Here is a 56,339-nt window from a genome sequence, read left to right on the forward strand (position 1 = left end):
TTCTGACATACGGATATCGAAGCAGGGGCCACCGACGGCCGGGTCGGAACCACGGGCTGATCGGGGACAACGTCGTCAGAACCAGAGTGTGGAGGAGACCCGCTCCCGGATGTCTCGGCGATGGTGGGTCTCGATACGCCGCCGGAGGCGGCTACTCGACCAGCATGCACGGGCCGCCGGAGGCGGCTACTCGGCCGGCATGGAGGGGCCGCTGCTCGACCGGCGTGAACGCGCCCTGTCGAGCGCTCGGCCGGCACGACGCGCCGAGCCTCTAGCGTTGGCGTGTGCCCCTCCGACTGCCGTGCCCCCGCCCGTGAGCGCGCTCGTCGCGCGGCTCGAGCGGCGGCAGGTCGCCGTGTACCTCGGCGCGATCGCCGCCGGCGCCGTGCTCGGGCTGCTGCTGCCCGCCGCGCGGCACCTGGAGGGCGCGATCGAGCCGGTGCTCGGGCTGCTGCTGTTCGCGACGTTCCTCGGCGTCCCGTTCGCGGCGCTCGGCCGCGCGCTGCGCGACGTCCGCTTCCTCGCCGCGGTCGGCGTCCTGAACTTCGTCGTCGTCCCGGTCGTCGCGTACGGGCTGTCCCGCTTCGTCGCCGAGAGCCCGGCGCTGCTCTTCGGGGTGCTGCTCGTGCTGCTGACGCCCTGCATCGACTACGTGATCGTCTTCGCCGGCCTCGCGGGCGGCGCGTCCGACCGGCTGCTCGCGGCGGCACCGCTGCTGATGCTCGCGCAGCTCCTGCTCCTCCCTCTCTACCTCCTCCTGTTCCTCGGGCCGGGGGGCGTCGCCGTGGTCGAGGTGGCCCCGTTCGCGCGGGCGCTTCTGCTGCTGATCGTGCTGCCGCTCACCGCCGCCGCACTCGTGCAGGCGCTGGGCCGCCGGCATCGCGCGGGGCGGGTCGTCGAATCGACGATGCTCGGCCTGATGGTGCCGCTGATGGCGGCGACCCTCCTCATCGTCGTCGCCTCGCAGATCGGCGCCGTCGGTGCCGCCGCGGGCAGACTGCTCGTTCTCGTCCCCCTCTACGCCGCGTTCCTCGCGGTGATGGTCGCGGCCGGACTCGGCGTCGCCCGGCTCGTCCGCCTCGACGTCCCCTCGTCCCGCGCGCTGGTGTTCAGCGGCGCCACCCGCAACTCCCTCGTGGTGCTGCCGCTCGCACTCGCGCTCCCCGCGCCGCTGGCACTCGCGCCCGTGGTCGTCGTGACGCAGACCCTGGTCGAGCTGATCGGCATGGTCGTGCTGGTGCGGCTGGTCCCACGCCTCGTCCCTCACCCCTCCACCCTCGACGCGCCCACCCCCGAGTAGGGCCCGGCGCCCGGATCCGCTTCCCCGGCGGTGCCGCCCCGATCTACGCTCGGCCCTGACCCCCGCCGAGAGGACCCCGCCGTGCCCGACCCGACCGCTCCCCCCGCGCCGCTCGCGCGCCGCACCCTCGTCGGAGCGGCCTGGGCCGCTCCCGTGATCGCGCTCGCCGTCTCCGCACCGTCCGCCGCGGCCAGCGGCACGCTCCCTGCGCTCGGCGCTCGCGCCGAAGGTCCCGCGGAGGACGTCGCGTCGGCCTCGACGGCGTACCGCGTCTATGCGACCAACACCGGCTCCGCCCCGCTCGAGGGTGGCTCCGTGATCGTCGTCCTCCAGGATCCGGGAAACGGCTACTCGTTCGCCGGCTTCAACGGACAGCAGTGGAGCTACGCCGACGGCTTCCCGGAGGGACGCATCGCCCTCCGCTACGACCCCGCGCTCGCGGCGGGCGAGGAGTCCGGCATCCTGCTGCTGCTGATCGCCAGCGACGATCGCACGCAGAGTCCGGTCCCCGTGGCGGACCTGGTCATCACCGCGCCGGGTTTCGACGTCGCGGTGCTGTCGCTCACGGTCCCGTACTGATCCGCCGCCGAACCTCCGACGTGTGAGCGCCCCGGGGCGACGATTGTCATCGATTGCACAAGATGAGGATTTTCTAATTCGGGGCAATCTTCATCAATCTTCGGCGATCGACCCGCTTCCCGTCAGTCGCCCGTGCAGTCAGTTGCCCGTGCAGAACACCCGGTCGGACCTGACCGACGCCGTGCTCTTCGCGCCGGTGCCGACGGAGCCCTCGGGGAGGGTCGTCGTCGCGTTGAGGGTGAAGGCGCTGGTGACCGAGAGGGTGGTGCGCAGGCCCAGGGTGGAGCCTGCGAGCAGCGGACCGGTGAGGGTGACGAAGCGGGTGGTGCTGCTCGGGGAAGTGATCGTCGCGATGCTCGGGGTGGCCGTGAACACGCCGATGTTCGCGACGCCGCTGCCGACGATGGTGATCGTGGTCCCGACCGGCAGGTCGGCGGAGCCTGCGGTGAGCGTGAAGCCGGGGCCGAGGATCCCGGGACTGCCGCAGGTGCCGTTCAGGACGAAGGCTCCCACGTCGAGGCCGGACGCGGCGGCCGCGGGGGTGCCGACGGCGACGGCCACGACGGGCACGGTCCAGGCGGCGGCGGTGGTGACCGCCCGGCGGGAGATGCCGCGGGGGTCGGGGCGGCGGGCGGGGCGGTCGGCGGAGGTGCGGACGTCGATCATGGCGGCCTCTCGTGCGGCGGGGGAGGGGCTCCCGGGGGAAGAAGGCCCACGAGGGATCCTGGCAGGCGGCACGCCCTGCCGCGCAGTGCCGGCGCGCCCCCCGAGTGGGGCGGCGACGACTCCGACCCGGACTAGCGCGGCTCGGTCGTCGCGGACTCCGCGCCGAGGAGGACGCGGAACATCCGGTCCAGCGGCTCGCGGAGATCCTCGTCGGCGGCGGAGGCGATCGGCTCCACGGCGGCGGAGGTGCGCATCACGGTGACGCCCATCATCGTCGCGATGGCGAGCTGGGCTCGGACCAGCACCGGGGCGGTCCGCGGGTCGTCCGGGCGCCAGCCGGCCGCGACGGCGAGCCGGCGGGTGAACTCCTCGAGGGTCTCCCGGCGGATCCGGTCCGCGGTCGCGTCGCCGGAGGAGCGCAGCAGGAGGAGGAGCTGCAGCGGGTCGTCGTTGTTCGGCGCGCGGAGGACGTGGCCGATCAGCCGCTGGACGATCGCGTCGAGATCCGCGGGTCCGCCGGGGGTCTCGGACTCCAGCTCGTCCGAGGTGCGGCGCATGCACGCCTCGAAGAGACCGTCCTTGGAGACGAAGTAGCGGTTGATCAGGGCCACGTTCACTCCGGCGTCGGCGGCGATGTGCCGCACCGTGGTCGCGCGGTAGCCGTCGGTCGCGAACCGGCGCCGCGCGGCCCGGATCAGCGCGCGCTTGGTCGCCTCCGCGTCCCGGCCCGGGCGGACGAGCTCGTCGTCGGCGTCGCCGCCGGAGACCGCCGTGACGACGTCCTCGCTGTCAGTGCTCATGTCCCACTCCCGTCGACCAACCTAGCCGAGGACAAGTAAACACGTGTTGACAGGCGCACCGCGCTGGCTACACTCGACAAGTAAGCACCTGTTTACACGCCGCTCACACGCCGCACACCAGCCGAGGAGACGCATGTCCACCACCAGCCAGCCCGCCGCGACGGGCTCGGTGCCGACCGGAGTCCCGCCCGAGAGCGCTGCGCCGCAGCGGAAGCCGCGCGGCACCGCGATCGTGCTCTACCTCTCGCTCGGCGGTCTCTCGTTCGCCGTCCTGCAGTCGCTGGTCGCCCCCGCCCTGGGCACGATCGGGCAGGACCTCGGCGTGGCCACGAGCGACGCGAGCTGGGTGCTGACGGCCTACCTGCTCTCCGCCTCGGTGCTCACGCCGATCCTCGGTCGCCTCGGCGACATGGTCGGCAAGCGCAAGGTGCTGATCGTGGTGCTGTCGCTGCTGCTGGTCGGCACGGTCGTCGCCGCGATCGCGCCGAACCTCGGCGTCCTCATCGTCGGACGCGTCCTGCAGGGCGCGGCCGGTGCGGTGATGCCGCTGTCGATCGGCATCGTCCGTGATGAGCTGCCCCGGGAGCGCGTCAGCGTCACCATCGGGCTGCTGTCCGCCATCTTCGGCATCGGCGCCGGAGTCGGCATCGTCGCCGCCGGCCCGATCGTCGAGGCGCTCTCCTGGCACTGGCTGTTCTGGCTGCCCGCCGTGCTGGTCGCCGTCGCCCTCCTCGGAGCGGTCTTCGGGATGCCGGAGTCGCCCGTGCGCACGCCGGGCAAGCTGGACCTCGTCGGCACGACGATCCTCTCGATCGGCCTGGTCGCGCTCCTCCTCGCCATCAGCGAGGGCCAGAACTGGGGCTGGGGCGACGCGAAGACGATCGGCCTGCTCGTGCTCGGCGCGGTCGCCCTCGTCGCTTTCGTGCTGGTCGAGCTGCGCGTCTCCGAGCCGCTGATCGACGTCCGCCTCTTCCGCCACCGCGGGGTGTGGACCGCGCACATCGTCGCGCTCGCCTTCGGCTTCGCGATGTTCGGCACCTTCATCCTCGTGCCGACCCTGCTCCAGCTGCCCACGGTGCTGGGCTACGGCTTCGGCAAGTCGGTCAGCGAGGCGGGTCTGTTCCTGCTGCCGACGGTCGTCGCCATGGTCGTCTCCGGCGTCGTCGCGGGGGCGATGATCCGCCGCGTCGGGCCGAAGATCCCGATGATCACCGGCGGCGTCGCCGTCGCGATCGCGTTCGTCCTCCCCGCTCTCGGACACGGCGAGGAGTGGCAGATCCTCGTCTCCGGCGTGCTCACCGGCATCGGCATCGGCATGGCCCTCGCGGCCACCTCGAACGCGATCGTCGAGAGCGTGCCCGCCGCCCAGACCGGCGAGGCCATCAGCGCGAACACCGTCCTGCGCACCATCGGCAGCAGCATCGGCACCGCGGTCATCGCCGCGCTGATCTCCTCCAGCGTCACCCCGCAGGGCGCCCCGACGGACGAGGCGTTCACCGTCGGCTTCTGGGCCTCGGCCGGAGTCGGAGCGCTCGCGATCGTCGCCGCGCTGCTCGCGCCGTCCCTGCGCGCGCGACGCCGCGAGGCCGCGGCCGCCGGTGTGGACGACATCGAGGAGCTCGGGACCGCTTCCTGACCGGACCGCGGCCGCTCGGCGCGTCCGCAGGTGCTCGCTCGGGACGCCGGCGGCTGTCGCTGCCGTCCGGGATCTGCGAGGCTGCCCGGATGGCATCGGAGCAGAGCGGCCCGCCGGTCTTCGCGGACCCGCGACGACTCGGTGCGGTCGTCGGCCTGGCCGGCGCGGTCGTCTTCGCGTTCTCGTACTCGCCCGCGGAGCCCGTCGCGATCGTCGCGCGGGTCCTGGTCGGCGCGACGGTCGTCGCCGCACTCTGGTTCCTCTTCGTCCGTCCGCGTCCGCTCGGGCCCTTCGCACCGCCGGGGCCCGCGCGGCTCGCCGTCTACGGAGCCTGCGTGGTCGCCGAGTTCGCGCTCATCGCGGTCGGCAGCCGGGTCCTCGAGTCGGCGGGCCGCGGCGAGCTGCGCCCGGCGCTCATCGCGCTCGTGGTCGGGCTGCACTTCCTCCCGTTCGCGTGGGCGTTCTCCGAGCGGATGTTCGCGCTGCTCGGCGGCGCGCTGGTCGTGCTCGGCGGCCTCGGCCTGCTCCTCGGCAGCGGCGCGGCGGCCGTGCTGGCGGCGGTCGCGTCGGGAGTCGCGATGGCGCTGCTCCTGCTCGTGTACGCCCTCGGCGCGTTCGCGCCGCGGACCCGAGCGCCGCGGAGCTGAGCGCGCCCGTTCCCCGCTGTCTGAGATCCTTCTCATAGACTCGACCGCAGTGCCCGGATGAACGTCTCGCTCCTCCGCTCCGTACCCCCTGTGACGGGCCGCCCGGCCGGTCGGGACAGGAGGCGCCGATGGCACTCGCGGCGCTGACGATGCCGACGACGATCGGGCCGACGACGACCGGGCCGCGGACGACCGGGCCGACGACGACGACGCGACGAGGGGACCGCACCGCGATGACGCAGCCCGACCCGCACCCGGCGCCCGTGCCCGCCGCCGGACCCGCCGCCCCGCCGCTCGATCCCACGCCCGGCGATCCCACGCCCGGCGACCCCACGCCCCTCGACCTCACCGCGGCGTTCGACGAGCACGGATCCGCCCTGCTCGGCTTCGCCGTCAACGCGCTGCGCGACCGCGGTCTCGCCGAGGACTGCGTGCAGGAGACGTTCCTCCGGGCCTGGCGCTCGCGCGAGCGCTACGTCGCGGAGCGCGCGAGCCCGCGCACCTGGCTGTTCGCGATCGCCCGCAACGTGATCGTCGACGCGCACCGCTCCCTGCAGCGGCTGCCGCGGATCGTGCCGGCCGAGGTGCTCGACGACGTCCCCGGCGACGACGTCGATCCGCTCGAGCCGCTGATGATGGTCGAGGCGCTGGCCCGGCTCTCGCCCGAGCACCGGCAGGTGATCGTCGCGATCCACCTCCGCGGCGGGAGCTACGCCGAGGTCTCCGCGGCGACCGGAGTCGCGGTCGCGACGCTCCGGACCCGCACGTTCTACGCTCTCAAGGCGCTCCGCACGCATCTCGCGGCGCCCGACCCGACTCCGGAGGACCGATCGTGACCAGCAGTGGCGGACCCGGCGACGGCGGACCCGGCGACGGCGGCCCGGACGAGGGCGGCCGTCGCGAGGAACTGATCGCCGCGGCCCTCGCCGGCGAGCTGTCGGCCGAGGAGGCCGCCGAGCTCGACCGGCTGCGAACGGAGGATCCGAGCGTGGACGAGGAGCTGGCCTCCTTCGGCGCCGTGCTGTCCGGGCTGGGCGGCGTCGGCCGCTGGGAGGAGCCGGAGCCCTCGGCGGACCTGCGCACGCGGGTGGCGGCGCTCGCCGGCCCGGCGCTGACGGCGGTCCCGAGGGCCCGGGGCGAGGAAACGCGGGATGCGTCGGACCGGCCCGCGCGGGGGCGCCGGATCGCGCTGGGCGTGACCGCCGCGGCCGCCTGCGTCGCGCTCGGCGCCGTCGGCGGTCTCGCACTGCAGGCGCTCGGCGACCGACCGCCCCAGGGCGGGCCGGGCACGCTCGGCGCCGTCGAGCCGATCGCGTTCGCCGAGGACCCGGCCCTCGACATCGACGCCGAGCTCGTCGCGCACACCTGGGGCACCGAGACGATCCTGCGCGGCAGCGGCTTCGCCGTCGGCGAGAGCTACGAGGTCGTCCTGGTCACGGCGACGGGCGTGCGGCTGCCCTCGGGCTCGTTCCTCGGCAGCACCGCCGAGCTCGACTGCGCCATGAACGCGGCCGTCCTGCGCGCCTCCGTCGCCTCGATCGAGATCACCGACGAGAGCGGCGGAGCCGTCGCGGTCGCCGAGCTGCCGGTCGTCGAGAGCTGACGATCGTCGGCGACCGATCGGCGGCTCAGCGCCGCGGCGCCGGCACGAGCCGGGTCAGCCGGCCGATCAGCCACTCCAGCGGTCCGATGCCGACGAAGCGCCACCACAGGACCGCGACCGCCCATACTCCCAGCACCAGGAGGAGGGCGGCGCCGGGGGTGTCGGCGACGTAGCCGAGGCCCCGGGCCGCGAAGGCGGCGACGACCGCCACCTGCAGCACGTACACCGAGAGCGCGAGCGATCCGACGGCGCGGAACGGCGTGAGCACCGCCGTGATCACCGTGCTCGCCGGCCGCCGCCGGACCGTCGCGAGCAGCACGACGGCGACGTAGGCGGCGAGCACCAGGCCGAGGTCGTGGAGCGTGTCCGGGTGGCTGCCCGACACGGACTCGAGGCCGATCAGCCGCTCGAGCGCGGGCCGGACCGGGTACGCCAGCACGGCGACGACGGCCAGCACGGCGAGCAGTCGGTCGCGCCGGAAGCCGTGCCGCAGCAGCAGCGCGCCGAGCAGGAGGAAGGGGAGCAGATTCGTCAGCCGGTAGTGCGGATCGACGAAGCTCCACTGCAGCAGGAATCCGATGGGCGTCCGCGCGTAGAGCGCAGTCGGGTCGGCACCGGCGGCGACCGCCGCGTTCAGCGGGGCGCCCGCCACGAGGACAACGGCGGCGACGACCGCGACGAGGCGGCTGCGCAGGAGCAGGATCGGCGTTCCGAGCGCGAGCGTGAGCCCGAGGTGCGGCAGCACGATCGCGATCCAGCTGCCCCAGCCGCCCAGCCAGACGCCGAGCGCGACCAGCACGGCACCGCGGATCAGGTTCTGGACGACGACGCGCCCGCCGGAGGCTCCGGGCCGCGCGAGGACCAGCGCCGCCGACATCCCCATCACCAGGGCGAACAGCGGCGACGCGAGGTCGTTGATGGTGCCCGCCGCGAAGCCGACCGCCCCGCCGCGCAGGCTCGGGACGAGCGGCATCGCGTGCGCGATCAGCATCGCCACGATGGCGACCCCGCGCAGGACGTCGGGCACGAGGACCCGGTCCGGCTGCAGCCGGGGGGCGGTCGGGGCGGCGCGCGAGACGGTCGTGGTCGCATCCATGGGGGAGAGGCTACGGCGTGGCCGTCCGCGCCCGCGCGCCGTCGCGCGCCGGGGCGCCCCCACCTCGCGCCACACGAGCCTTCGCTGTCCGTGGCGTCCGCGCCCGTGCCGCGGTCCGCGCACGGAACCGGTCTCGGCTCGTCGGCTCCGGGCGTTGCAGGGTCACCGTGGACGCCGTACCGTAGGAGTCGCCCTCCGTTACGACGGAACGGGAAGAAGACCTTGGAACCCCAGCCGGACGACTGGATCCAGGGTCTTTCGCTTGTCAGGGTGCCTTCCGCTCGTCAGGGCCCGGAGTCGATCGCGACGAGTGACTCCGGCGTGCGACTCTCGATGATCAGCGTCGTCCGCAGCTCGTCGAGATGTCTGTGGTCCCCGAGACGGGCCGAGTTGATCGCTCCCAGAACAGCGTCGGCGATCCAGAGCAGAGGCTCGTCACCGCCGCGACGATGCGCGATGCGCAGGCGACGATCCATTCCCTGCGCTTGAAGACCGACGATGTGGGCACGGTCGTCTCGGTCCTGAGCAGTGGATCGGCACTCGAGCGCCAGATCGAAGACCTCGAGCCCGATGAGCTCGTGGTACAGCATCTCGAGGCATTTCCGCCGATACCGCTCGACGCGGCGGCGCCGGAGATCGCGGTGGGAGACGACGATGTTCATCGGTCCGAGCTCGACGATGCGAGAGACGATGACGCGGCGACGTCGCTCGCTCTCGCCCGTCCAGTGGAGCTTGATCTGTCCGGGCAGGAGGAGCGGGCGCAGCAGGTCGCGCGCATCCTAGCAGGAGTCGTCGGTCAGAAGAGCTGCGCAGACGAGGTACTCCTGATGCCCGCTGCCACGGTCGGCCGACGACTCGTCGAGAAAGGCGCGAAAGGATGCCGCCATCAGCTCTCCCTTCTTCGCGCTCGGCCCCGCACGGGCCGCGTCGGTACTCGTCGACCTGGTGCTGACACGCGACGAGGTCGGCAGCGATCCGAACAGTAGCGGGAGCACCGCGCTCCTGCTGCTGACCGGGCGAGCAGTATCGGTTCCGGCCGCGATTCGTCGTGTCTCCGGCTCGTGAAACGCGGTCGGGCTCGTCGGATTCGACGGTTTCCGCGTGCCGGGGCGGTTCCTGCGAGCCCGGGCCGAGCGCGCGCGCCGGGCGGGCGCGGGCGGCATGCTGGAGGGATGACCGACGCCACCACGCCCGCCGCGCCGTCCGAGCGCCGCGCCCGTCCGCCCCGCCCGCAGCTCGTGCTGACCGTGCTGCGCACCGAGCGGCTCACCGAGCACTTCGTGCGCGTGCACCTCGGCGGCGAGGGCTTCGACGCCTTCGTCGAGGCCGCGGATCCCGAGAGGCTCGCCGCGACCGACCGCTACGTCAAGCTGCTGCTCGCCCCGCCCGGCGTCGCGCTCGAGCCGCCGCACGACCTCGACGCCCTGCGCGCCCGCCTCGCCCCCGAGGAGCTCCCGGTGCGCCGGACCTACACGATCCGCTCCGTCGACCTCGAGGCGCGCAGCCTCGCGATCGACTTCGTCCTGCACGGCGACGAGGGAGTGGCCGGACCCTGGGCCGCCTCCGCGCGCCCCGGCGACCGCCTCGAGATGTCGGCCCCCGGCGGCGCCTGGGCGCCCCGCGCCGACGCCGCGAACCTCCTGCTCGGCGACGAGTCGGCGCTGCCGGCGATCGCGGCGGCCCTGGAGGCGATGCCCGCCCAGGCCCGCGGCACCGCGCTCATCGAGGTGCACGGCGCCGAGGACGAGCTGCCGCTGACCGTCCCCGCGGGCGTCGAGGTGCGCTGGCTGCACCGCGGCGACGAGGAGGCGGGGCACGCGCTGACCGCTGCCGTCGCAGAGCTGACCCGCCCGGCCGGCGCCGTCGAGGTCTTCGCCCACGGCGAGCGGACGGCGATGAAGCGGCTCCGCACGATCCTCCAGGACGACTGGGGTGTCGAGCGCGCGGCGCTCTCGCTCTCGGCCTACTGGGCGCTCGGCCGCGCCGAGGACCGTTTCCAGGCCGAGAAGCGCGAGCCGGTGGGCGCGATCTTCGCCGACTGACGGCGAGTCCGACTGACGGCGACTCCGTCACCTGCGGACGACGAAGGGCCCCTGCACTGCGCAGGGGCCCTTCGACGTTCAGGCGGTCCTCACTCCGGGCGTCAGACCCGCTTCAGGAGGATCGGGGCGCTCGTCGTGGCGTTGCCCGCCGCGTCGACGGCCTTCGCCGTCACCGAGTAGGTGCCCTTCGGGAACACCGCGGTGTTGACCGTGAGGTACCAGTTGCCGTCCGACGCCTGCACGGCGTCGCCCAGCTTGGTGGTGCCGACCCAGTACGTGACTCCGGTCACGGCGGTGTCGTCCGCGGCGGTCGCCATCAGGCTGACGACTCCGGTGACCGACGAGCCGGAGCCCGGCGAGACGATCGCGACGGTCGGCGCCGTGCGGTCGACCGGGGCGGGCGCGGCCGTCGGGGTCGGAGTCGCGGTCGGCGTCGGCGTGGCGGTCGGCGTCGGCGTGGCGGTCGGCGTCGCGGTCGGGGTGGCGGTGGCCGTCGGCGTGGCCGTCGGGGTCGCGGTCGGGGTGGCCGTCGGCGTCGCCGTCGGGGTCGCGGTCGCGGTCGGCGTGGCCGTCGGCGTCGCGGTCGGCGTCGGAGCGGTCACCCCGCCGAACTGGTCGGCGCCGGCGGTGCGGGAGCCCATGACCTGGCCGTCGATGTCGGTGCGGGCCGACGTGGTCGACCCCCAGCCGGCGATCTGGGTCCCGGTCGCGGACAGCACGTGCAGGTCGCCGGTGGCCACCGAGGCGAGCGCCGGAGCGCCCTGGATGTTGCCCTGCTGGTTGAGCAGCGACGGCGTCTTGCAGAGCTTGGTGTTCCAGTTCTCGACGATGGTGTTCGTCATCGGGCTGGTGCAGGAGGAGAGGTAGCTGACGATGTTGCGGTCGAAGACCGTGTTCTTCGCCCCGCCGACCCGCAGTGCGCCCGACTCGAAGGTGTTGTTGCGGATGTAGATGCCGTCGGCCGAGGCCTCCCGGAAGTCCGCGGACGAGCCGCCGCGGCAGTCGCTGGTGATCACGATGCAGCCGGAGACGAAGTTCGACTCCACGGTGATGTCGCTCATGCCGTCGCCGCCGCCGGGGGAGAAGATGATGCCCGCGTTGTAGCAGTTCATCAGCGTGTTCCCGCGAAGGGTGACGTCGTTGCTCTCGAACACCTGGATGCAGTCGGCGTGCAGGCCGTTGTCGATGTTCTGGTCGAAGTTGCGGACCAGGTTGTTCTCGATCAGCCCGTTGTCGGTGCCGCCGACCTGGATGCCGTCGATCGACGAGCCGTTCTCGAAGAGCGAGTCGCGGACGACGACGTTCGCGCTGCGCACGAAGATGCCGGCGCCGTCGATGTGCATCCGGTTCACCGTGATGCCGGAGCCGTAGGTGTAGAAGGTGCTCTTGGAGAAGATGTCGTTCCACACGGTGTTGGGCGTGTAGACCTTCGTCGAGCCGAGCACGGGCGAGGCGCCCGGGGCCGGCTGGACGACGACGGGAGCGGCGACGGTCGCCTTCCCGCCCTTGAGGGTGGTCGTCGGGTAGGTGCCGGCGGTGAGCAGCACGGTGTCGCCGGCGGCGGCGTTCTGGACGGCGGTGGTCAGGGCGCAGGGAGCGGCTGCGGAGCAGGCCGTTCCCGTGCCGTTGGGCGAGGCGTAGCGGTTCGCCGCCGCGAAGCTGGGCGCGGCCGCGAAGAACGCGGCGATCACGACCAGCAGAGCGGCGAGAGTCGCGCTGAGCGTTCGAGTCATGGGCGTGGTGTCCAATCGGGGAAGGTGTGAGCGGGGACTCGGGGCTGGGAGAGGAGGAGGGAGAAGACGAGGGGAGGCCGCACCGGGCCTCGGCGGTGCGCGCCGGCCGAAGGGGGGACGACTCCGTACACTGGGCGCGGCGGGAGCGTCCCCGGCGGACGGGCAGCACCGCTGCCTCTGCCGCCGAGATCCCGCCCGGACGGACGGATGCGGCGACGGGCCGCCTCCGCCATCGATGAGCACGGCTCCACGACGGGGCCGGGAACGGAATCGCTGTGAGCGGAGTAGGTTCGCGAGTCCGGACGGTGCTGGGCGGGCTGCGCAAGCGCACCGCCCCGCTGCTGAAGAGCCCGGCGGTGCTCTCGCTCGGCGCGCGCGGCGTCTTCCTCGACGCTCCGCGCCTGCGCAGCGCCCGCCGCTCCGGCGGGGCCCGCGGAGCCAGTGGTGCTCAGGGCCGCGCGATCCTGATCGCGCCCCCCGGCGCCGGCAACATCGGCGACGCCGCGCTGGTCGGCGCGTTCCTGGAGAACGTGGCCGGGCCGATCACCGTGATCACCCGCTACAAGGGCGACTTCCGCATCCCGGCCGAGCAGGCCGACCGCGTCGAGATCGTCTCGCTGGGCACCCTGCTCTACGGCGGCCTGCCGAGCTTCGTCCGCGACCTGCGCCGCTTCCGGGCCATGCTGCCCGGTGCCGCGTCGGTCTCGATCGTCGGCGCCGACATCATGGACGGCGCCTACAACTTCCGCGCCTCGACGAGCCGCGCGCTCGTCGCCCGCAGCGCCGCGTCGGCCGGAGTGGACACCCGCGTCCTCGGCTTCAGCTGGAACGGCAAGGCGCACCCCGGTGCCCTCGCGCAGCTCCGCGACGCGGACCGCGCCGGCACGACCCTCTTCCTCCGCGACCCGCTCTCCGTCGAGCGCGCCCGCCGCGACGGCCTGGACGCGAAGGCCTCGGCGGACATCGTCTTCTCGGCGCGCTCCGTCGACCAGGGCCGCGCGAGCACCGAGCTCGCCGCGCTGGACACGACCGGCGGCATCGCGATCGTCAACGTCTCCGGCCTGATCGACACCGACCAGACCGGCGCCTACGTGGAGATCATCGGCGGCCTGCGCGCACGCGGCCTCGCGGTCGTGCTGCTCCCGCACGTCATCAAGCACGGACCGGACGACCTCGCGGCCTGCCGCAAGGTCTACGCGGCCCTGCCGGACACGACCGGCGTCGCCTTCGTCGAGGACGTCCTCACCCCGGCGGAGGTGCGCGGCTTCACCGAGCGCGCGACCGTCACCGTCACCGGCCGGATGCACCTGGCGATCATGTCCCTGATGAAGGGCGTCCCCGCGATCACGCTCGCCACCCAGGGCAAGGTCGAGGGCCTGATGGCGATGTTCGAGCTGCCCTACCTCTGCGTCGAGCCGGGTGCCGGTCTCGCCGGCCGCGTGGGCGACGCCCTCGAGCGCGTCCTCTCCGACCGCGACAGCGTCTCGGCCGACATCCTCGCGAAGCTGCCCGCCGTGCAGGAGCTCAGCGCCGCGAACTTCGCCGGCCTGCCGCGCGCCTGAGCGGCGCGGGCGGGCTGTCGCGGGGGTCGTCGGCACGGGCGTCCTTCCGGGCGTCGAGGGCGGAGGAGCGGCTCATGCCCTGACCGCGGCACTGCGGTGGGGGGAGTCGCTCGAGAGGTCGGCCGGAGGAGTCCGGCGCGTCTGCTGCGACCCTAGGCGGGGCGTTCGAACGCCCGTTCGCAATGAACCTTCCTCCGGACGGGGGTTCCCGTTCAGGGGGCGCACTCCGGCTCGACGCGCCGCCGGTCCGTCCGATCCCGCCCCGGACGGGTGCCACGGGCCCCCGGTGCTGCCCCGAGCGCGAAGACGCGTTCGGCTCGCGGAACCGCATCGGGCTCGCGGAACTGTCCGGATCCGGTGTGCCGAGGCGGGTTCTGCGTGCCGGAGGGGGTTCCATGAGCCGAGGATGCGCGCCGTCGGTCCCGTCGCCGTCAGACCGAGCGCCGTCAGACCAGGCGCCTGCCGCTGAAGCGGTCGATCGGGGCGTCGCGGCGCATCGCCCGCTCGTACATGCGGTGGAACGGCTCGGTCAGCACGCCGTTGGAGCGGTCGAGGGCGTCCTGCCAGGCGACGATGTCGCCGAGCTGCGCCGCCAGGTCGGCCCGCAGCGCCGCCTCGTCCACGGTCGTCGACTCGCCGCCCGCGACGACGACCCGCCCGGCGACGATCACGGTGTCGATGGACGAGCCGTTCTCGGAGTAGACGAGCTGGTTCTCCAGGCGCTGGCGCGGGGTGAACGCGAGCGTCTCGAGGTCGAAGAGCACGAGGTCGGCCTGCTTGCCCACCTCGATGCTGCCGGTGACGTCGCCGAGCACGGCGCTGCGCGCACCGCCGATCGTGCCCGCGGTCAGCACCTCGGCCACCGTCGGCCACGTCGACAGGTCCGGATCGGTCACCTTGTGCAGCAGCGCCGCGGCCTTGATCACGTCGAGCATCCGCGGGGAGTCGCTGCTCGAGCAGCCGTCGGTGCCGAGCACGAGGTTCACCCCCGCGTCGTGCAGCGCGCGCCACGGCGCGATGCCCGAGCCGAGCTTGAGGTTCGAGATCGGGTTGTGCGAGACGGAGGTGCCCGCCGCCGCGATCGACGCCATGTCGGAGTCGGTCAGCCAGATCCCGTGCGCGAAGGTCGTGTTCGCGGAGAGGGCGCCGATCCCGGCCATGTACTCGACCAGCGTCGAGCCGTGGAGCTCCTCCCCGGTCACCAGCTGCGTCTTGGTCTCGAGGACGTGGATGTGGCACTCCGCGTCGTGCTCGAGCGCCAGCTCCGTCGCGCCGACCAGCAGATCGGCGCCCACGCGCTGCGGGGCCGAGGGCGCGACCATGTAGCGCAGCCGTCCGCCGCCCCGCCCGTGCTGGGTGGCGAAGGCGGTGCGACTGAAGTCGAGGTAGCCCTCGGTGGTCGGTCGCGCCGCCCCGCGGACCGAGTCGAGCAGCTCGGCCGGCAGGTACTCCTCGAGGAACGGCATGGTCTCGAAGAAGGGCTTGCTGATCACGTGCCCGGAGATGTTCGCCCGGATGCCGATCTCGTCGTAGGCGTCGAACACCGCCGCCAGCTGCGCCGCGTCCTGGTCCGGGTTCTCGAGCACGTCGTCGACGAGCGTCGTGACGCCCGCCTTCAGCGACTCGAGTGCGAACAGCGACGAGCGCAGCCGGATCAGGTCCGGAGCGACGCGGCTGTCGCCGAGGATCGGGTACGACAGCAGCATCCACAGCTCGAGCGGCAGGTTGTCGTAGCGCCCCTTGTAGAGGTACTCCCACGAGTGGGTGTGCGCGTTGACGAAGCCCGGTGTCACGAGGCGGTCGCGCCCGTCGAGGACCTCGTCGCCCGGCTCGGGCTCGAGCCCCGGTCCGATCGCCGTGATCACGTCGTCGACGATCCGGATGCTCGCCGTGATCGGGACGGCGCCCGAGACGGCGTCCATGGTGATGACGGCGGCGTCGGTGATGAGGAGGGGCATGGCGGTTCCGTTCGTGATGCGGTGGTGCAGGAGCAGGGTGGTGCGGGAGCGGGTGGTGCGGGAGAAGAGGAGCGGGAGTGACGGGGCCGGCTACCCGAGGACGGGCTCGGACTCGCGCGCGGCCGGCTCCAGGGCCTCGCGCTTCCGCACCCAGGACGCGGCGTCGCCGCGGCCGAGCAGCAGATAGGCGAGCCCCGCCGAGACGCCGCCGGCGAGCCAGGAGACGTCGACGCCGCCGAGCGCGGTCGCGGCCGGTCCCTGCAGCGCCGGCACCGAGCCGTTCATGAACAGCCAGGTCAGCGTCGCGCCGATCGCGAAGGAGAGCAGCGCGCGCCAGCGCACGTCCGGCAGCAGCGGCGAGCCGACCGGGGCGAAGAGGTGCCCGAACGAGCGCACCCGCGGCTCGAACACCGTGTAGTGCACCAGGACGATCGCGCCCCACGGCGCGACCCAGCCGACCAGTCCCACCAGCCAGGCGTCCAGCGTCGTCGCCAGATCGTCCTGGAAGACGAAGAACACGGACGCGGCGAAGGCGAGCACTCCGACGATCAGGCTGAGCGCGCGGCGGCCCAGGCGGATGTCGAGCGCCTGGGTGGCCATCCCGAACGAGTAGATGTTGAGCACGTTCGTCGCGATCGGCCCGTGCACCACGAGCAGCAGCACCGGGATCGCGAGGGCGCCGAAGTTCTCCACGATCAGCTGGCCCGGGTCGACCGAGCCGTTCTTCGTGGCGAGCGTCGCGCCGAGCACGCCCAGCCAGACGACGGGGACGAACTGGCCGAGCACGCTGGCGAAGTAGAGCTTCCGGCGCGAGGCGCGGGGGCTGACGAAGCGCGAGTAGTCGCCCGCGTAGGCGAGCCAGGTGAGGCCCCAGCCGATGCCGATCGCGGTCATCACGATCGACATCGCCGCGATCCGGTCGCCGCCGGTGAGGGCGCCCTCGGCCGGGCCGGCGTAGGACCAGTCGATGTCGAGGAAGAACCAGGCGACGATCGACATCACGGCCAGCACCAGCAGGGTCGGCGGCACGGTCCAGCGCTCGAAGGCGGCGATGGCCCGGTAGCCGAGGAACGAGATCGCGACCTGGATCGCCATGATCACCGCGGCGACCGCGACCTTCCAGCCGATGTTCGCCGCCTCCGGGTCGACGAGGCCGACGGAGCCGAGCAGCGCGATCACCAGGTCGAGCACGATCCAGGTGTTGATCGCGCACCAGCCGATCACGACGACGGCCTGGATCACGGCGGGTGCGTAGTTGCCGCGCCGCCCGAAGACGGCCCGGCCGACGAGCATCCCGGTCGCGCCGGTGCGCTGGCCGAGCAGCACGAAGAAGCCGAAGACGGCCATGCCGACGACGTTGCCGAGCGCGAGGACGGTGATCGTGTCCCAGAGGCCGAGGCCCATGTTCACGCCCAGCGCGCCGAGGACCCAGTTGATCGGGGCGATGTTGGCGCCCGCCCAGATCCAGAACTGGCCGTCGAGGCGCGCGTTGCGACGGCTCTCGGGGAGCGGGGTCAGCGCGTCCTCGGTGTCGGTCGGGCCGTGCAGGGTGTCGGAGCTCATGGGTGGATCCTCTCGAAGCGTGAGGTGGAGCGGGGAGTCGGAGCGGGGAACGGTGGACGGCGCCGCGGCAGAGCGGGCTGTGGAGGAGCGCGGCGGGTCGGGCTCCACCCTCCCGGCGGGCGGTTTCGGCGGCCGCCTCGCCGTGTAAATTCGCCGTGACGCGAGAGGACGTTCTGCATGGTGATCCCGCTGTCCGAGGCGCTTCTCGACCCGCTGCTCGCGGCCGCCGGACCGGTCGTGGTCGCCGGCGGGGAGGCCGCCGCGCGGGTGCCGATCCGCTGGGCGCACGCCAGCGAGCAGCTCGACGTCGCGCCGCTGCTCCTGGGCGGCGAGCTGCTGCTGATGGAGGGCGTGAACCTCTCCTCGGACCAGGATCCCCAGGAGTGCCGTCGCTATGTGGAGTCCCTGGTCACGGCGGGGATCGGCGCCCTGGCCGTCGAGCTGTCCGAGCGGCTGCCGAGCGTCCCGGCCCCGCTCGTCGCCGCTGCCGACGATCTCGGGCTCGCCGTGCTCGCGCTGCCCCGGCGGGTGCCGTTCGTGCAGGTCTGCGAGAGCATCAACACCCGGCTCACCGAGCAGAAGTTCCGGAGCCTGCGGGTGGCGGACAGAGTGTCCGGACTTCTCGGCGAGGCGGCGGCCGCGGATGCCGGGATCGACGAGCTGCTGAAGGTCGTCGCGAGCGCCACGGGCGCCAGTGCCGCGCTCGTCTCGCCGGCGGGCGAGGAGATCGTGCGCGCCCATCCCGGCCGCGGCGTCGACACCGCGCGCACCGCGGGCGCCTCGTCCGGGGTGCTGCGGGCCGGCGACTCCCTCCTGGGCACGCTCTACCTCCGCGCCCACGACGAGGCCGACCTGCACGGCGTGGCCGTCGCGCTCGACCGCGCGCCGGACGTGCTGGCGATCGCCCTGCTCCGGCGGCGGCCGCCGACCGCGCGCGAGCGGCTCACCGCCCAGCTCTTCGCGGTCGCGACGGCGCCGTCCGCGCGCCCCGACCCGAGCGCGGAGCTGCAGATCGACGCGCTCCTCGGCCGGCTCGGCGTCGGCGGGCGGGAGTGCTTCCTCGGAGTCTGGGCCGACGTCGGCGACGACGAGCGCACCCTCCGTGCGGTCCGCGCCGCGCTCGACCGCTCGGTGCGGGGGTCAGCGGACTCCGCGAGCGTGATCTGCGTCGCGGGCGGCGAGCTGCTCGCGCTGCTGGCCTTCCCGGACGCCGCCGCGCGGGAGCGGGCGAGGGCGCTGCTGCTCGGCGAGTGGCCGCCCGCTGCCGGGGCGTCCGCGCTGGTCTGCGTCGGCAGCGGCGCCGACGCGGTGGCGCGGGTGCCGCGCGAGCTCGCGGAGGTGCGCGGTGTGCGGGAGTGGACCCGCGCCGAGAGCGGCGTCGTCGATGCGCGGCTGCACCGGCTCGAGCGCTTCGCCAGCACGCTGCGAGACGACCCCGAGGCGGATGCTCTGGTGGAGGAGGTGCTCGGCCCGCTGCGCCGCGGCCGGCCGGAGCTGCTCGCGACCCTTGAGACGTTCGCGTCGCACTGGGGGAGCAAGACCGCCACCGCGGCCGCCCTCTGCATCGGCCGGCAGACCCTCTACGACCGCCTCGCCCGCATCGAGTCCCTGATCGGCCCGCTCGACGCCTCCTCGGCCCGCACCCGCGTCCTGCTCACCGCCGTCTCCCTGCACCGCGCCCGCGCGGCCCTGCCCCCGGCCGCCCCGCGCTCGACCCGCCCGTTCCCGCCGCCCTCGGACCGCTGACGAAGCGCCCGGTCGAGCCGCTCGCAGAGCCCCAAAGTCGCAGGATCTGGTGATCGAGTAGACCGCCGCATCGGAGTATCGAGAACCGCGGACTCCGTGGGAACATCTCGATGTGCGAACGAGTGCGAGGCCGACGGTGGGGAATAATGACCGCAGCGGAGAAAGGAAAAAGAGACAATGAAGACTCACCTAGTAGATCCTCGCAACGTCGACGGCGAAGTGGATAACCCGGTCTATCGCGTCTACTCCACAGAGGCCGAGACGATCGAGGAGGAGATCCGTTTCATCGAAGCGCGAGATGTCCTGGAGGTGATTGAATGGGCGGAGCGAGATGCTCGTGGTCTTCCGTTCCGACTGTACCTCGAGCACCCGAGCGCCTTCAATTCCGGAAAAGCAACACTCGAGCTTCTCTTCTCGCGGTAAGGGTCGCTTCTACTTACTTCTGACGTAGAGAAAAGTCGACTGGCCCGATCCTGAGATCTCTGTACTCAATGGTGGCGCTCCTGCGAACGAATGGCTGGCACGAAAGTAGGCGTCTGCGCTTATCCTTGGTGCTCCTTCGGCGGGGACATACCATGTCCGTGGCTGGCCGAGTGCACCCACCGGGATGTTCTGGACGTAGTTCGACTCGGCGACGATCTGCAGGCTTGCCACGCTGTTCTGGCTGGTCTTGCCGAGAAGCGAGAGGACCCTGACAGGGATGTTGCCGTTGGGTCCGGAGCAGGTGACAACAGTTTTAGCGATAACATCGCCCGTGCCGCGAGATCAGTGTGGATTGTTCGTCTTCCCGACGCAGCTGTATTTCGCTTCATCGGCGAACTGAAGCTTCTGTCCGTCGGGTTGCGCGTAAGTGCCCGCGGGATGGTGATGGATGAGGACGTGCTTTCATCCGGCGAAGCGTTTCGCATGTCCAGCTCCAGCGTGGGCACGGGATCGAGGCTGGGTGCTGCCGACGTCGTGTTCGGTATGCCGATCATGGCGCTCGACAATGCGACGATCGCAGCCATTTTCCTTGCGCTGTAGAACCACAGCCACGTACATGCTGGCGCAATGCTGACGGCAATCAATATGTGGATCACTGTTTACTGTGAATCGGGAGAGCGCTCCCATTGCTGTAGATCTGCGGAGTGGAGGGGTGCCGAACTCGTGGGCTGTCCTTTGGTGAACGGACGTTGCGCGTTTCAGCCGAACGTCGCGCGCCATCGTTCTACCTTCGGTGGTCACCTCTTCGTGGAGCGCGGCAATCACGTAACGTGTGCCCCGACGCCGCGCTCGACTCGTCGTTCCCGACCATGCGGCCCGTTTACGGGGCGTCCCGACCAGTAGGCGAGGTCTCAGCGCGGCGGCAGCGCGGCGCCCGCGACGGCAGAGCTGCCGAGGTCGCTCTGGGGGAGGGGCTCGCCGGAGGCGAGGGCGTCGGTCCAGGCGGCGGTGTCGGCGACGGCCGCGAAGTTCGAGTTCAGCAGGGCGAGCAGGGTGGTGTGCACCGTCTCGGCGTCGACGGAGCCCGCCGCGTTCGAGATCGCAATGGCACCGGTCGCGTCCGAGAGCACCTCCGCCGTCAGCCCGTGCGTCTCGGCCTCGGCCGCCGAGGCGAGGATGCAGTTGTTGGTCATGTAGCCGACGAGGGTGATCGTGTCGACGTCGCGCTCGCGCAGCCAGGCGAGCAGGTCGGTGCCGGCGAAGACGGTGCCGAACTGCTTGGTGATCGACGTCCACTCATCACTGCGGCGGCCTTCGATCTCGGGGTGCAGCTCGAAGCCGGGGGTGCCCGGTGCGAAGACGGGTGCTCCCTCGCCGCTGCTGTGCTGGACGGCGGCGATCGGCAGACCGGCGGCCGTGGCGGCGTCGAGCGCGGCGGTGATGGCGGGCAGCGAGGTCGCGTGCGGCGGGTAGCGGATCTCGAGCGGCCCGGCGAAGTACTCCTGCTGGACGTCGACGAGGATCAGGGCGCGGCGGGGTGCGGTCATGGTATCTCTCCTGGATCGGGGTGGTGCTCACCAGACTGCCCGTCTTCCGGGAGTCGAGGGACTCGCGGATCGACGGCGCGGACGTCAGGTCGTCGCGAGGGCGATCCCGAGCAGGAGGAGCGAACCACCCGAGGCGAGCACGCGCGCGGTGTTGGCGCGGATCCAGGCGCGCTCGAAGCCGCGCCGGGCGTCGGAGAGCGGACCGCCGGCGGCGCGGTCCAGTCGCAGGTTGAGCGGCACGCTGCGCCCGAAGGTGACGACGTACTGGGCGAACAGCGGGTTCTGCACCGCGGCGTTGATCGCGGTCATCGCGCTGACGAAGGCGCGGTCGTCGGTCCGGCCCAGGCCCGGCATCACCGCGCAGGCGAAGGCGTAGAAGAAGCCCGCCGCCAGGCCGCTGGTGACGAGCGCGGCGAGCAGGAGCGGCACGAGGAGAGCGTCGGGCACGGCTGCCTTTCCGAAGGGTGGCTCAGGCGGACGGTGTGCGGCGGACGGGACATCGGTCCATGCGAGCGCATGCTCACGAGAGGGAGACACCGCGGGCATCCGCTGCCCGGTCGGCGCGCACTGCGTCCATGCTCGCCGAGCAGCCCGCAGCGGGGAATCAATGCTGATCGAGTAGCCCGCGGAGCGGGCGTATCGAGCGGAGGGGGCGCCTCCGGCGCCAGCGCAGGGCGGGGAGGAGACCGACGTCCTTGGGGTGGGCGGGTCTGGATGCGCCCCTGCAGGGCTACTCGACCAGCATGTGTGCGGGCATCTCTTCCAAGTAGATCCCCCACCGTCAGAACGGTGCGGGAGCATCGTCGAAGCGGGGCCCCGGGGGCGGGTCGGGTGGCCGCCCGGGCAGGGGTGGCGGGCGGTTGCTGATCCGTCGGCCGGTCGGGCTCGTCCACTCGATCGTCCCGTGGTCGTCGACCCGGTCGTAGCTCCACTGCTCTCCGTGCCGCACGTGGTGGTGGGACGTGCAGAGCATGACGAGGTTCTCGAGCGAGGTCTCGCCGCCGTTGCGCCACTCGATCGTGTGGTCGGCCTCGCTGGTGGCGGCGGTCCGGGTGCAGCCGGGGAAGCGGCAGGTCTGGTCCCGCAGCTGCAGGTGCAGGCGCATCTGGGGCGGTGGAGTGCGCCAGGTCCGGCCGGCGGAGACGACGGCTCCGGTGTCCGGATCGGTGAGGACGCGGGTGAAGGACGCAGCGGTGCGAATGAGCTCACGGGCGATCGGGGCGGGGACGGGGCCGTAGCCGTCGAGCTCCGCGGGCGCATCGTCGAGACCCACGGCGGTGGACGCCGCGAGCGTGAGCCGCACTTCGGCGCGCACGCCGGGGACGAAGGTCGGGTCGGGCCGATGCTCGTCGTTCGGCGTGGTTCCGATGATGTCGCCGTCGCAAAGCAGATCGACCGCCGCATCGGCGCTGAGCTGCTGCAGGGTGCGCGGGTCGCCCTCGTCGCGGAGGGTGCGGGAGATGCGGCGGAGTCGGTCGTAGGCGCCGGAGACGGCGGGCGCGGGAGCGTAGACGCAGAGCGTCGCCATCCCGTCGACGTCCGGCGTGACCCAGACCGCGCGGTCCTCCTTCGCGCGCGCGTGGCGCTCGGCGAGCGGCTGCTCGTGCAGCTCCTCCCGCCAGCGACCGAGTGCTCGGCGCAGCTGCGTGGTGGTCATCCTGACGGCGGCGTCGGCGGCGCGCTCGTCGAGTGCGGAGCGGGAGGTCTCGGGAAGGCTGCTCGCGGTCCTGCAGATCGCCTCGCCCAGCTCCCAGAGGATCAGGCCGTCGCGCAGCAGCGCGCGGGTGAGCGGCAGGTGCTCCATCAGAAGCTGCGCGGTCTCGAGGCGGCGGGAGACCTCCCGCTCGGACACCCCGAACGCCACCGCCAGTTCGGCACGGACGGAGCGCTCGACGAGGTCGCGTGTCACGCTGCGAGTCGCGCCGCGGGCGAAGGCCTCCGGGACGGTGAGCGCGATCCGGTAGCCGCGGTGCATCCGCTCCGCCGCTCTGAGGCGCGTCGGGGACGCAGCGCGCTCGGCGGCGGCGGAGTCGTCGAAGCAGTCGCGCACCTCCGCGAGTGCTGCCGCATCCTCGTCTTCTGACATACGGGTATTGAATCAGGCACCACCGACACCGGAGTGGGGTGGCGGGCCGATCGGGGACAGTGCTGTCAGATCGGGGTTGGGGAGGAGGCTCGCTCCCGGATGTCTCGGCGGTGGTGGGTCTCGATGCGCCCTTCGGGCTGCTCGACCAGCGTGCAAGGGCCGCCGGACGCTGCTGCTCGACCAGCGTGTAAGGGCCGCCTGCGGCGGCTGCTCGAGGGGCGGGCGGCATCATGCTGATCGAGTAGCCCGCGGAGCGGGCGTATCGAGATCCACCAGCGTCAGAACAGGAGTCTGCAGACCCGCCGAGCTGGTGACGGCGGGTCTCGATACGCCGCCTGCGGGGCTGCTCGACCGGCATGCGCGGGCTGCTCGACCGGCGGCGCTACTCCGTCCCGGTGCGGGTCTCCGTCTCGTCGGAGGAGGTGATCTCGGTGTCGGTCTCGTCGGCGCGGTCGCGCAGCGCATCGGCCATGGCGCCCGCGCCCTCGTCGCCGTGGTCGTGGTCGACCTGCTCGATCAGGCCGCCCAGCTTGTCGTCGTTGCTCGCGTCCTCGGCGCCGTCCATGACGGGGCCGTTCTGGGTGTCGCTCATGGCTGCCTCTCCGCGCGGACGGAGGTCGACCGCGCGCCTCCGACGCTACGGACCGCGCCACCGGAGCGCCCGCCCTTGACGTCGCGACCGCCCCGTGGGAAACGCGAACGGCCCGGCCCCTCCGAGGAGGGAGCCGGGCCGGTCAGGCGGAGCGGGTCAGTTCTTGATCACCAGGGTGATCGAGGCGCTGGAGCCCACATTGCCCGCGGCGTCGGTGGCCCGGGCGACCACGGCGTAGGTCGCGTTCGGCCAGTTCTTGCTGTTCGCGGTGAGCGACCAGCTGCCGTCGGCCTGCTTGACGCCGTCGCCGAGCTTGGTCGAGCCGGACCAGAAGGCGAGGCTCGTGACCGCGACGTTGTCGCTCGCGTTGGCGACGAGGGTCACGGTGCCGGTCACGGTCGTCTGGCTGGCGGGCGAGACGATCTTCGCCTGCGGCTTCACCGTGTCGGCGCCGGAGGTCGGCGTCGGGGTCGGCGTGGCGGTCGCGGTGGGCGTGGCGGTCGGCTTCGGCGTGGCGGTCGCGGTGGGCGTCGCGGTCGGGGTCGGCGTCGCGGTCGGCGTGGCCGTCGGCTTCGGCGTCGCGGTCGCCGTGGGCGTCGCGGTCGGAGTCGGCGTGGCGGTCGGCGTGGCGGTGGCCGTCGGCGTCGCGGTCGGCGTCGGGGTGACGACCGTGCCCACCGGGATCGTGCTCACGCCGTAGCCGTAGTAGCGGCCGGAGACGGGACGCGTCGGGTCGCCGGCGAAGGTGCGGCCGCGGTCGACGGTGGCCGACTTGGCCTGGGCGATCACCTGGGCGATGACCTGCGCGGGGCTCTTGCCCACGCAGGATCCGCCGGCCGCGAGGCAGTCGAGGACGACACCGGAGGCGGCGGCCGTCGACATGCTGGTGCCGGTCTGGATGTACGCGTAGGTGTTGCCCTTCTTCGTCGTGTAGGGGCAGGTGCCGGGCGCGGCGATGGTGTGACCGGCGTCCGCGGGCGAGGCGAAGTTGCTGTTCAGCGTGTAGTTGTCGTCCTTGGTGGTCACGTTCGTGCACGGGACGGCGGCGAGCGAGCCCGGCTTGCCGTCGTAGTTCGCGAAGTTGGTGACGGCGAGGACCTCGTCGTAGGCGGCGGGGATGTACTTCGACAGGTCGGCGGCGGAGTTGCCGGCGGCCGAGACCACGGTCACGCCCTTCGCGACGAGGTCGCAGACCGCCTGGTGGATGGTGTCGCCGTCGGTGCGGCCGCAGTTGCCGTCGTCGGCGCCGTTCGTGGCGAGCGACATGTTGACGACCTTGATGTTGTAGGTCGCGGCGTTCTGCGACACCCAGTCGAGCGCGCACATCAGGGTCGAGATGTTGCCCTTGTTGTTCGCGTCGAGCGCGCGGACCGAGTAGATCGGCGCGCCGGGGGCGATGCCGACGGTGCCGGAGCCGTTGTCGAGCGCGGTCATGTAGCCGGAGACGCCGGTGCCGTGGCCGTTGGCGTCCTCGGCGGTGCCGGAGCCGAAGCAGTTGACCTGCTTGGCCAGGTTGTAGTCGGGGTGCGCGCTCACGCCGGAGTCGATGACCGCGACGGCGGGCCCGGTCCAGTTGGTGACGCCGTCGCCGGCGCTGACCGGGGCCTTGTCGGCCTCGGCGGTCAGGACGTGCGAGGGCATGGTCTGCGCCTGGCCCTCGACCACCTGGTCGGCGGGCGAGAGGCCGAGGACGCGGCTGTCGGCGGCGAGGATCGCGTGCTGACGGGCGGTCAGGGTCGCGGTGAAGCCGGAGACGCCTCCGCCGTAGGACGCGTCGAGCGTGAGGCCGAGGGCGCTCGCGAGCGTCGTCGAGACGGCCTTCGAGTCGACGGTGACGACGTAGCGGCCGGCGCCGGTCTGCGTGGCATCGGCGGCCTGCGCGGGGAGCGCGGAGGCGCCGACGAGACCGGCGGTGACGACGGCAGCGGCGGCGGTGGCCGCGAGGAAGCGGCGCAGGCGGCCGGCGGGGCGGCGCGACGGGGTGGAGCGAGGGATCACGAAGGTCCTGTGTTTCTGTGCGGCGGGCGGGGCGGGGGAACCGGAGGGCTCGCCGGGCAGCGGTGACCGACGACCGTCGGACGCTGGGAACGGCCGACGGAGGAGTGCAAGGGGGATCAGGAGCCAAAGCTAGCGGTCCCAGGTTCGGGATGCACTACTCTTCGTGATTTCTCAGTGCGCTGGGTCTGCGGACGGGGCTGTGGAGGAGGGTGGATCTCCATACGCCCGCTGCGCGGGCTGCTCGATCAGCAGGAACGGAGCTCAGCGGGGGCGCGGGGCCCGCAGCACGCGGCGGTAGACGTCGATGGTCGCGCGGGCGATCGCGTCCCATTCCAGCGCGGAGAGGTCGGCGGAGGCGTCGTCCGCCACCGTGCGCTCGTCGAGCCACGCCAGCGCGCCGTCGAGGGCCGCGGAGTCGAAGGCGCCGTCGTAGAGCCGCACCCAGTCGGGGCCGACCAGGGCGGCCAGCTCGTGCATCGCGCCGAGGTCGGGCACCAGCACCGGCCGGTCGGCCGAGACCGCGAGGATCGCCGAGCCGGAGTTCTGGATCGCCGAGTAGGGCAGCACGACCAGGTCGCTCGCGCGCAGCCAGAGCGCCATCCGCTCGTCGCTGAGGAAGGACAGCTCGAGCCGGATGCGCGCATCGCCCGCCGCCGCCTCCTCGATCACGCCGCGCAGCGGTCCGCGGGCCGGGTTGCCGGCGACCGCGAGCAGCGTGCCGTCGTCCTCGCGCTCGCGGAAGCGCTCGATCAGCGTCGGCACGTTCTTGTACGGCCGGATCTGGCCGACCGACACGACGAGCCGTGCGTCGGGGTCCAGACCGAGCTCGGCGCGCGCCTCGGCCCGGGTCGCGGAGAAGTCGTAGTCCTGGCGGTAGTGCCCGTGCGGAGTCACGAACGCGGGCACCGCGGCCAGCTCGGGGTAGGAGCGGCGCATCGCGGTCACGCCCTCCTCCGAGAGGCAGACGATCGCGTCGAGGTTCTCGGTCAGCAGCCGCCGGTACCAGTTGCGCAGGAACGGGGTGCCGCGCTCCTCGTGCGAGGTGACGTTGTGCGCGGTCCAGATCAGTCGGGTGCCGCGCAGCCGCGCGACGCGGAGGAAGGCGAAGAAGAAGACCAGCCGCGCGACGATCCGGTAGCGGCGGACGCCGCTGAGGAAGGTCAGGTCCGGCCAGTGCAGGTGCACCACGTCGACCTTCGCGACGAGCAGGCGCAGCCAGGAGAGGTCGCGCACGAGCACGCCCTCCGCGGTCATCGCCGTGTAGAGCCGCGCGTTGTAGGGGTTCGCATAGCGGGTGCGGAAGGCCGGCTCGGCCTCGACCCGCAGCCGGCGGCTCCGGGCGTCCTCGCCGGAGAGCAGTCCGCGCAGGCGCGTGCGCAGGCGGCCGCGCAGGGTGCGGGTCCCGCCGGCGATCATCGGGCGACCTCCGCCGCGCCGGTGCCGGGCACCCGGCCGAACAGCGTGCGCTCGGCCTCCGGGTAGCCCACGCGCCAGTCGGCCCGGCGCTGCCAGACCTCGGTCCAGGCGCGGCGCTTGCGGCGGGTCGCGGTCTCGAGCACGGTGCGCACGAGCGCGCCGGCCTGGAGCAGCGCGATGCCGATCCGCGCGGGCAGCGGCTTCCACGAGAGACGGATCATCGTGGCCTTGCCGGCCATCACCATGCACATCTTGCGGCCGGAGTTCCCGGCGGTCGCCGCGTCGCGGGTGGAGGCCCCGACGTCGTGCACGATCACGGCGGTCGGCACGATCACCGGGCGCAGACCCGCGCGGCGGGCGCGGATCGAGAACTCGGCGTCCTCGCCGTAGAGGAAGAAGCGCTCGTCGAGCCGGCCGACCCGCTCGTACTCCTCGCGCGGCATCAGCAGCAGGCAGCCGGTGATGATCGGCACCTCGCGGACGCTGTCGCGCTGCCAGCCGCCGAGCGACTCCGGGTCGAGCAGCGGGTTGCCGCGGAAGGCGGTGGAGAGCATGGTCGCGTAGGTCAGCAGCGACCACAGGCTCGGGGCGCCCCAGCAGGACGAGGGGTCGACCGAGCCGTCCGGGCGCAGGGTGCGCCCGCCGTAGACGCCGTAGCGCGGGTTCGCGACGGCGAACTCCAGCAGCGCGCGGAAGGAGCCCTCGAGCACCAGGGTGTCGGGGTTCAGCAGCAGCACGAAGCGCTCGGTCGCCGCCGCGACGCCGCGGTTCACGCCGCGGGCGAAGCCGAGGTTGTCGCCCGCCTCGATCACGGTCGCCTCGGGGTGCGCGGCGCGGATCGCCTCCGCGCTGCCGTCCTCGGAGCCGTTGTCGACCACGATGATGTGCGGCGGGGTCGGCGCGTCGCCGAGCGGGATCGACGCGAGGCAGGCCAGCGTCTTCTCCCGGGTGTTGTAGCTGACGACCACGATCGCCAGGCTGGTGTCCACCGACTCAGGCACGATCGGCCTCCGGTCGCTGCCCGATCACCTTGGCGGGCACGCCGCCCGCGATGCAGTTCGCGGGCAGGTCCTTGGTGACCACGGCCCCCGCGCCGACGATCGCGCCGTCGCCGATGGTGACGCCCGCGACGACGACCACGTTCGCGCCGAGCCAGACGTCCCGGCCGATCACGATGTCCTTCTCGATCTTCGGCTGGTCCATCACGGGCGTGCCCTGGACGATGCCGTAGTTCGAGGCGGTGATCGTGACGTTCGGCGCCAGCAGGCACTTCGCGCCGAGGGTGATCCGGCCGGTGCTGTTGCCGGCCCAGAGCAGCGAGTTCTCGCCGATGTGGGTGCCGGCGCCGAGGGTGATCCGCTCGGCGTTCCGGAACGACACGTTCGGCGCGAACGAGACGTCGGCCCCGCGGGTGAGCCGCGGCACCTGGTCGGCGTGGCTGTACGCGTGGAAGTGCAGCAGGCGCACGGCCTGCAGGTAGGTGCGCACCTTCGTGAGGGTGCGCAGCGGTCCGCCGCCCTGGCTCATCGGCCGGCTCCGTTCGATTCGAGGTCGTCCGGCGATCCGGCGGGGGTCTGCTCGGCGAGCGGGTCGATGACCGGTGCGCCGATCTCGGTCAGCGAGGCCGCGATGGAGCCGATGAAGAGGTCCGCGTCGAGGTCCGAGCGCACCGAGATCGCGATGTCGAGCCGCTTGGTGAAGGAGCTCGCGAAGACCGCGGCCTCGTCGTCCGGCTCGGTCACCGGCCAGAGGGTCATCGAGGCCAGCTCGGCGCCGCCGAACCAGCGCGGGCGCAGGAAGACGGGGAGGTAGGACGCGTAGCCCTGCCAGTCCTTCCGGCCGCGGGTGATGCCGCTCTCGCCGGTCTCGACGGCGAGCTGCACCTGCTCGCGCACGCTCGCCACCGTCTCCGCGAGGCCGAGCGACACCGGCACGGCGACGCGCACCATCGACACGTGGTTGCGCTTGACCTCGTTCCTGTCGCGGCGCGGCGACACGGGCACGAGCGTCGCGATCTCCGCGCGCTCGGGGTGCAGCGCGGCGAAGGCGTGCAGCGCGAGCGCGACGGTCAGGTCGGCGACCGAGCCGCCGGCCGCGCGGGCCGCCGCCTTCGCGGTCTTGAGGTCCGCGGTGAGGATCGCGGCGTCGCGCGGCTTGATGCTGCGCTCGAGCAGTCCCGAGCGGCGGATCCACCAGTCGCGGGCGGCGCGGATGTTGCGGCCGCCGACCCGGGTGATCCGCTTCTTCAGCGGCTTGCGCTTCCACTCGGTCCACTCGTCCGCGAGCGACGCGTGGGTCGACGCGATCTGCCGGCGGGCGGCGAGCGTGAGCGCGATCGGGCCGCGGGGCGGCCGCGGGTCGTCCGGGAAGCGCATCGGCGCGCGGCTGAACGGCGCGAACTCGATCGGCTCGCCGGAGGTGAACGCCTGGATCAGCACCAGCCCGAACATCCCGTCGCCGAGCGCGTGGTGGATGCGCACCGCGAAGCCCAGCTGCCCGGTCGAGAGCTCGATGACGAGGATGTCCCAGAGCGGGCCCTTCGGGTCCATCGGCCCGTTGAAGGCGCCGGTGAGCAGCTCGACGTGCCGCGGGTCCCACTCGACGACGCCCGGGTGGAAGCGCACGTGGTCGCGGACGTCGATCTCGTCGACCGACACCCAGGACGGCGTGAACAGCCCGAGCGGGGCGCGGGCGAGCCGCTGCCGCACCGAGGGGGAGGAGCGGATGAACGCCTCCCAGGCGGAGTAGACGAGGTCGCGGTCGAGCGAGCCGTCCGCGCGGCGGAACGGGGCGCCGTCGACGATCATCGAGCCGGTCGGCCGGGCGACCTCGTAGACGACGGCGTTCGAGACGAACTTCTCGTCGAGCGTGCGCAGCGGCTCGGCGTGCGGTCGCCCGGTGCGGCGAGGGGGTCGGGTCATGGCGGTGCTCCCTGGTCGGAGGCGGCGGAGGGGAGCGGTCAGCTCGGGGTGCCGGCGGGCCGCTGGTCGGCGGCCGGCAGGCGGATCGGCGTCGGCGGGTACTCGTCGACGAAGGTCGAGCCGGAGAGGCGGAGGTGGCGCGAGCGCAGGTAGCCGCGCAGGATCCCCTCGACCATCGCGAGCTCGTCCTTCGCACCGCGGCCGCGCCGCTTGGCCGAGCGCACCAGGCGCCGGCCGCTGCGGACGGCGAGGGTCGCGGTCAGCCGCGCGCCGACCTTGGGCGACAGTCGCCACCACTTGCCGACGAGCGCGCCGAGCCCGAGTCCGTAGCCGCGCATCAGGCGGCGGTAGGCGACGGGGTTGCGGGTGTTGACGTGCAGCACGACGCTGTCGGGCACGAAGACGGCGGTGCCGCCCGCGGCGAGGGCGCGGCAGAAGATGTCGAGGTCCTCGGCGCCGGCGAGGTAGCGGCCGGCCCCCAGGGTGTCGTCGAAGCCGCCCAGTGTCTGCAGCACGTCGCGGCGGAACGCCATCACGGCGCCGTGACCCGCGTCGAGGCCGCGGACGGCGGAGCGGTAGACGATGCGGTCGGTCGGCGGCACGTCGGTGTCGACCAGGGTGTGGTCGAGCATCCGCCCGGTCGCCACGGTGACCCGCTCCTCCTCGAAGGCGCGCAGCAGCGCCTCGATCCAGCCGGGCGTCGGCGAGCAGTCGTCGTCCGTGTAGACCACGATCGGCCGGTCGCTCGAGTCGAGCCCGAGGTTCCGCGCGATCGAGAGGCCCTTGGTGTCGGTGCGGACGTAGCGCACGCCCGCGGCGAGGGCGACCTCGCGGGTGCGGGAGTCGGTCGACGCGGAGTCGACGACGATCACCTCGACCTCGGGGTCGGTGCCGGCGGCGATGGCCGCGAGCGCCTCCCGGAGCATGTCGGGCCGCTCGCGGGTGCACAGGATGATCGAGACGTCACCCGGGGTGAGGACGGAGGGGTTCACGGCGTGTCTGTCCTCGGCTGGTCGGAGCGGTCGTCGGAGTCGGCGGCTGAGCCCGTGCCCGCTGAGCCCGTGCCCGCTGAGCCCGTGCCCGCCAGGTCCTCGCGGACGAGCACCATCGCGGCGCGGTAGGCGGCGACGAGGTCGATGCTCGCGCGCTCCCAGGTCAGGTTCGCCCGGTTGTCGAGTGCGGCCCGGCGCATCCGAGCGAGCAGGGCGCGGTCGGAGGAGACCAGGTCGATCTGCGCGGTCAGCGTCTCGACGTCGCGCGGCTCGTGCACGAGCCCCTGCACGCCGTCCTCGAGGTTGGCGCCGGCGGCGGAGGAGACCAGCGGCACGCAGCCGGCGGCCTGCGCCTCCGAGGTCACCAGGGCGCTGCCCTCCTCGATGGTCGGCAGGATCAGCACGTCGGCGCTCGCGAAGACCCCGGCGACGTCGCCCGTGAAGCCGCGCAGCTCGACGCTCGGCTGCTCGAGCAGTCCGGCGAGGCGCTCCTGGTAGCCCGGGGTGAAGTCGCCGTAGACCAGGAAGCGCCCGGTGCTGCTCGCCTTCGACTGCTGCCAGGCCTGCAGCGCGTAGAGCAGGCCCTTGCGCGGCTCGATCCGGCCGACGAAGACCGCGGTGAAGACGTGGTCCGGCTCGTCGCGCGGGTCGGGATCGAAGCTGCGGGTCGTGTCGACCAGGGCGCCGTAGCGGTGGCGGAGGAGCTTGCGCGGCGAGAAGCCCTTCTCGAGGAAGGTCTGCTCCACCGAGGCGGACGGCACGAGGATCGCGGTCGCGGACGCCCACTCGCGCTCCTCGCGGCGCAGGCGCACCGCGTTGTAGGTGTGCGGCGAGCCGACCGGGGGCGTGATGCCCAGGCGCTCGTACTCCTCGGCGACGACCTCGAAGGCGTGCGCGGTGTGCGTGTTCGGGGCCTCGCGGACCGCGGGCACGCCCTGGCGGGCGGCCTCGTCGAAGGTGCGGGCCGAGCCCCACGGCCAGCCGTGCACGACGTCGTAGTCGCCCTCGGCGAGGATCCGCGCGGTGACGCGGTCGTGGTGCGCGATCGAGCGGCTGCGGCCGAAGAGGCGGTGCGGGAGGCGGACGCCGCCGAGAGTGAGGGTCGTCACGGCGCGGGCGACCGGGCCGAGCGGCTCGGTGATCGAGGCGGCGACGACGGTGACGCGGTGCCCCGCGGCGACGAGCGAGCGGACCTGCTGCAGCGCGGTCCAGCCGATGCCCGGCGAGCCGATGCCGTGCGGGAACGAGTACAGGATCGACAGCGGAGCCCCGGCGGGCACGCCGGAGGCGACGCTCGTCAGCGGACGGGCGTCGCGGTCGGTGCGGTCGTGCTCGGGGTCGTCTCGGTGGTCGGGTGGGCCTGCGGCAGTGGTGGAGCACTGGTGCTCATCATCCATGCGTCTCCTGTCGTGAGGGCGGCGCGCTCAGGAATGAACGATAGCCACCATCCTCGACCACCTGAGAGGAACGCAAGTCCACTCCCGGCTCGGCGAGTCGTCGGTCCCGCAGACTTAACACAGCCGCAATACTTCCGGCATCCGCATGCCGTGGGTTATGGTCACAATGAGTGTGTCGGGGCACCGCACTCGCGGGGTCCCGGTTCTGTGCTCGTTCCGGCCCCATCGAGGCATGCCCGAAGGCCGGTGCGAAAGCAGCACCGCACCGCTCCGAAACCGCCCTTCGCACCAGGCTCCGTCGACACCTCGACAGCCGCAAAACCCGTTCCGCCATCACCGCCGTGATGGACGGAGGCGTTGCTCCAACGATTGCAGCAGCAATGCGACCTCCGAGCACGCGGCGCGTCGCCCCGAGGTCCCACACCTCGCCGTCTGGAAGTCGAGACCGAGATGTCCGTCCCCCTTTACCTTCGAGTGCTCTGGAGCTACAAATGGCTCCTCGCGGTCGGCCTCGTGGTCGCCGTCCTGGCCGCCATGGTCGCCGGCTACACCGTGAAGGACGGTGAGATCGTCTCGCGCGCCGAGTCGGCGTACCGCTCCGACACCACGATCCTTCTCGGCGGTGGCTCGCGGAACCCGCTCCAGGCCGTCGAGCCCGGTCAGACCCTCACCGAGGGCCAGTCCGAGGCCCAGCAGAACGACCTGACGAACACCGCGGTCATCTACGCGTACATCGTCAGCGGCTCCGAGATCCGCACCCAGGTCGAGCAGGCCATCGGCGGCTTCGCGCCGACCGAGGCCCTCAGCGCCGTGCGCCGCACGACCCAGCCGGCCGGCACCGAGCAGAACCCGGGCCGCTTCAGCCTCCCGATCCTCTCGATCGTCGGCGAGTCGACCGACCCGGCCCGCGCCGTCCTGATCTCGCAGACCGCGACCCAGATCTTCCAGGGGTACATCACCGCGCAGCAGGACGCCCAGGGCGTCGCCCCCGAGCTCCGCGTCACCCTGCAGACCACCGACCAGGGTGCGGCCGTCGAGCAGGAGGGGTCGAACCCGATCATCCCGATCGCGATCACCGGTCTCGGCGTCTTCCTCGCGTTCATCGCGCTCGCCTTCATCCTCTACAACATCCGCATCTCGCGGGAGCGGGTCACCGCCAACCGCGGCAACCAGCGCCGCGGCGAGTCCTTCCGGCGCGGCCCGGCCCTGACCGGCACCGCGTCCGAGAACGGCCAGCGACCCGCCGCCCTCGGCACCGCCCCCGAGAACACCGCCGGGCCGGGTGAGCTGGCCTCCTCCGGGAAGCGCAGCGCCACCTGAGGCGGTCGCAGCAGATGAGCACGCCGACGCTGAAGGGGACCCCGCTCGGGGTCCCCGGGAACGACGACCCCTACGCGGGTGAGATCCTCGTCCGCCGGACCTTCACGGTCCGCGCCGTCCTGTCGACCGTCCTGCTGGCGGCCGTGGCCGTCGCAGCGGTCTACTACCTCAATCCGCTGTACGCGGGGGCGATCCTCTTCGGGATCTCGTTCCTGTACCTCACGCGCAAGCTGGTCTTCAACTGGACCGGCGCGTTCATCGTCCTGCTCGGCGTGATCATGTTCATCCCGGTGCGCTACTACGCGCTGCCGATCCCGCTGGGCTTCGCTCTGGAGCCGTACCGGCTCGTCATCGTGCTGATGGTCGTCGCGGCGATCGTCGCGCTGATGATCGACCCGACCTTCGTCTGGCGCCCGGCCGCGTTCGGCTGGCCGCTCGGCATCTGGGTGGCCTCGAGCCTGCTCTCGATCGCCGCGAATGTGCAGTTCATCTCCGAGGGCGCCCTCGGCTCCGGTGTCGCCGGCGCGATCGTCAACGACCTGCTGATGCTCTCGGTCTACTTCGTCGCCCGGCTCGTGATGCGCAACGAGAAGCTCGTCGAGGCCTTCCTGACCTTCCTGGTCTGGTCTGCCGTCGTCGTCGCCTTCTTCGCGGTGATCGAGCGCGCGACGCAGCAGAACGTCTTCACGATGCTCGACAAGTTCCTGCCGCTCGAGCGCCTCGGCGCCGAGCAGGAGGCCTACCGGGCCGGCGGTTACCGCTCGTTCGGCTCGTCGCAGCACCCGATCGCGCTGGCCGTCATGTTCACCATGATGATCCCGATCGCGATCTACCTCTCGAAGTACGCCCGCTGGCCCTTCAACGAGATCAACCGCCGGATCATCTACTACGGCACGATCCTCGCCCTGCTGCTCGGCGTGGTCACCGCGGTCTCGCGCACGGCGATCGTCACGCTCGGCGTGATGTTCCTGCTCACGGTGATCCTGCGCCCGAAGGTCGGCGGCTACCTGCTCCTGGGCATGGTGCCGGTGCTCGGCCTCGGCTTCGTGCTGATCCCGAAGATCCTCACGGACATGATCGGGTCGTTCCTCGACCCCGACGCGCTCATCGCCTCGCAGTACACCTCCGCGGGCATGGCGGGCGCGGGCCGCCTGGCCGACCTCGAGCCGGCCATGGCGATCGTGCGCGAGCACCCCTTCTTCGGAACGGGAGTCGGCAGCCGCATCGTGGTGGGCGAGGACAAGAACGCGTTCATCCTCGACAACCAGTGGCTGGGCACTCTGCTCGACGGCGGCGCCGTGGGCGTCATCGGCCTGGCCGTGCTGTTCCTCGTCCCGATCGTGATGCTGCTGCGCTACTCGTTCAAGAGCACCACGACGCCGCAGTACGCGAGCCTCGCGTTCGCGATCGCGGTCCTGCTGCTCGGCTACACGATCGCCGCGTACTTCTACGACGCCTTCGGTTTCTTCCAGTCCTTCATGCTCTTCTGGATCCTCCTGGCCGTCGGGGCCTGGGTGCTCACGGAGGCACCACGGAAGTCGACCCGCCGGCGCCTGTCGCCGGAGGAGGCGGGGCACGTCTCCGCCTTCACCCGCGGAGGCCCCCACATCCCGGTCGGGCAGCCCGCCCTCGGCTCGCACGTCGGCGCTCACGTCGTCCGCAAGCCGACGCAGATCGAGTCGTGAGCGCACGCGTCAGCGTCGTCATCCCCGCGCACGACGAGGGGGCGGTGATCGCCCGGCTCCTCCGCGCCCTCGTGGACGGGGACCCGGAGGGCCGGCTCGAGATCGTGGTCGGCGCGAACGGCTGCACCGACGACACCGCGGCCGTCGCCCGGGCCGTCGATCCTCGGATCCTGGTGGCGGAGACGCCCCGGGCCTCGAAGATCGCCGGCCTCAACGCGGCCGACGAGCTCGCCACGGTCCTCCCCAGGATCTACGTGGACGCGGACGTCTCGGTCTCGGCCGAGACGCTCCTGGCGCTCGGCGACGAGCTGGCCCGCCCCGGCGGCCCGCTCGCGGCCGCGCCGGAGTTCCGGGTCGACACCGGCGGGGCCTCCTGGCCCGTCCGGGCGCACTACTCGATCTGGGAGCTCTCCGACTACCGGGCCCCGGGCCTGGTCGGCTCCGGGATCTACGGCCTGTCGGCCGAGGGGCGGAGCCGCTTCGGCGCCTTCCCCGAGATCATCGCGGACGACCGCTTCGTCCAGCAGCTCTTCACCCCCGAGGAGCGGCTGACGCTCCCCGGCCGGTCCTTCTCCGTGAAGGCGCCGCGCCGGATGCGCAACCAGATCAAGCGCACCGTCCGCATCGCGATCGGCAACGCCCAGCTCGCGGCCTCCGGCCTCGTGCCCGAGCAGACCGGCGCCGGCGGCGGCGGCCCGGTCGCGCTGCTGAAGCGCGTCCTGCGCCGGCCCGCCCTGTGGCCGGCCTTCCCGATCTACTGCTACGGCTATCTGCGACCCCGCCTCGAGGCGCGGTCGATCATCGCTCGAGGAGGCGTACCCGAATGGAACCGCGACGAGACGACGCGCGCGTGACGGGGTCGACCCCCGCGGGCGGCTCCTCCGCCCGCCACGGCACCACTGCGAGCGACGCCCAGATCGAGGCGGCGATCGACGACACCGCGCACACCACCGAGACGCTCGCGACCGACGCGATCGCGCAGTCGCCGACCGTGGGGGACGGGCCGAACCTGCCGCCCGCCTCGCCCAAGTCCGACCTCGGGCACAAGGCGAGCCGCGGAGTCATCCAGACCCTGGGTGGCCTGTGGGGCAAGACCGCGATCCAGCTGATCTCCACGATCGTGCTGGCGCGCCTGCTCTCGCCGAGCGACTTCGGTCTGCTCGCCGCCGTCACGGCCATCGTCGGCGTGGCCGACCTGGTCCGCGACTTCGGCCTGACCGGCGCGATCATCCAGGCCAAGAAGATGAGCGAGACCGTCTGGCGGTCCGTGCTCTGGCTGTCGGTCGCGCTCGGCGTGGTCGGCACGATCGTGATCGGCGCCTCCGCCTGGCTCATCGCCGGCATCTACAACGAGCAGGCGCTGGTCGTCCTGACGCTCGCCGTCGCGCCGACCCTCTTCATCAACAGCCTCTGCATGCCGCTCCAGGCGCGCGTGCAGAAGGAGATGAAGTTCGGCCTGATGGCGCAGATCGACGTGGTCTCGATGCTCGTCGGCGTGATCGGCTCGATCATCGCCGCGTTCCTCGGCTGGGGCGTCTGGTCGCTCGTCGTGCTGCAGGGCGGCGCGCTGATCTACCGGTTCATCGCGCTCTGGGTCGCGGCCCGGCCCACCTTCGGCCGCCCGCAGATCTCGCGCGAGGTCATCCCGCTGGTCACCACCGGCGGCAGCATCTTCGGCGTCCAGCTGCTCAACTACTTCGCCCGCAACGTCGACAACGTGCTGATCGGCGCGCAGCTCGGCACCGGCGTGCTCGGCCAGTACACCCGCGCGTACTCGCTCTTCCTGCTGCCGCTGCAGCAGCTGAACGGACCGCTCGGCCGCGTCGCACTCCCGGTGCTCTCCTCGCTGCAGGACGACGGCGAGCGCTACCGCCGCTACGTCCGCGGTGCGCTGCTCGTGATCGGCTACCTCACGCTGCCGACGTTCGGCGTGCTCGCGGCGCTGGCCGGGCCGCTCGTCGAGCTGCTGCTCGGCCCGCAGTGGTCGTCCTCCGCGACGATCCTGTCGCTGCTGTCCATCGCGGGCATCGCGCAGGGCATCGGCAACGTGCAGGGCTGGATCTACATCTCGCTCGGCCGCGTGCACCGCCAGCTGGTGTACTACGTGGTCACCCGCCCGCTCGTCATCGGCTCGTTCTTCGTGGGCCTGTGGTGGAACGGCGTCGAGGGCCTCGCGCTGCTCTACGGCCTCACCACCCTGGCGCTGCTGGTGCCCGGCTTCTGGCTGGCGATCCGCGGCACCTTCGTGCGCGGCTCCGACGTGATCGTGCCCGTTCTGCGCCCCGCGCTCGTCGTGCCGTTCATGTTCGGCGCGGCCTGGGCCGTCGGCGCGTACACCGATCTGCCCGCGATCGTCCACCTGCTCGTCGGCGGACTCGCCTCGCTGGTGCCGCTGGCGCTCGCGATGGCGATCCCGGCCTACCGCCGCGACATGAACCAGATCCTCGCGTTCGTGAAGCAGGTCCGGAAGCCCAAGCCCAAGGGCCCGGCGACCCCTGCCGCGCCTGCCGCGCAGACCACCCCGGCCGATGGAGGCACTGCATGACCCGCACCACCCGCTCCCGTCGCGCCGGCGTCCTCGCCGCCGTGGCCGTCGCCGCCGCGCTGCTGGCCGGCTGCACCTCCGCCCCGGCTCCCGCCGAGACGACCGAGCCCGCCGCCTCGGGCGAGCTGCCCTTCGCGGCCGGCTCGATCGCCGCGATGGGCGACTCGATCTCGGTCGGCGTCGCCGCCTGCGGGCAGAACAAGCCCTGCCCCAGCGCGTCCTGGACCACCGGCGAGGACGAGACGGTCGACTCGGTCGCCCGTCGCGCCGGCGAGTCGGTCGGCGCCGTGCCCGAGATCGAGAACGTCGCCTCGAAGGGCGCGACCTCGGCCGAGCTGCCGCGCCAGGCCGAGAAGGCCGTCGCCGCCGCGCCCGACCTGGTCACGATCCTGATCGGCGCGAACGACGTCTGCCGCAAGAACAGCGCCGACATCACCACGCCGGACGCCTTCCGCAGCAACGTCACGACCGCGCTCTCGACGCTCTCCACCGGCGCTCCGGAGGCGACGATCTTCGTCTCCTCCGTGCCGAACCTGCTCGACTTCTTCGAGACCGAGCGCGGCGACGCCGAGGCCGTCTCCCGCTGGGCCGGCAGCTCCAACTGCAACTCGCTGCTCTACCAGCCCACGTCGGACGACGCGGACGCGCAGGCCCGCCGCGACAACGTCTCGACGACGATCGACGCCTACAACGACGTCCTCGCCGACGTCTGCGGCGCCACCGCGAACTGCGTCTACGACCAGGGCGCCCTGCACGACTTCGACGTCACCTCGGACGACATCTCCGACGTCGACCACTTCCACCCGTCGCTGGCGGGTCAGGCGAAGCTCGCGGACATCGCCTGGACGGCGCTGCTCGCGAACGCCTCCTGAGGCGCTGAGAGCGCCGCCTGCGCCCACTGAGGGGGCAGGACGAGGGCGGGGGAGCTGCGGCTCCTCCGCCCTTCTGCGTGCGCGGGCGGTTTCTCGCGCGCGCCGGCGGTAGTGGTGACGACGCTGTCCGGCACGTGGAGACGGCTCCGGCTCGCGGAATCGTGGGGATTCGGCGAGCCGGAGGTGGTGCGGCGTGCCGGAGGTGCTCCGGCGCGAGGCGGGCGCAGCGGCCCCCGCGTCAGGCGGTCTCGAAGCGGGTGTCGCCGCGCTCGGGGCGCCAGGAGGGGACGCTCGCGGAGGCGCGGCGGCGCGAGCGCGCGCGGGACGGGCTGAAGCGGAACGGCGGCACGGTGGGGGCCAGCGCGGCCGTGCGGCTCGCGGCGCGCAGCAGCAGCTCCTCCGTGAGCTCCTCCGGCGCGGCCGCGATGGCCAGGCCGCGCTGGTCGAGCTCGCGGGCGATCTGGATCTGGTGGTCGTCGATGTGCTCGCCGCGCGCGACGAGACGCGGGACCAGGATCGGGACCTTGCCGTTCTCGATGGCCGTGATGGCGGCGCCGGTGCCCGCGTGGGCGATGACGACGTCCGCCTCCTTCACGGCCTCCTGCAGCTCGTGGTGCGGCACGCTCGCGCGGCCCTCGATGCCGTAGGGGGAGACGTCGGCGAGGCCGGTCTGCCAGAGCACCTCGGCGTCCTTCAGCAGCGGCACCGACGCGGCGATCAGCCGGTCGAAGGGGTAGAGGTCCTGGGTGCCCACGGAGATCACCGCGCGGCGGATCGCGGAGACCGGCTCGTCGGGACCGGTCGTGTACGCGTCGAAGATCGAGCCGCCGAAGAGCCAGCGCTCGTCCGCCCACACCGGGTACTGCGTGTAGGTGTTCACGCCCGGCAGGCGGGCCATGATCTTGCCGGTGATCGAGGGGCCGTCGGCGCGCGCGGCGCTCTCGATGTAGTGGCACTCGATGCCGCGCAGCGAGGCCTCGGGCATGAACGACACGGCGGGGCTCGAGCCGGTGCTGAAGACGGCGGAGTAGTCGCCCTTGGCCAGGATCCGGTGCGCGATCAGCGCGTTCTCGGCGATCGGGCGGGCGTCGCGCGGAGCGGCGAAGCGGCTGTAGGTCACGCGGCGGCCCTCGAGGAGGGAGCGGCTGAGGCCGTTGTCGAAGGTCACCCAGTGCTGGTCGGCGGGGTCGATCCCGAAGCGGGAGGACAGGGTGAAGAGCTGTTTGAGATGCCCTCCACCGGAGCAGACGAACAGGAACTGTGACATGGCGACCCTTCTTGCGTCCGGGGGAGCTCTCGGGCTCTCCTCCGGCGGAAGCTGACTGAGGCGGTAGTGCAGGGCTGGGTGTTGTGGGGGGTGGGTGGTGCTGGTGGTGCTGGGGCGGCGCGGAGCCGGGCGGGAGCCCCGCTCTGCACTGGAGCGGCCCGGTGGGAGGGAGATCCGGCGGCGTCGTGACCGCGCTCTCCCCGGAGTGCGTCAGGACGTGGGGGCGTCCCGGGCATCGGCGGGTCGACGCCCAGGGGGACGCGCGCGGGGTGGGGCGGGGAGCCTGCGCTGCATCGTGGTCCTGGTCGGTCGGGTGGTTCTCGGGCGGGTGAGGATCGTGACGTCGGGTGCGACGCGGTGCCGGCGCGGCGTGATCCGCTCCTGCGCCTGGGCGAGTGCTCGCCGTCCGAGGACGAGGGCACAGCGGAACGGGCCGCGGTGCCACCCCCACGATAGTGAGGCGCCCGTTCCCTGGCTACTTCGGAGTCGGACCCCTGGGTGGATTGACCTAGCCCGCCTGCAGCGCCGACGGGGTGGCTCCGCCCGCGCGGGCGCGGCCGTCGTTCCGGTCGAGCAGGATGTCGAGCACCGTCTCGTGCCGGGCGGCCCAGGAGTTCGCGTGGATCCAGCCGAGGCGCTCGTCCTCGGTGGCCGGGCCGTCGGCGAGCGCGTCGTCGACGACCGCGGCGAACTCCGCCATGGTCGGCACGATGCGGATCCGGTCGCTGATGCCGTGGATCGGCGGCAGATCGACGGAGATCACCGGGCAGCCGCTCGCCACGTACTCGTAGAGCTTGAGCGGGCTCATCGCCTCGGTCAGCGGGGTGCGGCGGTGCGCGAGGAGGCAGAGCTCGACGTTGCGCATCGTCGCCACCAGCTCGCGGCGGCCGACGGAGTGGTGCAGGTGCACGTTCGCGAACGGGGCGAGCGGGGCGAGGTAGCCGGGGTCGGGCTGCGGGCCCATCAGCACGATCTGCAGCTCGGGGTGCGCGGTGGCGACCGCGACGATCCCCTCGACGTCCAGCCGGTCGTCCAGCGTGCCGACGTGCAGGGCGCGCGGGCCGGGGATGCGGCTGAGCCACTCGGGGGCCTCGGGCACGGGGCCGGTCCACTCCTCCGGGCTGACGCCGTTCGGGACGACGGCGTGCGGGCCGGTCGGCGCGATGCGGTCGATGATCTCCTGCGAGACGGCGGTGACGGAGCGGCCGCTGGTCGCGACGCGGCGGTAGGCCTCCTGGAAGGCGGGCCAGTGGCCCTTCCAGCGGGTCGAGGTCGTCCAGTCGTCGCGGGCGAAGAACATCACGTGCTCGGCCCACTCGAACGGCGAGAAACCGGCCACGACGGGGCTGGTCGTGACGACGACGGGGCGCACGAGCTCCATCTCGTCGGCGAGCTTCGCGATCCCCTTGTCGTAGGCGCGGTACTCCTTCTCCAGGGCGGCGATGTCGGTCGGGTCGGAGCGGCGCAGGCGCAGCGGGGTGTGCAGGACGCGCTGCGGCGTCGACGGGAACTCGACCTCGCGGCCCAGGGCCCCGCGCACGAGCGTCGTCGGCAGGAAGCGGAAGGGGTTCGCCACGATCAGGCGCCCGACCTGCGGGCTCTCCATCAGCGAGTGCAGGATCCGGTCCGGCGGGCGCATCATCCCGCGGCGGGCCGCGTCCGTGTAGGTCTCGTAGGAGAAGGTGAAGACGACGTCGCGGACGACGCCGTCCGCGGTCGGCTCGGGCGCCGTCCGGTCGGGCGCGGTCCGGTCGGGCGCTGTCTGGTCGGGAACGGTCTGGTCGGGAACGGTCTGGTCGGGCACGGCGCTCCTCACGCGAAGGTCCGGATGACGCGCGCGGGCACGCCGACGGCGACGGAGTAGTCCGGCACGTCCTCGCGGACGACGGCGTTCGCGCCGATCACCGCGCCGCGGCCGACCGTCACACCGGGCATGATGACGGCGTTCTCGCCGAGCCAGGCGCCGCGGCCGATGCGGACCGGGGCGATCCGGTCGACGCCCTGGTCGCGGATGAAGCGCGTCGGATCCTTGAAGCCGTGCGAATGGTCCGAGATGTAGACGCCGCGGGCGATGCCGACGCCCTCCTCGATGACCACGCTCTGCACGGCGCTGATCGCGGTCATGTTCATCCGCACGCGGTCGCCGATGATCAGGGCAGGGGTGGGCGCGTCGTCGGTCGGGACCATCAGCATGCAGTTCGCGCTGATCAGCACGTTCTCGCCGATGGAGATCCGCTTGCCCTGCCCGGGTCCGATCCGGAAGGGCAGGCAGATGCGGGAACCCTTGCCGAAGCGGTGGAAACCGCCGGCGACCAGCTTGCTGAAGGCCAGATCGCGTGCTCGCTGCGCGAGGATCGCGAGATCCAGTCCGTTCAAGGCATCAACTCCAGGGGATAGCGGCGGGCCGGACGGCGGGGGTGGTCGTCCTGGGCCTGGGGGGGTGTGGTGATCGCGCCCGGGGTGAGGCGCGCGGGTCTGACCCACGATAGCGAGCGCCTCCTGTGCGCCACGAGTCCGTGCGGATCGGACCCCGGGTGTTTACGACTCGGAAACACGCTGTGCTCTCCGCGGCGTGCGCGGTGCGTGCTCAGAACGGGGGTGCTCACCTGCACGGTGGCCGAGCATCCCGGCGCTCGGGAGGCTCCCGGCGCCGGGAGCGCCCCGGGGAGCGTAAAATCGCAGGGTCCGCGGAGGCGGCCGCCCGCTCCCGGGCCGGCGCGTCCTCCGGATCGTGCGGGACACCGCACCGACGGACCCGGCGACGCCGCTCGGTCCCCGCCCTCGCGCGACCCCGACCCGCCCGCACCACCAGAGAGGCTCGACCGTGGCCGAAGCCGACACCGCCAGCCGACTGTGGACCCTCCACCTCGCGCGAGCCGCCGTCGCGGCCGTCGCCGGTGTGGTGATCACCTTCTCGCCCGACCACGGCCCCGCCTTCGGCTTCGCCGTCTTCGCCGGCTTCGCGCTCCTCAGCGGCGCCGTCGCCCTCGTGATCGGACTGCGCACCCTCGCCGGTCGGGGCCGCACGCTCGCCCTCGCCTCCGCGGGGGTCACCCTCGCCGCCGGTGTGCTCGCGCTGGTCGCGCTGCCGGTCGCGGCCCTCCTGCCCTTCATCGCGCTGATCGCCGGCTGGGCGCTCGTCTCCGGCTCCCTCGAGTTCTCCAGCGGCCGCCGCGGCACCGGCCTCGCCGCCCGCGACGCGGTGATCGTCGGCCTCGGCACGGCCCTGCTCGGAGCGGTCTTCGCCCTCCTCCCGCCGCACCCCGTCGTCTCGGTCGGACTCCTCGGCGCGTACGCCGTGATGCTCGCCGTGTTCCTCGCGATCGCCGCGTTCTCGCTCAAGTGGGCCGCCGGCGCCGATGCCGCCGCACCCTCCACCCCCACCACCGGAGGAGACCGATGACCGCCCCCGACCCCGCCTCCTCCGAGCCGTCGCCCTCCGACGACGACTTCGCGCCGCGCACCTTCCGCCCCACCCGCAAGGACCGCCTGCGTCCGCTCGAGCTCGTCGGCCTCTCCGCCGTGATGGCGGCCTTCGTCGGCGTCGTCGTGCTGATGTCGACCCGCGAGTTCGTCGTCGCCCTGATCGGCTTCGGCGTCGCCTTCATCGTCGTCCTCGTCGCCATCGCCATGTTCTCGCTGACCTTCAAGCCCGACGAGGCCGAGATCGCCGACCTCGACGAGCAGGACGGTGCTCATTAGGTCGGTGCGACTGCGTCGCTCCTCCCCGCGGTCGGCTTCCTGAGGCGGTCGGGTTCCGGAGAGCGGGACGCGTCCGCTGCGCGGAATCGCTTGGCACGCGATTCCGCGGTGCGCTCGCACCTGCGGTGGAGCCCTGCTGACGGGTTCGCGCCCATGCTGGTCGAGTAGCCCCGGAGGGGCGTATCGAGACCCGCCGTCGTCAGCAGCGTGGTTGCATGCCTCGAAGGCAGCAGGAGGTGGGTCCATGCCTCGGCACCCCCGCTTCATGCTGGTCGAGTAGCCCCGGAGGGGCGTATCGAGACCCGCCGTCCTCCGCAGTGCGGCAGCACCCTCGCCCGGCGAGCCGGACGCTCTACGGCGAGACGTCGTCGCGGGCGGTCTCGCCGAGCGCGTACGCCAGGCTGCGCGCGTAGATCTCCTCGAGGCGGGACGCGACGATGCGGTACTGGACCGAGCGGCCGCGGCGCTGCTCGCGCGGGAGGTTGCCGAGGACCACCCCGGCGTCCTCCAGCTCGATGAGGTGCCGGTAGAGGCTCGTCGTCGTGGCGCGGCCGGTCGGCAGCTCCGGGCCGATCGCCTCCACGAGCTCGCCGAAGAGCAGGCCCAGCTCGGGACGCTCCGCCCGGGACAGCGATCGCAGGATCCCCCGGTTGATCTCGCTGCCGACCACCCGGACAGCCAGGTCGGCCTCCTCCGGGGTCGCTCGGCTCCTCATGGACGACGCGGATGAAGGCATGACGCCCATCCTCCCGCACGGGGCCCTGTCGGGATCCCACAGGCGCGTATTGCCACACCGCCTGGGTATCAGATGATTCGCGCCATCGGAATCATGATCCCATGGAACGGTTACCTTGGTCTCCATCGGCACGCCTCTCGCGTGCCGGTACGCGACCGCATCCGGCGCTCGCGTGAGGCGCGAGCCTCGACGTACGCAGGGGAGAGAGCGGCATGGATCGACGACGACGGGCGGGGGAGCCCGCGAGACGCACGGTGGGCGCGCAGCGTGACCGGAACCGAGCGGTGGTGTGGCCGAGCGGCGCCCACCGCGGCCGGATGCGGGTGGGGCGCCGACTGGCCGCAGGCCTCCTGGCGGCGGGACTGGTCGGCGGGGCGGGCACGTCACTGGCGGTGACCTCGTCGTTCCTCGCGCCGCTGTCGGCATCGGCGGCCACGCACGGCGCGGGCTTCGACCTGGGGAAGGGCTTCCTCGGCGCCTATCGCCACCCGGACGGGACGCTGGCCTACTGCCTGCAGATCAGGGCGTCGATCCCGTACAGCCCGACGGCCGGTCCGTCGCTGAACAGCGACTGGAACTCGCTCTCGCCGGATCAGCTCGCACGGCTGAGCTACGTCATGGACGTCCACGGGAACACGGAGGACGCGAACACCGCGGCCGCCGTCGCGCTGTACGTGTGGGACGTGGCGGACAATGCCGCGTACAACGGCAACGGCATGCCGGGCGACCTCTACTACAGCGCCCGCGCCGGCGGGAATCGCGATGCCGTGCTCGGGCTGCTGAGGCAGTACCGGGCGGAGGCCGCCGGCGTGACGGCGGTGCGGCCGGGGCGGACGTCCGGCTCGGCGTCGCTGAGTCTCGACATGCAGACGAGCGCGGGCACCGGCCGGGTCACGGCTCGGACCGATCCGCCCGGGCAGACGGGGACAGTGCATCTGACGAACGCGGTGTTCGACGACACCGGATCCGGGCAGTCGACGATGAAGGACGGGGAGTCGCGGACGCTCCGCGTCGTCCCGAGCGCCGGCCCCTCCTTCGCCGTCGAGGCGCGGTCCGACGAGATCCGGGTGGCGGGTGCCTCCGGCTACCTGGGGAACATCATGACCTGGGCTCCGGGGGTGACCTCCGAGCAGTGGACCGCGTCGAAGGGCCAGAAGATCGACGGCTCGTTCACGATCGCCGCCGCCACGGCGGCCTCCGCGCCGATCCCGAACCTGTTCTCGCCGATCGGATCGACGCAGGTCTCGACACGACGCGTGGAGGCGGGAGCGCAGGCGACCGACACCGTCAGGGCAGGCGTCGCGCCCGGGTCGGGGGAGTGGCGCACCCTCGACGGCGCGCCCGTGCCGGTGGTCTACCGCGGCACGCTCCACGGTCCGTACGCCGAGCAGCCGGTGCAGTCCGACGCGGTGCCGCCGGGCGCGCCCGTCGCCGGAAGCGTCGAGCTGACCGCGACCGGCCCGGGAACCTACACCTCCCCGGGAGTGACGGTGCCCTCGGCCGGGTTCTACACCTGGGTCTGGCGCGTCGAGGAGGCGTCGCAGCCGGACCGGGTGAAGCCGTTCCTCCCCGACGGCTACACCTGGTCGGACAGGTTCGGGCTGGTCGCGGAGACGCACCTCTCGCCGACGACGGTCGCGGCGGAGACGCAGGTCACCGACGAGGAGATCCCCGTCTCCGCGACCTCCACGGACACCCTCACGGTGAAGGACACCGGAGCCTGGCTGAAGAAGGACGGCAGGAGCGTCCCCGTCACCTTCACGGGAACCGCCTACTGGGTGCCCGGCACCGGAACGGTCCCGGCGACGAGGCCGGAGAACGCCACGGTCCTGACGACCTCGAGCATCGTCGTCGAGGGACCCGGCACCTTCACCTCGGAGGCGGCGACCGCGCCGGCGGACTCGGCCGGCCACATCGTCTGGGTCTGGTCCGCCCCCGAGACGCTCTTCACGACGGGCTGGGCGGACGGGTGGAACACGAAGGGCGAGGTCGTGCGCGTGACGACCCCGCAGGTCCGCACGAAGGCGACGCCCTCCGTGCCGCTGTCGGACACCGCGAAGGACGAGGCGGTCGTCGACGGCGAGGTGCCGGAGGGCGCCGTGATCACCTTCGAGGCGTACCGGCAGACCGGCGACCGGGCCTCCTGCACCGTCGAGTCCCGGGTCTACGACGGCTCGACGTCACCCGTCGCGGTCGCCGCGGGGCGGAACGAGAAGAGGTCGTACTGGTCGAGTGAGGTCCGCTTCACGGAGCCCGGCGTCCATCACTGGGTGGAGACGCTGCGGACGAAGGACGGCCGCGTCCTGCACCGCGGTGAGTGCGGAGTGCCGGGGGAGACCACGAAGGTGACCGTGCCCGACGTGACGTCGAAGGCGCAGGCCGACAGCGCGGTGCACGACGGTGCGACCGACGACGCGATCGTCACCGGGGAGACGCCGAAGGGCGCCTACCTGGTGTGGAAGGCCTACCGGGCGGCCGCCGGCACGAGGTCCGCCGCTGACAGCGTGCCGCCGGTCTGCGACGCGTCCACGCTGGTGGCGGACACGACCGGCACCCCGGTCGTCGTCGAGAAGGCGGGCACCTACACCTCGCCCCCGGTCGTCTTCACCACCGCGGGCGCCGTGCACTGGGTGGAGGAGCTGCACTCCTACGACGGGAGGATCCTCGCCCAGGGTGCGTGCGGAGCGCCCGGCGAGACGACCACCGTGCACACTCCCGACGTCCACACCAAGGCCACTCCGGCAGTACAGGTGGGCGACCCGGTGCGGGACGAGGCCGTCGTGAACGGCCGGGTCCCGGCCGGCGCGGTGATCACGTTCGAGGCGTTCATGAGGAGCGGCGAGCAGGACACGTGCACGCCGGCGAACCGCGTCTTCGACGGGTCGGGCAGCCCCGTCGCCACGACGCCCGGCCTGAACGAGGACGTCTCCTACTGGTCCGGTGAGACCCGGTTCACCGAGCCCGGCAGCTACTACTGGGTCGAGACGCTCGCCACGGCGGACGGGACGGTCGTCCATCGCGGGGAGTGCGGCGCACCGGGCGAGACGACCGTCGTCTCACCCGCGCCGGTCGTTCCGACGCTGGCCGACACCGGAGGTGACCCCGGCCCGTGGTTCGCCGGCGGCCTGGCCGCCCTCGTCCTCGGTCTCGCCGCCGCCCTCCTCGCCCGCCGCCGCCGCCCCTCGCCGCAGGAGTAGCCACACGCGCCCTGCTGGTCCTGCATGTCGGTCGAGTAGCCCCGCAGGGGCGTATCGAGACCCACCGTCCTCAGCACGGCGGGCTGCAGGCTCCCCCTCTCCCGCCGATCCCCTTCGAGACGCCCGCTCCGCGGGCTCCTCGATCGGGATGAACGCCGCGGCGTCGGTGGTCCGGGTTAGCGTGCGGGGGTGGCGGAGGCGATCGGGCGGTGGTGGGAGCGGCGGCGGTTCTCGCGAGGGGTCGACGTCCCGTATCCGGTGGGGACGTACCGGGAGGCGTGGGCGTCGTTCCCGGTGCTCGTGCTCCAGTACCGGCCCGAGTACAACGGGGGGATCGTCCTCAGCCAGATCCCCCCGGCGGCCGACGTCTATCTGTGCTGGCTGTGCGACGCGGGACACGTGTTCGTCGCGACTCCCGAGGAGCAGCGGCACCGTCCGGGCCGGGAGCGGCGGCGCTCGTCCTGGTGCCCCGACTGCGCGGCGCTCGCGAAGCCCCGGACGCCGCGGCCCGCGGTGGAGCCGGTGATCGAGCGCCCGTCGGCCCCGGTCCCCGAGTCCGCTGCTGCTCGGTCACCCCGTCCCGCCCGCACGCCGACGAGATCGCGCCCGCCGCGGATCTGCTCGAAGACCCCGCAGCTCCCGCCGGGAGAGCCCTTCGTCAGCGCCTGCGCGCCTCCGCCCGCGTCGGCGGTCGAGGCGCGGCTCCGCACGCTGCTCGCCGAGCGGCTCGAGTTCGAGCCGGGGTTCACGGCGGTGCGGCTTGGTCGGCCGTTCTTCGAGCACCTGGAGGCGTGGCCGGACATCGTGCTGAGCGAGCTGCGGGTGGCGATCGAGTACGACTCCACGGGGCGGCACGGGCTCGAGCACGTGGGGCATCGCGAGGAGGCGGACCGGCGGAAGGACCGCGCGCTGCGGGCCGTCGGCTGGGAGGTGGTGCGGGTGCGGACCGGGCGCCTGCCTCCGCTCGGGCCGCACGACGTCCTCGCGTCGGGCGTCTCGGCGGGGCTCGTGGACCGGCTGCTCGACGAGCTGCGCGAGATCCGCGGGTCGCTGCTCGTCGACGCCTGGACACGCTGACCGGGCGCCTGGTCGCCCTGACCGGGCGCCTGGACCCGCTGACCGGTCGGAGGGGCGTGCCGGCCCGCCGCGCGACCCCGCGGCGGCTCAGGTCCGCAGTGCGAGCGCCTCGCTGCACCAGCGTCGGTACAGGGCCCACGGGTCGGGCTCGCCCGCCCGCACCGCCTCGACGTGCCGGTCGAGCGCGGCGCTGCGGGTGAACCACTCCGTCCGCTCCAGCCGCTCGACGGCGAACTGCGCGTGGCGGTGCTGCTCCAGCGTCCGCCCGCCGCGCTCGAAGGCGAGCAGCTCCTCGTGCCGCAGCCGGTGCAGGCGCTGCCGAGGGTTGCCGCTGGTGCCGATCTTGATCCGCCCGGCGAAGCGGATGTAGTAGACGACCTCGACCCGCGGTGGCGGCAGCTCGCCGTCGGGCGCGTCGCCGAGCCGCCACTCGCAGGCCGCGCAGAGCCAGCCCGACGGGTGCCGGACGCCCAGCCGCGAGCCGCAGACGAGGCACGGCGAGGGGAGGGCGTCGACGACGCCGTCCTCGCGCGCCACCCAGTCGTGCGCGAGCCCGAGGTGCGCGCTGCAGAGCGCCACCGGCGCGCCCGGCTCGGCGGCCGTGCGGCAGCCGTCGAGGGCGCAGTCCGGGGGGACCGCATCGGGGGACATGCTCCGACCCTAGGCAGGACCCCCGACATCCGCGCCGGGGGCCGTCTCCGTCGAGCTCCCCCGCAGGCGAGCTCGACGGCGTCTCAGCTCAGGCGGTCGACCAGCTCCGAGGCCAGCCCGGTGTAGCCGGCGGGCGTCAGCGCGAGCAGACGGGCCTTCGCGGCAGCGCCGATGTCGAGGCCGTCGACGAAGACCGCGAGGTCCTCGGCGCCGAGGCGCTTGCCGCGGGTGAGGTCCTTGAGCATCGCGTACGGGTCCGTGATCGAGGAGCGTCCCGCGACGACCTCGGCGCGGATGACGGTCTGGATCGCCTCCGCGAGCACCTCCCAGTTGGTGTCGAGGTCGGCGGCGAGGGCGCGCGGGTCGAGGTCGATCTCGAGCAGCCCGCGTGCGATGTTGTCGAGCGCGAGCAGCGAGTGGCCGAACGCGACGCCGATGTTGCGCTGGGTCGTCGAGTCGGTGAGGTCGCGCTGCAGCCGCGAGGTGACCAGGGTCTGCGCGAGCGAGTCGAGCAGCGCGCTGGAGAGCTCGAGGTTCGCCTCGGCGTTCTCGAACCGGATCGGGTTGATCTTGTGCGGCATCGTCGACGAGCCGGTCGCGCCGGCCTGCGGGATCTGCCGGAAGTAGCCGAGCGAGATGTAGGTCCAGACGTCGGTGCAGATGTTGTGCAGGATCCGGTTCGCGTGCGCGGCCTTGCCGTAGAGCTCGGCCTGCCAGTCGTGCGACTCGATCTGGGTGGTCAGCGGGTTGAAGACGAGGCCGAGGGAGCCGACGAACTCCGCCGCGAGGGCCGCCCAGTCGGTGTCCGGATCCGCCGCGAGGTGCGCCGCGAAGGTGCCGGTCGCTCCGCTGAACTTGCCGAGGTACTCGGTGGCCTCGAGCTGCACGACGACCCGCTCGAGGCGGAAGGCGTAGACGGCGAACTCCTTGCCCATCGTCGTCGGCGTCGCGGGCTGGCCGTGGGTGCGGCTGAGCATCGACTCGTCGCGGTAGCGCACGGCGAGCTCGCGCAGGGAGGCGACGACCGAGCGCAGCTTCGGCAGCCAGACGTCCTCGACGGCCCGGCGGACGACGAGCGCGTAGGAGAGGTTGTTGATGTCCTCGCTGGTCGCGGCGAAGTGGGTGAGCTCGGCGATGCGATCCAGGCCCAGCTCGGCCAGCCACTGGCGCACCAGGTATTCGACCGCCTTCACGTCGTGGCGGGTGACGGCCTCGAGCTCGGCCAGGCGGTCGATCTCGGGCTGGCCGAAGTCGCGGGCGCGGCGGCGGAGCTCCTCGGCGTCGGCGGCCTCGACCGGCTCGGAGCCGAAGAGGCGGCGGTCGGTGAGGGCGAGCAGCCACTCCACCTCCACGTGCACGCGCGCTCGGTTCAGCCCGGCCTCCGACAGGTGCTCGCCGAGGGCGGAGACGGCGGCGCTGTAGCGGCCGTCGAGCGGGCTGAGCGGCTGGGGAGGGAGCGAGGTCATGCGGTGGTGCCTTCCGGTTCTCGGGGGTCCCGCGCGGTCTGGAGGCTCGAGCGCGAGTCGGTGCGGACCGTGCGGTTGCCGCGCAGTCCCGGTTCGATCTGGGCGAAGAGCGCCCGGCACGCGCGCTCGATCAGCGCGAGCACCGAGTCGAACGCCGCCGCATCGGAATAGTAGGGGTCGGGGACGTCGCCCTGCGCCGAGAGGCCCGGCTCGAAGGCGAGCAGGCGCCGGATCTTCTGCCGGTCGACGTCGGTGCGCGCCCAGGAGCGCAGCGCCCGCTCGTGGCCGTGATCGAGGGCGACGACGAGGTCGAACTCCTCGAAGAGCGCGGGGTCGAAGAGCCGCGCGCGGTGCGGAGCGCCGTCGAGTCCGCGGCGATCGAGCGCCTCGAGGGCACGGTGGTCGGCGTGCTCGCCGAGATGCCACTCGCCGGTGCCGGCGGAGGTGATCGTGATGACCGAGCCGAGCCCTGCCTGCTCGGCGAGGGAGCGCAGCACCACCTCCGCCATCGGCGACCGGCAGATGTTGCCGGTGCAGACGAAGCACACGGCGAACGCCGACGGCGCGGAAGAGGGGGTCACCCGCCCATCATGGCGCACCGGCGGTCCTCCACAGCGGGCGGATTCTCGACCTCTCCACCGTTCCGGGGAGCGCCCGCCCGTGGCCGACCGCGGTGCCCGAGGCTGGCCGCGGGCATCGAGAGAGAAGGGAGGTGGCGGATGAGCCTCGAGGCGGCTGCAGGGGGAGCGACGGGCGCGGCGGCGCCGTGGCCGAGCGCGGCGGTGGCGGCGCTCGCCGAGCGGATCGGGGTGCTGCGCGGGGAGGCGGGCGGACTCCTGCCCGACGCCGACTGGGAGGGGGCGGCGGCGCGGGAGTACGCCGAGCGGGCGGCCGAGCTGCTGGCCGGGCTCGCGACGGCGGAGGCGGCGGCGCGCGGGCTGGCAGTGGGGGCGGGCGGATGAGGGCGCCGTCCCCGGTGCGGGTGGAGACGGCCGAGCTCGACGAGCGCCGGCGGACGCTCGAGGGGCTCGCGGCGGGGCTGGCCGAGTGCGCGGTGCTCGGCGACGGGCTCGTCCCCGCGGTGATGCTCGCGGCGCCGGCCCGGGCGGGTGAGCCGGCGGCGCTCGGCGATCGGCTCCGCCTGCTCGAGGCCGACGCGGTGGCGCTCCGGGAGGCGCTCGCCGCGGCGGCGGCGGAGTACGAGCGGGCGGAGGAGGACGCGGTGCCGGGGACGCCGGGGATCCTCGGGCCGCAGACCGCCGTCGCGCTCTTCGAGCGGCGTGCGGGCGAGTCCCTCGCGCGGCGGCTTCCCGGCGCCGTCGAGGACGCCGCGGTGCTGGTCCGGGCGGTGGCCGACGCGGCGTTCGGGTCGGTCTCGGCGGCGGCGCGAGCCCTCGCGGGGGACGAGGGTGCCGAGGCCGACCTGAAGGAGGAGGGGGAGGACCTCGTCCGGGCGCTGCTGGGCGACCCTCTCCTGATCGAGGGTCTGCGCGGGGTGATCTCCTCGATCGGCCTCGGCACCGAGATCGGGGTGCTGCTGCTCCCTCCGCCGCTGGCCGACGCGGTGGGGCGACCGACGTCCGAGCAGGTGATCGGGAACGGGGTGCAGTCGGCGGCGGGGGCGCTCGTCATCCTGGGGACGGTGTTCGGCGTGCTGCCGGCGCCGGGTGAGCGGGAGCTGCGGGTGGAGCGGGTGCCGCCGCCGGTGGACCCGCTCGCCGCGCCGGCGGGCTGGGGGGAGCTCGCGGCGCGGATCCCGCCGAGCGATCCCGACGGTCCGCAGGTGGTGATCGAGCGCTACGGAGGGGAGTGGCTCGTCACGCTCTCCGGCACCACCGATTGGAGCGCCGACCCGGAGCAGGCCTTCGGGGCTCCGTCGAACCTGCAGGCGATGGCGGGCGGGCGCGCCGCCTCCGTCGAGGGAGCGCTCGCGGCGATGGCGGCGGCCGGGATCTCCGCCGGGGCCCCCGTCACGATGGCCGCGCACTCGCAGGGCGGGCTGGTCGCCCTCCGGGTGGCGCAGTCGGGGCGCTACGACGTGCACGACGTCGTCACCTTCGGCAGTCCGGTGCGCGGGCTGGACCTGCCGGAGGGGACGCGCTCGCTCTCGATCGAGCACTCCGACGATTTGGTGCCGGCGCTCAGCGGCTTCAGCCGGACGGCGGCGGAGGAGCCGGGGGTCGTGCTGGTCGAGCGCGACTCCCCGGCGGGGATCCCGCGGGACACTCCGGTGCCCGCGCACGCCCTCGACGCCTACGTCGCGACCGGGCACGCCCTCGATGCGGCGGCCGACCCCCGGCTCGCGGCGACCGGGGCCGCTCTGTTCCCGCTCTGGCGGGGAGCGCCGGACTCGCGCGTCGCCGCCCGGCTGACGACCGTGCCGGTCAGTCCCGGCGGCGGTCGCGAGCGAAGGGGCGCAGGAGCAGCCCGATGAACCAGTTGACGATCGCGAGCACCAGGGCGCCGAGGACGCCCCACCAGAAGCCGTCCACGACCAGGCCGAAGCCGAAGAGGCCGCTGATCCAGGCCGTCAGCAGCAGGAGCAGGCCGTTCACCATGAAGGACACGAGACCGAGCGTCAGCACGTACAGCGGGAAGGCCACGACGCGGACCACCCCGCCGACCACGGAGTTGACGACGCCGAAGATCACTGCGACGAGGAGGTACGTGAGCACCGCGGCGGTCGGCCCCTGCTCGTACGGATCGACGCGGACGCCCGCGACGACGAGCGTGGTCAGCCAGAGGGCGACGGCGTTGGTGGCGAGGCCGAGGAGGAGTCTGCGCATGCCTCCACTCTGGCGCAGCCCGCCTCCACCCGGGCGCACCGGCGGCGGGGAAGGGTGCCTCGCGCGGCTCGCCCGGCCGCCGCCCGAATAGCATGGTCCGGGTGACCGACCAGCAGGAGCCACCCGTCCGCCTCCGCCCCGAGATCCTCGCTCTGCCGGCCTACCGCCAGGGCCGCGCCGCCTCCGCGGACGCGTTCAAGCTCTCCTCCAACGAGAACCCGTTCGATCCGCTGCCCTCGGTGCTCGAGCGGGTGCAGGCGATCACCGACTTCAACCGCTACCCGGACGCCGCGGCCACGGCGCTCCGGACGGCGCTCGCCGAGAGCTACGGCGTCGGGATCGACGAGGTCATCGTCGGAGCGGGCTCCGTCGCCGTCATCGCCCAGCTGATCACCGCCGCCGCGGGACCGGGCGACGAGGTCGTGCACGCCTGGCGCTCCTTCGAGGCCTACCCCTCCCTCATCACCACCGCCGGCGCCACCGGCGTGCGCATCCCCCTGCGCGCCGACGACACGCACGACCTCGACGCGATGGCCCAGGCGATCACCGAGCGCACCCGTCTGGTGATCGTCTGCAGCCCCAACAACCCCACCGGGACCGTCGCCACCGCGGACGACGTGGCGGCCTTCCTCGAGAAGGTGCCGGCCGACGTCCTCGTCCTGCTCGACGAGGCCTACGCCGAGTTCGTCGGCGACGAGCGCGCGGTGGACGGCGCGACCCTCCTCGGCCGCCACCCCAACCTCGTCGTCGCCCGCACCTTCTCCAAGGCCTACGGACTGGCGGGGCTGCGCGTCGGCTACGCGATCGGGCACCCGCGGATCCTCGACGCCGCCCGCTCGACCGCCATCCCCCTCTCGGTCACCCGCTTCGCGGAGACCGCGGCGGTCGCCTCGCTCGAGCACCGCGAGGAGCTGCTCGAGCGCGTCGGCCGCATCGCCCAGCTCCGCGACCACCTCTGGCAGGCGCTGCTCGACCAGGGCTGGACCATCCCCGAGTCCGAGGCCAACTTCCTCTGGTTCGACACCCGCGAGCAGACGGAGGCGGCCGCGGCGGTCTTCGAGCGGGCCGGCGTGGTCGTCCGCGCCTTCCCGCCCGAGGGCATCCGGGTGTCCGTCGGCGAGGCGAGTTCTGTCGACAAGCTCCTCACGGCAGCGGCGGAGATTGTCGGGACCCTCCCGAAGGGGCATCCCGCGAGGCGGATAGGTTAGTCGGGTGGCAGCCACCAGCGAGACGCCGACGGTCCAGTTCCTCACCGCGGACGGCCGGTTCGCACCGACCCCCGCGGCCGAGCAGTACGCCCCCCTCCTCGACGGGATCGACGAGGCGCAGCACCGCTCCTTCTACCGCGAGATGGCGGTCGTCCGCCGGTTCGACATCGAGGCGGCGAACCTGCAGCGTCAGGGGCAGCTCGGTCTCTGGGTGCCGAGTCACGGGCAGGAGGCGGCGCAGGTCGGCTCCGCGTTCGCGCTGCGTCCGCAGGACCACGTCTTCCCCTCCTACCGCGAGCACGTCGTCGCCAAGGTCCGCGGCGTCGACCTGCTCCGCGTCCTCGCGCTGCTGCGCGGTGTGACGCACGGCGGCTGGGACCCGGCCGACCCCGCGCACGGCAACTTCCACCTCTACACGCTGGTCCTCGGCTCGCAGGCCCTGCACGCGACCGGCTACGCGATGGGCCTCACCTTCGACGGCGCGACCGGCACGGGCGACCCCGAGAAGGACGCGGCGGTCATCGTCTACTTCGGCGACGGCGCCTCCAGCCAGGGCGACGTCAGCGAGGCCATGGTCTTCGCCGCGAGCTACCAGACGCCCGAGGTGTTCTTCCTGCAGAACAACCACTACGCGATCTCCGTGCCCGTCGCCACTCAGTCGCGCAGCCCGCTGTACCTCCGCTCCTCCGGCTTCGGAATCCCGGGCGTGCAGATCGACGGCAACGACGTGCTCGCCAGCTACGCCGTCACCGCGAAGCACCTCGCCGACGCCCGCTCCGGCGGCGGCCCCCAGTTCATCGAGGCGCTCACTTATCGCATCGGCGCGCACACCTCGAGCGACGACCCCACGAAGTACCGGACCGACGACGAGCTCGCCTCGTGGGTCGCGAAGGACCCGATCACCCGCTTCGCCGCCTACCTGCGCGGTCTCGGCGCCCCGCAGTCGTTCTTCGACGAGGTGGACGAGGAGGCGAAGGACTTCGCCGCCGACATCCGGCAGCGCCTGCTCGCGCTCGAGGCGCCGCCCGTCGACGTGATGTTCGACCACGTGTACTCGGAGCCGCACCAGCAGGTGGCGGAGCAGAAGGCGTGGCTCCAGGGCTACGAGGACGCGCTGGGAGGCGACCCGCGATGACGATCGACACGAGCACCACCGTCCAGCCGCCGCTGAGCGACACGCAGCTGGAGTCCATGTCGATGGCGAAGGCGCTGAACGCCGGGCTCCGCCGCGCCATGACCGAGAACGACCGCGTCCTGCTGATGGGCGAGGACATCGGCCCCCTCGGCGGCGTCTTCCGCATCACCGAGGGCCTGCACGCCGAGTTCGGGCCGCAGCGCGTGCTCGACACCCCGCTCGCCGAGTCCGGTATCGTCGGCACCGCGATCGGCCTCGCGATGCGCGGCTTCCGCCCGGTCTGCGAAATCCAGTTCGACGGCTTCATCTACCCGGCCTTCGACCAGATCACCTCGCAGCTCGCGAAGATGACCAACCGGCACGAGGGCTCGCTCACGATGCCCGTCGTC

At 72.9% G+C, this 56,339-nt stretch carries 51 protein-coding genes (1 of these 51 running past the window's edge); 25 read left to right on the forward strand and 26 right to left on the reverse strand.

Features of this window, described 5'->3' with window-relative positions; translation table 11 throughout:
• Positions 1-313: 313 nt before the first annotated feature.
• Both MT355_RS15735 and MT355_RS15740 read left to right on the forward strand, forming a co-directional pair.
• The gene (locus tag MT355_RS15735; protein WP_243600292.1) at positions 314-1,300 is read left to right on the forward strand and encodes a bile acid:sodium symporter; all 987 of its coding nucleotides are present in this window, start codon (positions 314-316) and stop codon (positions 1,298-1,300) included.
• An 81-nt stretch (positions 1,301-1,381) separates the two neighbouring features.
• Positions 1,382-1,879, forward strand: coding sequence for a hypothetical protein (locus MT355_RS15740; RefSeq protein ID WP_243600293.1), 498 nt, complete (start codon positions 1,382-1,384; stop codon positions 1,877-1,879).
• A 138-nt stretch (positions 1,880-2,017) separates the two neighbouring features.
• On the opposite strand, the gene MT355_RS15745 is transcribed toward MT355_RS15740, so the two are convergent.
• Together MT355_RS15745 and MT355_RS15750 are read right to left on the reverse strand one after the other, a co-directional pair.
• Positions 2,018-2,545: a hypothetical protein gene (locus MT355_RS15745; RefSeq protein WP_243600294.1), complete on the reverse strand. Its 528-nt coding sequence runs from the start codon at positions 2,543-2,545 to the stop codon at positions 2,018-2,020.
• A gap of 131 nt (positions 2,546-2,676) precedes the next feature.
• Positions 2,677-3,345: a TetR/AcrR family transcriptional regulator gene (locus MT355_RS15750; protein WP_243600295.1), complete on the reverse strand. Its 669-nt coding sequence runs from the start codon at positions 3,343-3,345 to the stop codon at positions 2,677-2,679.
• Between the two features lie 133 nt (positions 3,346-3,478).
• On the opposite strand from MT355_RS15750, the gene MT355_RS15755 reads away from it, so the two are divergent.
• From MT355_RS15755 to MT355_RS15770, 4 genes are all read left to right on the forward strand, one after another.
• On the forward strand, positions 3,479-4,981 hold the full coding sequence (locus tag MT355_RS15755; RefSeq protein ID WP_243600296.1) for an MFS transporter: 1,503 nt from the start codon (positions 3,479-3,481) through the stop codon (positions 4,979-4,981).
• Between the two features lie 89 nt (positions 4,982-5,070).
• On the forward strand, positions 5,071-5,628 hold the full coding sequence (locus MT355_RS15760) for a hypothetical protein (protein ID WP_243600297.1): 558 nt from the start codon (positions 5,071-5,073) through the stop codon (positions 5,626-5,628).
• A 128-nt stretch (positions 5,629-5,756) separates the two neighbouring features.
• Positions 5,757-6,464 (forward strand): sigma-70 family RNA polymerase sigma factor, encoded by a 708-nt coding sequence (locus tag MT355_RS15765; RefSeq protein WP_243600298.1) that lies wholly within the window; start codon positions 5,757-5,759, stop codon positions 6,462-6,464.
• Entirely contained in the window at positions 6,461-7,231 is a 771-nt protein-coding gene (locus MT355_RS15770; RefSeq protein ID WP_243600299.1) for a hypothetical protein, read from the forward strand. Before MT355_RS15765 ends, MT355_RS15770 begins: the two co-directional genes overlap by 4 nt.
• Before the next feature lie 25 nt (positions 7,232-7,256).
• On the opposite strand, the gene MT355_RS15775 is transcribed toward MT355_RS15770, so the two are convergent.
• A complete protein-coding gene (locus MT355_RS15775; protein WP_243600300.1) occupies positions 7,257-8,327 on the reverse strand; it encodes a DUF418 domain-containing protein in 1,071 nt (356 codons plus the stop codon).
• Positions 8,328-8,611: 284 nt separating this feature from the next.
• A complete protein-coding gene (locus MT355_RS15780; protein ID WP_243600301.1) occupies positions 8,612-8,989 on the reverse strand; it encodes a hypothetical protein in 378 nt (125 codons plus the stop codon).
• A 510-nt stretch (positions 8,990-9,499) separates the two neighbouring features.
• Between MT355_RS15780 and MT355_RS15785 the strand changes: the two genes are divergently transcribed.
• Positions 9,500-10,369 carry a siderophore-interacting protein gene (locus MT355_RS15785; RefSeq protein WP_243600302.1) on the forward strand — a complete coding sequence of 290 codons (870 nt, stop codon included), beginning with the start codon at positions 9,500-9,502 and terminating at the stop codon, positions 10,367-10,369.
• Positions 10,370-10,470: 101 nt separating this feature from the next.
• Here MT355_RS15785 and MT355_RS15790 read toward each other — a convergent pair whose 3' ends face one another.
• Complete coding sequence (locus tag MT355_RS15790) at positions 10,471-12,102, reverse strand: Ig-like domain-containing protein (RefSeq protein WP_243600303.1); 1,632 nt, start codon at positions 12,100-12,102, stop codon at positions 10,471-10,473.
• Positions 12,103-12,377: 275 nt separating this feature from the next.
• Here MT355_RS15790 and MT355_RS15795 point away from each other — a divergent pair, with 275 nt between their 5' ends.
• Complete coding sequence (locus tag MT355_RS15795; protein WP_132435121.1) at positions 12,378-13,664, forward strand: polysaccharide pyruvyl transferase family protein; 1,287 nt, start codon at positions 12,378-12,380, stop codon at positions 13,662-13,664.
• A 446-nt stretch (positions 13,665-14,110) separates the two neighbouring features.
• Here the strand turns inward: MT355_RS15795 and MT355_RS15800 are convergent, their stop codons facing one another.
• Both MT355_RS15800 and MT355_RS15805 read right to left on the reverse strand, forming a co-directional pair.
• Positions 14,111-15,622: an amidohydrolase family protein gene (locus MT355_RS15800; RefSeq protein WP_243600304.1), complete on the reverse strand. Its 1,512-nt coding sequence runs from the start codon at positions 15,620-15,622 to the stop codon at positions 14,111-14,113.
• 90 nt (positions 15,623-15,712) lie between these two features.
• The gene (locus MT355_RS15805; protein ID WP_243600305.1) at positions 15,713-17,185 is read right to left on the reverse strand and encodes a cytosine permease; all 1,473 of its coding nucleotides are present in this window, start codon (positions 17,183-17,185) and stop codon (positions 15,713-15,715) included.
• Between the two features lie 177 nt (positions 17,186-17,362).
• Here MT355_RS15805 and MT355_RS15810 point away from each other — a divergent pair, with 177 nt between their 5' ends.
• From MT355_RS15810 to MT355_RS15820, 3 genes are all read left to right on the forward strand, one after another.
• Positions 17,363-18,931: a PucR family transcriptional regulator gene (locus tag MT355_RS15810; RefSeq protein WP_243600306.1), complete on the forward strand. Its 1,569-nt coding sequence runs from the start codon at positions 17,363-17,365 to the stop codon at positions 18,929-18,931.
• A 177-nt stretch (positions 18,932-19,108) separates the two neighbouring features.
• Entirely contained in the window at positions 19,109-19,354 is a 246-nt protein-coding gene (locus tag MT355_RS15815; protein WP_243600307.1) for a hypothetical protein, read from the forward strand.
• Between the two features lie 90 nt (positions 19,355-19,444).
• Positions 19,445-19,954 (forward strand): hypothetical protein, encoded by a 510-nt coding sequence (locus MT355_RS15820; protein ID WP_243600308.1) that lies wholly within the window; start codon positions 19,445-19,447, stop codon positions 19,952-19,954.
• A 311-nt stretch (positions 19,955-20,265) separates the two neighbouring features.
• Here the strand turns inward: MT355_RS15820 and MT355_RS15825 are convergent, their stop codons facing one another.
• The 11 genes from MT355_RS15825 to MT355_RS15875 all read right to left on the reverse strand — a co-directional run bounded on the left by MT355_RS15825 (position 20,266) and on the right by MT355_RS15875 (position 32,303).
• A complete protein-coding gene (locus MT355_RS15825) occupies positions 20,266-20,901 on the reverse strand; it encodes an isochorismatase family protein (protein WP_243600309.1) in 636 nt (211 codons plus the stop codon).
• 84 nt (positions 20,902-20,985) lie between these two features.
• Positions 20,986-21,348, reverse strand: a complete 363-nt coding sequence (locus MT355_RS15830; protein ID WP_243600310.1) for a hypothetical protein — start codon at positions 21,346-21,348, stop codon at positions 20,986-20,988.
• A 334-nt stretch (positions 21,349-21,682) separates the two neighbouring features.
• Positions 21,683-22,987 carry an HNH endonuclease signature motif containing protein gene (locus MT355_RS15835; RefSeq protein ID WP_243600311.1) on the reverse strand — a complete coding sequence of 435 codons (1,305 nt, stop codon included), beginning with the start codon at positions 22,985-22,987 and terminating at the stop codon, positions 21,683-21,685.
• A 382-nt stretch (positions 22,988-23,369) separates the two neighbouring features.
• The gene (locus tag MT355_RS15840) at positions 23,370-23,579 is read right to left on the reverse strand and encodes a hypothetical protein (RefSeq protein WP_243600312.1); all 210 of its coding nucleotides are present in this window, start codon (positions 23,577-23,579) and stop codon (positions 23,370-23,372) included.
• Between the two features lie 156 nt (positions 23,580-23,735).
• Positions 23,736-25,577, reverse strand: a complete 1,842-nt coding sequence (locus tag MT355_RS21660; RefSeq protein WP_243600313.1) for an Ig-like domain-containing protein — start codon at positions 25,575-25,577, stop codon at positions 23,736-23,738.
• A gap of 261 nt (positions 25,578-25,838) precedes the next feature.
• On the reverse strand, positions 25,839-26,993 hold the full coding sequence (locus MT355_RS15850) for a glycosyltransferase family 4 protein (RefSeq protein WP_243600314.1): 1,155 nt from the start codon (positions 26,991-26,993) through the stop codon (positions 25,839-25,841).
• Positions 26,990-27,994 carry a glycosyltransferase family 2 protein gene (locus MT355_RS15855; protein WP_243600315.1) on the reverse strand — a complete coding sequence of 335 codons (1,005 nt, stop codon included), beginning with the start codon at positions 27,992-27,994 and terminating at the stop codon, positions 26,990-26,992. The genes MT355_RS15850 and MT355_RS15855 overlap by 4 nt, the downstream gene beginning before the upstream one ends.
• Complete coding sequence (locus tag MT355_RS15860) at positions 27,987-28,520, reverse strand: DapH/DapD/GlmU-related protein (protein ID WP_123705671.1); 534 nt, start codon at positions 28,518-28,520, stop codon at positions 27,987-27,989. The genes MT355_RS15855 and MT355_RS15860 overlap by 8 nt, the downstream gene beginning before the upstream one ends.
• A complete protein-coding gene (locus MT355_RS15865; protein WP_243600316.1) occupies positions 28,517-29,914 on the reverse strand; it encodes a wax ester/triacylglycerol synthase family O-acyltransferase in 1,398 nt (465 codons plus the stop codon). The genes MT355_RS15860 and MT355_RS15865 overlap by 4 nt, the downstream gene beginning before the upstream one ends.
• Positions 29,915-29,952: 38 nt before the next feature.
• Entirely contained in the window at positions 29,953-30,906 is a 954-nt protein-coding gene (locus MT355_RS15870) for a glycosyltransferase family 2 protein (RefSeq protein ID WP_132435098.1), read from the reverse strand.
• Complete coding sequence (locus MT355_RS15875; RefSeq protein WP_243600317.1) at positions 30,903-32,303, reverse strand: glycosyltransferase family 4 protein; 1,401 nt, start codon at positions 32,301-32,303, stop codon at positions 30,903-30,905. The genes MT355_RS15870 and MT355_RS15875 overlap by 4 nt, the downstream gene beginning before the upstream one ends.
• 450 nt (positions 32,304-32,753) lie before the next feature.
• Between MT355_RS15875 and MT355_RS15880 the strand changes: the two genes are divergently transcribed.
• Genes MT355_RS15880 through MT355_RS15900 form a run of 5 tightly spaced genes read left to right on the forward strand, consistent with a single transcriptional unit; the run spans position 32,754 to position 38,725 of the window.
• Entirely contained in the window at positions 32,754-33,623 is an 870-nt protein-coding gene (locus tag MT355_RS15880; RefSeq protein ID WP_133671811.1) for a hypothetical protein, read from the forward strand.
• A 14-nt stretch (positions 33,624-33,637) separates the two neighbouring features.
• Positions 33,638-35,308, forward strand: a complete 1,671-nt coding sequence (locus tag MT355_RS15885; protein WP_123444655.1) for an O-antigen ligase — start codon at positions 33,638-33,640, stop codon at positions 35,306-35,308.
• Entirely contained in the window at positions 35,305-36,162 is an 858-nt protein-coding gene (locus MT355_RS15890; RefSeq protein ID WP_243600318.1) for a glycosyltransferase family 2 protein, read from the forward strand. Before MT355_RS15885 ends, MT355_RS15890 begins: the two co-directional genes overlap by 4 nt.
• Entirely contained in the window at positions 36,132-37,853 is a 1,722-nt protein-coding gene (locus MT355_RS15895) for a lipopolysaccharide biosynthesis protein (RefSeq protein WP_123444657.1), read from the forward strand. The genes MT355_RS15890 and MT355_RS15895 overlap by 31 nt, the downstream gene beginning before the upstream one ends.
• Entirely contained in the window at positions 37,850-38,725 is an 876-nt protein-coding gene (locus tag MT355_RS15900) for a GDSL-type esterase/lipase family protein (RefSeq protein WP_243600319.1), read from the forward strand. Before MT355_RS15895 ends, MT355_RS15900 begins: the two co-directional genes overlap by 4 nt.
• A gap of 238 nt (positions 38,726-38,963) precedes the next feature.
• On the opposite strand, the gene MT355_RS15905 is transcribed toward MT355_RS15900, so the two are convergent.
• From MT355_RS15905 to MT355_RS21370, 3 genes are all read right to left on the reverse strand, one after another.
• Positions 38,964-39,992 carry a glycosyltransferase gene (locus MT355_RS15905; RefSeq protein ID WP_123731824.1) on the reverse strand — a complete coding sequence of 343 codons (1,029 nt, stop codon included), beginning with the start codon at positions 39,990-39,992 and terminating at the stop codon, positions 38,964-38,966.
• Between the two features lie 508 nt (positions 39,993-40,500).
• On the reverse strand, positions 40,501-41,796 hold the full coding sequence (locus MT355_RS15910; RefSeq protein ID WP_243600320.1) for a hypothetical protein: 1,296 nt from the start codon (positions 41,794-41,796) through the stop codon (positions 40,501-40,503).
• A gap of 8 nt (positions 41,797-41,804) precedes the next feature.
• Complete coding sequence (locus tag MT355_RS21370; protein WP_123734729.1) at positions 41,805-42,368, reverse strand: DapH/DapD/GlmU-related protein; 564 nt, start codon at positions 42,366-42,368, stop codon at positions 41,805-41,807.
• Positions 42,369-42,816: 448 nt separating this feature from the next.
• On the opposite strand from MT355_RS21370, the gene MT355_RS15920 reads away from it, so the two are divergent.
• Together MT355_RS15920 and MT355_RS15925 are read left to right on the forward strand one after the other, a co-directional pair.
• Positions 42,817-43,395, forward strand: coding sequence for a hypothetical protein (locus tag MT355_RS15920; RefSeq protein ID WP_243600321.1), 579 nt, complete (start codon positions 42,817-42,819; stop codon positions 43,393-43,395).
• Positions 43,392-43,694, forward strand: a complete 303-nt coding sequence (locus tag MT355_RS15925) for a hypothetical protein (protein ID WP_243581097.1) — start codon at positions 43,392-43,394, stop codon at positions 43,692-43,694. The genes MT355_RS15920 and MT355_RS15925 overlap by 4 nt, the downstream gene beginning before the upstream one ends.
• A gap of 352 nt (positions 43,695-44,046) precedes the next feature.
• On the opposite strand, the gene MT355_RS15930 is transcribed toward MT355_RS15925, so the two are convergent.
• Complete coding sequence (locus MT355_RS15930; RefSeq protein ID WP_243600322.1) at positions 44,047-44,409, reverse strand: hypothetical protein; 363 nt, start codon at positions 44,407-44,409, stop codon at positions 44,047-44,049.
• A gap of 305 nt (positions 44,410-44,714) precedes the next feature.
• Between MT355_RS15930 and MT355_RS15935 the strand changes: the two genes are divergently transcribed.
• Both MT355_RS15935 and MT355_RS15940 read left to right on the forward strand, forming a co-directional pair.
• Complete coding sequence (locus MT355_RS15935) at positions 44,715-47,627, forward strand: hypothetical protein (RefSeq protein WP_243600323.1); 2,913 nt, start codon at positions 44,715-44,717, stop codon at positions 47,625-47,627.
• Between the two features lie 189 nt (positions 47,628-47,816).
• Positions 47,817-48,704 (forward strand): hypothetical protein, encoded by an 888-nt coding sequence (locus tag MT355_RS15940; protein WP_243600324.1) that lies wholly within the window; start codon positions 47,817-47,819, stop codon positions 48,702-48,704.
• An 87-nt stretch (positions 48,705-48,791) separates the two neighbouring features.
• Here the strand turns inward: MT355_RS15940 and MT355_RS15945 are convergent, their stop codons facing one another.
• The 3 genes from MT355_RS15945 to MT355_RS15955 all read right to left on the reverse strand — a co-directional run bounded on the left by MT355_RS15945 (position 48,792) and on the right by MT355_RS15955 (position 51,402).
• Positions 48,792-49,355 carry a GIY-YIG nuclease family protein gene (locus tag MT355_RS15945; RefSeq protein WP_243600325.1) on the reverse strand — a complete coding sequence of 188 codons (564 nt, stop codon included), beginning with the start codon at positions 49,353-49,355 and terminating at the stop codon, positions 48,792-48,794.
• Between the two features lie 83 nt (positions 49,356-49,438).
• Positions 49,439-50,821 carry an adenylosuccinate lyase gene (purB, locus tag MT355_RS15950; protein ID WP_243600326.1) on the reverse strand — a complete coding sequence of 461 codons (1,383 nt, stop codon included), beginning with the start codon at positions 50,819-50,821 and terminating at the stop codon, positions 49,439-49,441.
• On the reverse strand, positions 50,818-51,402 hold the full coding sequence (locus MT355_RS15955; protein WP_243600327.1) for a low molecular weight protein-tyrosine-phosphatase: 585 nt from the start codon (positions 51,400-51,402) through the stop codon (positions 50,818-50,820). The genes purB and MT355_RS15955 overlap by 4 nt, the downstream gene beginning before the upstream one ends.
• A gap of 138 nt (positions 51,403-51,540) precedes the next feature.
• Between MT355_RS15955 and MT355_RS15960 the strand changes: the two genes are divergently transcribed.
• Both MT355_RS15960 and MT355_RS15965 read left to right on the forward strand, forming a co-directional pair.
• Positions 51,541-51,783 (forward strand): hypothetical protein, encoded by a 243-nt coding sequence (locus MT355_RS15960; RefSeq protein WP_243600328.1) that lies wholly within the window; start codon positions 51,541-51,543, stop codon positions 51,781-51,783.
• On the forward strand, positions 51,780-53,255 hold the full coding sequence (locus MT355_RS15965; RefSeq protein ID WP_243600329.1) for a hypothetical protein: 1,476 nt from the start codon (positions 51,780-51,782) through the stop codon (positions 53,253-53,255). The genes MT355_RS15960 and MT355_RS15965 overlap by 4 nt, the downstream gene beginning before the upstream one ends.
• Here the strand turns inward: MT355_RS15965 and MT355_RS15970 are convergent.
• Complete coding sequence (locus MT355_RS15970; protein WP_243600330.1) at positions 53,206-53,607, reverse strand: phage holin family protein; 402 nt, start codon at positions 53,605-53,607, stop codon at positions 53,206-53,208. The two genes, MT355_RS15965 and MT355_RS15970, sit on opposite strands and share 50 nt — an antisense overlap.
• Before the next feature lie 92 nt (positions 53,608-53,699).
• On the opposite strand from MT355_RS15970, the gene hisC reads away from it, so the two are divergent.
• The 3 genes in view from hisC to MT355_RS15985 are tightly spaced (at most 56 nt apart) and all read left to right on the forward strand, a layout consistent with a single transcriptional unit that may run on beyond the window.
• On the forward strand, positions 53,700-54,815 hold the full coding sequence (gene hisC, locus MT355_RS15975; RefSeq protein ID WP_374204664.1) for a histidinol-phosphate transaminase: 1,116 nt from the start codon (positions 53,700-53,702) through the stop codon (positions 54,813-54,815).
• 4 nt (positions 54,816-54,819) lie between these two features.
• Positions 54,820-55,950, forward strand: a complete 1,131-nt coding sequence (locus tag MT355_RS15980; RefSeq protein WP_123734737.1) for a thiamine pyrophosphate-dependent dehydrogenase E1 component subunit alpha — start codon at positions 54,820-54,822, stop codon at positions 55,948-55,950.
• 56 nt (positions 55,951-56,006) lie between these two features.
• Positions 56,007-56,339, forward strand: partial view of an alpha-ketoacid dehydrogenase subunit beta gene (locus MT355_RS15985; protein WP_374204667.1) — the start only. The gene runs 633 nt beyond the window's last position; 333 of the gene's 966 nt are visible here — the first part of the coding sequence; the start codon lies at positions 56,007-56,009; its stop codon lies beyond the right edge, outside the window.

Origin of the sequence: Rathayibacter sp. VKM Ac-2929, from assembly GCF_022815495.1 — a bacterium.
In the GTDB taxonomy this organism is placed as follows: domain Bacteria; phylum Actinomycetota; class Actinomycetes; order Actinomycetales; family Microbacteriaceae; genus Rathayibacter; species Rathayibacter festucae.

What these genes read in the sequence shown, in the direction of transcription:
- MT355_RS15745 (WP_243600294.1), bottom strand. Translation starts at nt 2,545, where the DNA reads ATGATCGACGTCCGCACCTCCGCCGACCGCCCCGCCCGCCGCCCCGAC.
- MT355_RS15750 (WP_243600295.1), bottom strand. Translation starts at nt 3,345, where the DNA reads ATGAGCACTGACAGCGAGGACGTCGTCACGGCGGTCTCCGGCGGCGAC.
- MT355_RS15755 (WP_243600296.1), top strand. Translation starts at nt 3,479, where the DNA reads ATGTCCACCACCAGCCAGCCCGCCGCGACGGGCTCGGTGCCGACCGGA.
- MT355_RS15760 (WP_243600297.1), top strand. Translation starts at nt 5,071, where the DNA reads ATGGCATCGGAGCAGAGCGGCCCGCCGGTCTTCGCGGACCCGCGACGA.
- MT355_RS15765 (WP_243600298.1), top strand. Translation starts at nt 5,757, where the DNA reads ATGGCACTCGCGGCGCTGACGATGCCGACGACGATCGGGCCGACGACG.
- MT355_RS15775 (WP_243600300.1), bottom strand. Translation starts at nt 8,327, where the DNA reads ATGGATGCGACCACGACCGTCTCGCGCGCCGCCCCGACCGCCCCCCGG.
- MT355_RS15780 (WP_243600301.1), bottom strand. Translation starts at nt 8,989, where the DNA reads ATGAACATCGTCGTCTCCCACCGCGATCTCCGGCGCCGCCGCGTCGAG.
- MT355_RS15785 (WP_243600302.1), top strand. Translation starts at nt 9,500, where the DNA reads ATGACCGACGCCACCACGCCCGCCGCGCCGTCCGAGCGCCGCGCCCGT.
- MT355_RS15790 (WP_243600303.1), bottom strand. Translation starts at nt 12,102, where the DNA reads ATGACTCGAACGCTCAGCGCGACTCTCGCCGCTCTGCTGGTCGTGATC.
- MT355_RS15800 (WP_243600304.1), bottom strand. Translation starts at nt 15,622, where the DNA reads ATGCCCCTCCTCATCACCGACGCCGCCGTCATCACCATGGACGCCGTC.
- MT355_RS15805 (WP_243600305.1), bottom strand. Translation starts at nt 17,185, where the DNA reads ATGAGCTCCGACACCCTGCACGGCCCGACCGACACCGAGGACGCGCTG.
- MT355_RS15810 (WP_243600306.1), top strand. Translation starts at nt 17,363, where the DNA reads ATGGTGATCCCGCTGTCCGAGGCGCTTCTCGACCCGCTGCTCGCGGCC.
- MT355_RS15815 (WP_243600307.1), top strand. Translation starts at nt 19,109, where the DNA reads ATGAAGACTCACCTAGTAGATCCTCGCAACGTCGACGGCGAAGTGGAT.
- MT355_RS15820 (WP_243600308.1), top strand. Translation starts at nt 19,445, where the DNA reads ATGGCTGGCACGAAAGTAGGCGTCTGCGCTTATCCTTGGTGCTCCTTC.
- MT355_RS15825 (WP_243600309.1), bottom strand. Translation starts at nt 20,901, where the DNA reads ATGACCGCACCCCGCCGCGCCCTGATCCTCGTCGACGTCCAGCAGGAG.
- MT355_RS15835 (WP_243600311.1), bottom strand. Translation starts at nt 22,987, where the DNA reads ATGTCAGAAGACGAGGATGCGGCAGCACTCGCGGAGGTGCGCGACTGC.
- MT355_RS15840 (WP_243600312.1), bottom strand. Translation starts at nt 23,579, where the DNA reads ATGAGCGACACCCAGAACGGCCCCGTCATGGACGGCGCCGAGGACGCG.
- MT355_RS15850 (WP_243600314.1), bottom strand. Translation starts at nt 26,993, where the DNA reads ATGATCGCCGGCGGGACCCGCACCCTGCGCGGCCGCCTGCGCACGCGC.
- MT355_RS15860 (WP_123705671.1), bottom strand. Translation starts at nt 28,520, where the DNA reads ATGAGCCAGGGCGGCGGACCGCTGCGCACCCTCACGAAGGTGCGCACC.
- MT355_RS15865 (WP_243600316.1), bottom strand. Translation starts at nt 29,914, where the DNA reads ATGACCCGACCCCCTCGCCGCACCGGGCGACCGCACGCCGAGCCGCTG.
- MT355_RS15875 (WP_243600317.1), bottom strand. Translation starts at nt 32,303, where the DNA reads ATGGATGATGAGCACCAGTGCTCCACCACTGCCGCAGGCCCACCCGAC.
- MT355_RS15880 (WP_133671811.1), top strand. Translation starts at nt 32,754, where the DNA reads ATGTCCGTCCCCCTTTACCTTCGAGTGCTCTGGAGCTACAAATGGCTC.
- MT355_RS15885 (WP_123444655.1), top strand. Translation starts at nt 33,638, where the DNA reads ATGAGCACGCCGACGCTGAAGGGGACCCCGCTCGGGGTCCCCGGGAAC.
- MT355_RS15895 (WP_123444657.1), top strand. Translation starts at nt 36,132, where the DNA reads ATGGAACCGCGACGAGACGACGCGCGCGTGACGGGGTCGACCCCCGCG.
- MT355_RS15900 (WP_243600319.1), top strand. Translation starts at nt 37,850, where the DNA reads ATGACCCGCACCACCCGCTCCCGTCGCGCCGGCGTCCTCGCCGCCGTG.
- MT355_RS15905 (WP_123731824.1), bottom strand. Translation starts at nt 39,992, where the DNA reads ATGTCACAGTTCCTGTTCGTCTGCTCCGGTGGAGGGCATCTCAAACAG.
- MT355_RS15925 (WP_243581097.1), top strand. Translation starts at nt 43,392, where the DNA reads ATGACCGCCCCCGACCCCGCCTCCTCCGAGCCGTCGCCCTCCGACGAC.
- MT355_RS15930 (WP_243600322.1), bottom strand. Translation starts at nt 44,409, where the DNA reads ATGAGGAGCCGAGCGACCCCGGAGGAGGCCGACCTGGCTGTCCGGGTG.
- MT355_RS15945 (WP_243600325.1), bottom strand. Translation starts at nt 49,355, where the DNA reads ATGTCCCCCGATGCGGTCCCCCCGGACTGCGCCCTCGACGGCTGCCGC.
- purB (WP_243600326.1), bottom strand. Translation starts at nt 50,821, where the DNA reads ATGACCTCGCTCCCTCCCCAGCCGCTCAGCCCGCTCGACGGCCGCTAC.
- MT355_RS15960 (WP_243600328.1), top strand. Translation starts at nt 51,541, where the DNA reads ATGAGCCTCGAGGCGGCTGCAGGGGGAGCGACGGGCGCGGCGGCGCCG.
- MT355_RS15965 (WP_243600329.1), top strand. Translation starts at nt 51,780, where the DNA reads ATGAGGGCGCCGTCCCCGGTGCGGGTGGAGACGGCCGAGCTCGACGAG.
- MT355_RS15970 (WP_243600330.1), bottom strand. Translation starts at nt 53,607, where the DNA reads ATGCGCAGACTCCTCCTCGGCCTCGCCACCAACGCCGTCGCCCTCTGG.
- hisC (WP_374204664.1), top strand. Translation starts at nt 53,700, where the DNA reads ATGGTCCGGGTGACCGACCAGCAGGAGCCACCCGTCCGCCTCCGCCCC.